The organism is Nocardia sp. JCM 34519.1 (assembly GCF_020361265.1).
GTDB lineage: Bacteria > Actinomycetota > Actinomycetes > Mycobacteriales > Mycobacteriaceae > Nocardia > Nocardia arthritidis_A.
This window is the reverse complement of the sequence record NZ_JAIRBR010000005.1, coordinates 115344-171877: the sequence shown is the minus strand read 5'-3', so window position 1 is coordinate 171877 and position 56534 is coordinate 115344. Positions and strand designations below refer to the sequence as shown.

Annotated in this window: 56 protein-coding genes and 1 pseudogene (2 of these 57 cut by a window edge); 16 read left to right on the top strand and 41 right to left on the bottom strand. The window is 67.6% G+C overall.

Features of this window, described 5'->3' with window-relative positions; all coding sequences use genetic code 11:
* The 13 genes from LGY53_RS15400 to LGY53_RS15340 form a co-directional block, all read right to left on the bottom strand.
* Positions 1-2151, bottom strand: partial view of a hypothetical protein gene (locus LGY53_RS15400; RefSeq protein ID WP_225727365.1) — the 5' portion only. The gene continues 66 nt to the left of window position 1, outside the view; only the first 2151 of its 2217 coding nucleotides appear in the window; its start codon is at positions 2149-2151; its stop codon lies beyond the left edge, outside the window.
* Between the two features lie 7 nt (positions 2152-2158).
* A complete protein-coding gene (locus tag LGY53_RS15395) occupies positions 2159-3649 on the bottom strand; it encodes an SCO6880 family protein (RefSeq protein WP_167476028.1) in 1491 nt (496 codons plus the stop codon).
* Positions 3646-5124, bottom strand: a complete 1479-nt coding sequence (locus LGY53_RS15390) for a hypothetical protein (RefSeq protein WP_167476029.1) — start codon at positions 5122-5124, stop codon at positions 3646-3648. The genes LGY53_RS15395 and LGY53_RS15390 overlap by 4 nt, the downstream gene beginning before the upstream one ends.
* Positions 5118-5942: a hypothetical protein gene (locus tag LGY53_RS15385; RefSeq protein ID WP_225727364.1), complete on the bottom strand. Its 825-nt coding sequence runs from the start codon at positions 5940-5942 to the stop codon at positions 5118-5120. Before LGY53_RS15385 ends, LGY53_RS15390 begins: the two co-directional genes overlap by 7 nt.
* The gene (locus LGY53_RS15380; RefSeq protein ID WP_225727363.1) at positions 5936-6751 is read right to left on the bottom strand and encodes a hypothetical protein; all 816 of its coding nucleotides are present in this window, start codon (positions 6749-6751) and stop codon (positions 5936-5938) included. Before LGY53_RS15380 ends, LGY53_RS15385 begins: the two co-directional genes overlap by 7 nt.
* Positions 6752-6767: 16 nt before the next feature.
* Complete coding sequence (locus LGY53_RS15375) at positions 6768-7025, bottom strand: hypothetical protein (protein ID WP_225727362.1); 258 nt, start codon at positions 7023-7025, stop codon at positions 6768-6770.
* Between the two features lie 23 nt (positions 7026-7048).
* Positions 7049-7345, bottom strand: coding sequence for a hypothetical protein (locus LGY53_RS15370; RefSeq protein ID WP_167476033.1), 297 nt, complete (start codon positions 7343-7345; stop codon positions 7049-7051).
* 78 nt (positions 7346-7423) lie between these two features.
* On the bottom strand, positions 7424-8068 hold the full coding sequence (locus LGY53_RS15365) for a DUF6668 family protein (RefSeq protein WP_225727361.1): 645 nt from the start codon (positions 8066-8068) through the stop codon (positions 7424-7426).
* Positions 8065-8937, bottom strand: coding sequence for a hypothetical protein (locus tag LGY53_RS15360; protein WP_167476035.1), 873 nt, complete (start codon positions 8935-8937; stop codon positions 8065-8067). Before LGY53_RS15360 ends, LGY53_RS15365 begins: the two co-directional genes overlap by 4 nt.
* 15 nt (positions 8938-8952) lie before the next feature.
* Positions 8953-9894, bottom strand: coding sequence for a hypothetical protein (locus tag LGY53_RS15355; protein ID WP_225727360.1), 942 nt, complete (start codon positions 9892-9894; stop codon positions 8953-8955).
* Between the two features lie 57 nt (positions 9895-9951).
* On the bottom strand, positions 9952-11007 hold the full coding sequence (locus tag LGY53_RS15350; RefSeq protein WP_225727359.1) for a hypothetical protein: 1056 nt from the start codon (positions 11005-11007) through the stop codon (positions 9952-9954).
* Between the two features lie 316 nt (positions 11008-11323).
* On the bottom strand, positions 11324-13720 hold the full coding sequence (locus LGY53_RS15345) for a bifunctional (p)ppGpp synthetase/guanosine-3',5'-bis(diphosphate) 3'-pyrophosphohydrolase (protein WP_225727358.1): 2397 nt from the start codon (positions 13718-13720) through the stop codon (positions 11324-11326).
* A 208-nt stretch (positions 13721-13928) separates the two neighbouring features.
* The gene (locus tag LGY53_RS15340) at positions 13929-14909 is read right to left on the bottom strand and encodes an alkaline phosphatase family protein (protein WP_225727357.1); all 981 of its coding nucleotides are present in this window, start codon (positions 14907-14909) and stop codon (positions 13929-13931) included.
* A gap of 211 nt (positions 14910-15120) precedes the next feature.
* Here LGY53_RS15340 and LGY53_RS15335 point away from each other — a divergent pair, with 211 nt between their 5' ends.
* Positions 15121-15885, top strand: a complete 765-nt coding sequence (locus LGY53_RS15335; RefSeq protein WP_225727356.1) for a metallophosphoesterase — start codon at positions 15121-15123, stop codon at positions 15883-15885.
* The gene (locus LGY53_RS15330) at positions 15882-16214 is read left to right on the top strand and encodes a YnfA family protein (protein ID WP_225727355.1); all 333 of its coding nucleotides are present in this window, start codon (positions 15882-15884) and stop codon (positions 16212-16214) included. The genes LGY53_RS15335 and LGY53_RS15330 overlap by 4 nt, the downstream gene beginning before the upstream one ends.
* A gap of 16 nt (positions 16215-16230) precedes the next feature.
* On the opposite strand, the gene LGY53_RS15325 is transcribed toward LGY53_RS15330, so the two are convergent.
* The 4 genes from LGY53_RS15325 to LGY53_RS15310 form a co-directional block, all read right to left on the bottom strand.
* Positions 16231-16857: an NUDIX domain-containing protein gene (locus tag LGY53_RS15325; protein WP_225727354.1), complete on the bottom strand. Its 627-nt coding sequence runs from the start codon at positions 16855-16857 to the stop codon at positions 16231-16233.
* Positions 16858-17033: 176 nt separating this feature from the next.
* Positions 17034-18287, bottom strand: coding sequence for an adenylosuccinate synthetase (locus LGY53_RS15320; protein WP_225727353.1), 1254 nt, complete (start codon positions 18285-18287; stop codon positions 17034-17036).
* Positions 18288-18318: 31 nt separating this feature from the next.
* Positions 18319-19254, bottom strand: coding sequence for a hypothetical protein (locus tag LGY53_RS15315; RefSeq protein ID WP_225727352.1), 936 nt, complete (start codon positions 19252-19254; stop codon positions 18319-18321).
* Between the two features lie 88 nt (positions 19255-19342).
* Positions 19343-19951, bottom strand: a complete 609-nt coding sequence (locus tag LGY53_RS15310; RefSeq protein ID WP_225727351.1) for an ABATE domain-containing protein — start codon at positions 19949-19951, stop codon at positions 19343-19345.
* Positions 19952-20029: 78 nt separating this feature from the next.
* On the opposite strand from LGY53_RS15310, the gene LGY53_RS15305 reads away from it, so the two are divergent.
* The 3 genes from LGY53_RS15305 (at position 20030) to LGY53_RS15295 (ending at position 22602) form a co-directional block, all read left to right on the top strand.
* The gene (locus LGY53_RS15305; protein WP_225727350.1) at positions 20030-21292 is read left to right on the top strand and encodes an MFS transporter; all 1263 of its coding nucleotides are present in this window, start codon (positions 20030-20032) and stop codon (positions 21290-21292) included.
* Between the two features lie 102 nt (positions 21293-21394).
* Positions 21395-22228, top strand: a complete 834-nt coding sequence (locus tag LGY53_RS15300) for an isocitrate lyase/phosphoenolpyruvate mutase family protein (protein WP_225727349.1) — start codon at positions 21395-21397, stop codon at positions 22226-22228.
* Positions 22229-22248: 20 nt separating this feature from the next.
* Positions 22249-22602, top strand: a complete 354-nt coding sequence (locus tag LGY53_RS15295) for an MmcQ/YjbR family DNA-binding protein (RefSeq protein WP_225727348.1) — start codon at positions 22249-22251, stop codon at positions 22600-22602.
* A 21-nt stretch (positions 22603-22623) separates the two neighbouring features.
* Here LGY53_RS15295 and LGY53_RS15290 read toward each other — a convergent pair whose 3' ends face one another.
* From LGY53_RS15290 to LGY53_RS15245, 10 genes are all read right to left on the bottom strand, one after another.
* Positions 22624-24213, bottom strand: a complete 1590-nt coding sequence (locus LGY53_RS15290) for an ATP-binding cassette domain-containing protein (RefSeq protein WP_225727347.1) — start codon at positions 24211-24213, stop codon at positions 22624-22626.
* A 154-nt stretch (positions 24214-24367) separates the two neighbouring features.
* Positions 24368-24979, bottom strand: coding sequence for a DUF4291 domain-containing protein (locus LGY53_RS15285; RefSeq protein WP_225727346.1), 612 nt, complete (start codon positions 24977-24979; stop codon positions 24368-24370).
* Positions 24980-25038: 59 nt separating this feature from the next.
* A complete protein-coding gene (locus LGY53_RS15280) occupies positions 25039-25611 on the bottom strand; it encodes an adenine phosphoribosyltransferase (RefSeq protein WP_225727345.1) in 573 nt (190 codons plus the stop codon).
* A 38-nt stretch (positions 25612-25649) separates the two neighbouring features.
* Positions 25650-27368: an ABC transporter substrate-binding protein gene (locus LGY53_RS15275; RefSeq protein ID WP_225727344.1), complete on the bottom strand. Its 1719-nt coding sequence runs from the start codon at positions 27366-27368 to the stop codon at positions 25650-25652.
* 103 nt (positions 27369-27471) lie between these two features.
* A complete protein-coding gene (gene secF / locus LGY53_RS15270) occupies positions 27472-28695 on the bottom strand; it encodes a protein translocase subunit SecF (RefSeq protein ID WP_225727343.1) in 1224 nt (407 codons plus the stop codon).
* Positions 28692-30470 (bottom strand): protein translocase subunit SecD, encoded by a 1779-nt coding sequence (gene secD, locus LGY53_RS15265; RefSeq protein WP_225727342.1) that lies wholly within the window; start codon positions 30468-30470, stop codon positions 28692-28694. The genes secF and secD overlap by 4 nt, the downstream gene beginning before the upstream one ends.
* 99 nt (positions 30471-30569) lie before the next feature.
* Positions 30570-30926, bottom strand: coding sequence for a preprotein translocase subunit YajC (gene yajC, locus LGY53_RS15260; RefSeq protein ID WP_225727341.1), 357 nt, complete (start codon positions 30924-30926; stop codon positions 30570-30572).
* Between the two features lie 184 nt (positions 30927-31110).
* The gene (locus LGY53_RS15255; RefSeq protein WP_225727340.1) at positions 31111-31446 is read right to left on the bottom strand and encodes a hypothetical protein; all 336 of its coding nucleotides are present in this window, start codon (positions 31444-31446) and stop codon (positions 31111-31113) included.
* A 26-nt stretch (positions 31447-31472) separates the two neighbouring features.
* Positions 31473-31874 carry a hypothetical protein gene (locus LGY53_RS15250; RefSeq protein WP_225727339.1) on the bottom strand — a complete coding sequence of 134 codons (402 nt, stop codon included), beginning with the start codon at positions 31872-31874 and terminating at the stop codon, positions 31473-31475.
* A 336-nt stretch (positions 31875-32210) separates the two neighbouring features.
* Positions 32211-33704, bottom strand: a complete 1494-nt coding sequence (locus LGY53_RS15245) for an NAD(P)/FAD-dependent oxidoreductase (protein WP_225727338.1) — start codon at positions 33702-33704, stop codon at positions 32211-32213.
* A 124-nt stretch (positions 33705-33828) separates the two neighbouring features.
* Here LGY53_RS15245 and LGY53_RS15240 point away from each other — a divergent pair, with 124 nt between their 5' ends.
* The 3 genes from LGY53_RS15240 (at position 33829) to LGY53_RS15220 (ending at position 37427) form a co-directional block, all read left to right on the top strand.
* Complete coding sequence (locus LGY53_RS15240) at positions 33829-34431, top strand: TetR/AcrR family transcriptional regulator (RefSeq protein WP_225727624.1); 603 nt, start codon at positions 33829-33831, stop codon at positions 34429-34431.
* Positions 34432-34611: 180 nt separating this feature from the next.
* The gene (locus LGY53_RS43960) at positions 34612-35214 is read left to right on the top strand and encodes a DivIVA domain-containing protein (RefSeq protein ID WP_305082696.1); all 603 of its coding nucleotides are present in this window, start codon (positions 34612-34614) and stop codon (positions 35212-35214) included.
* Positions 35215-36221: 1007 nt separating this feature from the next.
* Positions 36222-37427: a hypothetical protein gene (locus tag LGY53_RS15220; RefSeq protein ID WP_225727337.1), complete on the top strand. Its 1206-nt coding sequence runs from the start codon at positions 36222-36224 to the stop codon at positions 37425-37427.
* On the opposite strand, the gene ruvB is transcribed toward LGY53_RS15220, so the two are convergent.
* From ruvB to LGY53_RS15195, 5 genes are all read right to left on the bottom strand, one after another.
* Complete coding sequence (gene ruvB / locus LGY53_RS15215; protein WP_167479535.1) at positions 37428-38510, bottom strand: Holliday junction branch migration DNA helicase RuvB; 1083 nt, start codon at positions 38508-38510, stop codon at positions 37428-37430.
* A 6-nt stretch (positions 38511-38516) separates the two neighbouring features.
* The gene (ruvA, locus tag LGY53_RS15210; RefSeq protein ID WP_167476060.1) at positions 38517-39122 is read right to left on the bottom strand and encodes a Holliday junction branch migration protein RuvA; all 606 of its coding nucleotides are present in this window, start codon (positions 39120-39122) and stop codon (positions 38517-38519) included.
* Positions 39119-39688 carry a crossover junction endodeoxyribonuclease RuvC gene (gene ruvC / locus LGY53_RS15205; protein ID WP_225727336.1) on the bottom strand — a complete coding sequence of 190 codons (570 nt, stop codon included), beginning with the start codon at positions 39686-39688 and terminating at the stop codon, positions 39119-39121. The genes ruvA and ruvC overlap by 4 nt, the downstream gene beginning before the upstream one ends.
* 97 nt (positions 39689-39785) lie before the next feature.
* Positions 39786-40205 carry a thioesterase family protein gene (locus LGY53_RS15200; protein ID WP_225727335.1) on the bottom strand — a complete coding sequence of 140 codons (420 nt, stop codon included), beginning with the start codon at positions 40203-40205 and terminating at the stop codon, positions 39786-39788.
* 36 nt (positions 40206-40241) lie between these two features.
* On the bottom strand, positions 40242-40724 hold the full coding sequence (locus LGY53_RS15195) for an MmpS family transport accessory protein (RefSeq protein ID WP_225727334.1): 483 nt from the start codon (positions 40722-40724) through the stop codon (positions 40242-40244).
* A gap of 140 nt (positions 40725-40864) precedes the next feature.
* Between LGY53_RS15195 and LGY53_RS15190 the strand changes: the two genes are divergently transcribed.
* The 4 genes from LGY53_RS15190 (at position 40865) to LGY53_RS15175 (ending at position 43684) form a co-directional block, all read left to right on the top strand.
* Entirely contained in the window at positions 40865-41413 is a 549-nt protein-coding gene (locus LGY53_RS15190; RefSeq protein ID WP_225727333.1) for a PadR family transcriptional regulator, read from the top strand.
* On the top strand, positions 41413-41847 hold the full coding sequence (locus LGY53_RS15185; protein ID WP_225727332.1) for a PPOX class F420-dependent oxidoreductase: 435 nt from the start codon (positions 41413-41415) through the stop codon (positions 41845-41847). The genes LGY53_RS15190 and LGY53_RS15185 overlap by 1 nt, the downstream gene beginning before the upstream one ends.
* Before the next feature lie 77 nt (positions 41848-41924).
* Positions 41925-43430 carry an alpha/beta hydrolase family protein gene (locus tag LGY53_RS15180; protein ID WP_225727331.1) on the top strand — a complete coding sequence of 502 codons (1506 nt, stop codon included), beginning with the start codon at positions 41925-41927 and terminating at the stop codon, positions 43428-43430.
* A 47-nt stretch (positions 43431-43477) separates the two neighbouring features.
* Entirely contained in the window at positions 43478-43684 is a 207-nt protein-coding gene (locus LGY53_RS15175) for a DUF5988 family protein (protein ID WP_225727330.1), read from the top strand.
* Between the two features lie 26 nt (positions 43685-43710).
* Here LGY53_RS15175 and LGY53_RS15170 read toward each other — a convergent pair whose 3' ends face one another.
* Positions 43711-44694 (bottom strand): GlxA family transcriptional regulator, encoded by a 984-nt coding sequence (locus tag LGY53_RS15170; protein ID WP_225727329.1) that lies wholly within the window; start codon positions 44692-44694, stop codon positions 43711-43713.
* A 28-nt stretch (positions 44695-44722) separates the two neighbouring features.
* Between LGY53_RS15170 and LGY53_RS15165 the strand changes: the two genes are divergently transcribed.
* Complete coding sequence (locus LGY53_RS15165; protein WP_308102893.1) at positions 44723-45721, top strand: NADP-dependent oxidoreductase; 999 nt, start codon at positions 44723-44725, stop codon at positions 45719-45721.
* A 72-nt stretch (positions 45722-45793) separates the two neighbouring features.
* Here the strand turns inward: LGY53_RS15165 and LGY53_RS15160 are convergent, their stop codons facing one another.
* Together LGY53_RS15160 and pdxT are read right to left on the bottom strand one after the other, a co-directional pair.
* On the bottom strand, positions 45794-46546 hold the full coding sequence (locus LGY53_RS15160) for a YebC/PmpR family DNA-binding transcriptional regulator (protein ID WP_167476068.1): 753 nt from the start codon (positions 46544-46546) through the stop codon (positions 45794-45796).
* A gap of 105 nt (positions 46547-46651) precedes the next feature.
* Positions 46652-47296 (bottom strand): pyridoxal 5'-phosphate synthase glutaminase subunit PdxT, encoded by a 645-nt coding sequence (gene pdxT, locus LGY53_RS15155; RefSeq protein ID WP_225727328.1) that lies wholly within the window; start codon positions 47294-47296, stop codon positions 46652-46654.
* Positions 47297-47532: 236 nt separating this feature from the next.
* On the opposite strand from pdxT, the gene LGY53_RS15150 reads away from it, so the two are divergent.
* A complete protein-coding gene (locus LGY53_RS15150) occupies positions 47533-49224 on the top strand; it encodes an APC family permease (RefSeq protein WP_225727622.1) in 1692 nt (563 codons plus the stop codon).
* Positions 49225-49276: 52 nt separating this feature from the next.
* Here the strand turns inward: LGY53_RS15150 and LGY53_RS15145 are convergent, their stop codons facing one another.
* Complete coding sequence (locus tag LGY53_RS15145; protein WP_225727327.1) at positions 49277-50098, bottom strand: acyl-CoA thioesterase II; 822 nt, start codon at positions 50096-50098, stop codon at positions 49277-49279.
* 111 nt (positions 50099-50209) lie between these two features.
* On the opposite strand from LGY53_RS15145, the gene LGY53_RS15140 reads away from it, so the two are divergent.
* Positions 50210-50818, top strand: coding sequence for a hypothetical protein (locus LGY53_RS15140; RefSeq protein WP_374111185.1), 609 nt, complete (start codon positions 50210-50212; stop codon positions 50816-50818).
* Between the two features lie 111 nt (positions 50819-50929).
* On the opposite strand, the gene LGY53_RS15135 is transcribed toward LGY53_RS15140, so the two are convergent.
* The 3 genes from LGY53_RS15135 to LGY53_RS15125 all read right to left on the bottom strand — a co-directional run bounded on the left by LGY53_RS15135 (position 50930) and on the right by LGY53_RS15125 (position 53280).
* On the bottom strand, positions 50930-51664 hold the full coding sequence (locus tag LGY53_RS15135) for an SDR family oxidoreductase (protein WP_225727325.1): 735 nt from the start codon (positions 51662-51664) through the stop codon (positions 50930-50932).
* 118 nt (positions 51665-51782) lie between these two features.
* Positions 51783-52274 (bottom strand): hypothetical protein, encoded by a 492-nt coding sequence (locus tag LGY53_RS15130; protein ID WP_225727324.1) that lies wholly within the window; start codon positions 52272-52274, stop codon positions 51783-51785.
* Positions 52275-52389: 115 nt separating this feature from the next.
* Positions 52390-53280, bottom strand: a complete 891-nt coding sequence (locus LGY53_RS15125) for a LysR family transcriptional regulator (protein ID WP_225727323.1) — start codon at positions 53278-53280, stop codon at positions 52390-52392.
* A gap of 346 nt (positions 53281-53626) precedes the next feature.
* Between LGY53_RS15125 and LGY53_RS15120 the strand changes: the two are divergent.
* Positions 53627-55639: pseudogene (locus tag LGY53_RS15120) on the top strand (transglycosylase domain-containing protein); the annotation flags it as partial.
* A 115-nt stretch (positions 55640-55754) separates the two neighbouring features.
* Here the strand turns inward: LGY53_RS15120 and LGY53_RS43955 are convergent.
* Both LGY53_RS43955 and pdxS read right to left on the bottom strand, forming a co-directional pair.
* Entirely contained in the window at positions 55755-56171 is a 417-nt protein-coding gene (locus LGY53_RS43955; protein ID WP_225727621.1) for a WXG100 family type VII secretion target, read from the bottom strand.
* A 211-nt stretch (positions 56172-56382) separates the two neighbouring features.
* On the bottom strand, positions 56383-56534 hold the end of the coding sequence (pdxS, locus tag LGY53_RS15110; RefSeq protein WP_225727322.1) for a pyridoxal 5'-phosphate synthase lyase subunit PdxS. It continues 769 nt past the right edge of the window; 152 of the gene's 921 nt are visible here — the last part of the coding sequence; the start codon falls outside the window, past its right edge; its stop codon occupies positions 56383-56385.

Here is a 56534-nt window from a genome sequence, read left to right as displayed (position 1 = left end):
GAACCGCTGGTTGGTGTCGTGGATACCGCTCTCCTTCTCGGACAGCGTGAATTCCATGTGGAACGGGATGCCGGGCCTGCGGTCCTCACCGATCTTCAACAGGAATTTGCCGGTGCCCGGCGGGGACGGCCGCTGCTGACCCGGTTTGAGCGCCTCACCCGTGAGCGCTTGCGGCGCAGACCATCCGGTCACCATCTCCTCCTCGGCGGATGTGAAAGGAACCGTGCTGTCCAGGCGTTTGACCTCTTCGCTCGGGAGGGCGCCGAAGATCTTCGCGCGCGCCCGCTCGAGGAAGCCGAGCGCCTTGGCGATGGCGGCCTCCGAACCGAGCGACTGCAGATCCTTGATGGTGTGGCTGATCATGATCAGGGCGGTGGCGATGCCGCGCTGCAATCGGGTCAGCTCGTCGACCCGGTCCACCATGAAGTCGCCGAGGCCGAGCACCTGCCACAGCTCGTCCATCACCACCTGGAAGTAGCGCTGCGGGCCGAGTCCGGCGTCGGCGAGCACATGCGCGGCCTCCACCGAGGCGAATCCGTCGGCCCAGCACGCCAGCATCACGGCGGCCTTGAGCTTCTTGTCGCCGGTCGGGATGTGCGAGACGTCCATGCACACCGCGACGGCGCTGGTATCGATCGGCACCGAGGTCTGGCCATTGAACACCGCGCCGAACGGGCCCTGGGTGAGCGCGCGCAGCGAACGCCGCAAACCCTTGATGGCGACCTGGTATTCGGCCGGGTCGTCGGCGCCCGCGTCGAGTTGCAGTTCGTCACCGCCCGCGACGATCACCTCGAGCAGGTTCTCCATGATCGGCGGGCTCTCCGGGGTGTAACCGCTGCCCGGCTGGTAGAGGATGCGCAGCGCGGTGGCGATGAGCGTCTCCTCGTAGTCGCGCACCCGCGCGCCGCGGACCAGTTCCACCAGGCCGGCGATCAGCGTCACCTGGCGGGCGCGCAGATCCTGCAGCACCTGAATCTGCAGTGCCGGAAAGGCTTCCAGCTGCGGCACCACCGCGCCGAGCACACCGGCGGCGAGCGGATTCAGTTTGCCGTGCCCGTAGCCCAGATCGATCACCTGTCCGCCGACGAGTTCGACGAGCCTGCGGTAATCGGGTTTGACGTCGGCGAGCACCAGCGGGGTGATGCCCTGCGCGATACCGCCGAGCACGATCCGGCGCACCAGCGAGGATTTACCGAAACCGTTGAGCCCCAAGACGAAAAGGCTCGGCGCGGTGATGAAGCTGCCGCGCATGAACCAGTTCATCGGATCGAAGCAGACCGGTGCGCCGGTGTGCAGGTGCGAGCCGAGCGGGGTGCCGATCAGCGGCGCGCCCGCGCCGACCGACCACGGCCACAGACCGGCGACCTGTGCGGTGGTGGCCCGGTATTCGACGGAGCGGCCGATGACGTTCATCCGGCCGCCGCCCGCGCCCGCGTAGCCGCGATCGGTGAGTTGCGCTGTGCTGCGGTCGAATCCGTCCTCGACAATGGCCTCGGCGCGCGCCGCGTAGTTGCGCCGGCGGATGTCGTCGGTGCGGATGCGGAAAGAGGCCCAGGCCGCGCGCAACCCGTTCTGCTCGCGCGCGATCTGCTCCAGCTTGGTCCGGGTGGCGTCGTCGAGCAGCGGCGGGCCCGCTTGCTTTCGCTTGTCCGCCTTGGCTTTCGCGCGCCGGGCGGCCGGATCGTGCTGCGGTGCGCCCATGGCGCGGTCGGCCGTGTAGTCGACCCGTTCCGTGCGGGCGGGCCGTTTGGCGAGCCGGTCGGGGCGCGGCCTGCGGGTGCCGTCGGAGGACTTGCGGGCGCCGTCGGTGGACTGCCTCGGGGTCCGCGAACGCGTGCCCTCGCCCCGGCCGTTGCTTCGGCCGCGTTCGGAATCCCTTGCCCGCCGGTCCTTTTCATCGGTACCGGGACGTTGATCGCCCGTCACGCGCCCCGCGTCCCCGCCGCGGCGCGGCCGGTCGGGCAGATCCTCGAGACCGGAACGTTCCCTGGCCGGGCGGCGCGGACGCTCGGCCGGTGGGCGCTCACCCCACTCCTCGTACTCCGCCTCGGCCCGCCTGCCCCGGCGCTCACTCGCCCCGTCGGCCGCCGAACCGCGACGGGTCGCGGACTCGTCGCGCTCCCGTACGGGCGGCTCGAATTCACCTGCCATGATTCGCTCACCCCGCCAGTGCTTTCGGAATTGTCGCGTGTTCCGGCAGGATCACCCCGCAGCCCAGCGAGGCCGCGAAGGCCGCCGCCTGGTAGCGGTAACACCGCCGGATCTTCAACCGCGCCTGGGTGGACAGGTCGCGCGTGATGGCTTCGATGCGCGGCAGATCGCCGCGCAGGGGTTCGGTGATGGTCACCAGCGCCCCGAAGCGGGTGACACCGTGGCCCCTGGCCTGCTCCTCGCGCGCCTGCTGGGTCGCGCCGACCCGCAGGGTGGCGGCCGCGGAGACGACACCGCGTTCGCTCTGCTGCGCCACCAGCGCGTTCTTGAAGTCGTCGTCGACGATTTCGGCGGCGTCGGCGGCCGAGTGCGGACGGTACACGATTGCGATTCGCTTCCGCGGTACCTCGGGATTGGGAGCAAGCAGTCGCTGCAGCACCCGTTCGTCCACCGCGCCCTCCGGTGCGGCGTCCATCTCCCAGGTCACCGAGCGGCCGCCGTCGTGCACCAGGTGATCCCACTTCTCGTCGTGCGACACCGGACCGGCATCGGCCCAATCCAGGCCGTGCCCACCGGGTTCGGAGGCCGCGACCTCGAGATCGGCCTGCGAGGCCGGGTCGTAGCTGCGCCGGATGAACGAGATCACCTCATCGGCCGACATCGGCTGGGCGCGCACGCCCGCCTCGGCCAGCGCCGCGCAGATACCGGGCAGGCGGCGACCGATCTCGACCGCCTCCTCCGCCGGATTCTTGCGCCGCTCGGCGGTGGTCGCCTTGAAGGTGATGGCCACCCGGGGCAGCAACTGCACCCGCTCCTGCGGCAATTCCGTCGCCAGCTCGTACATCACCTGCTGGGCCAGCTCCGGCGCGTCCGGCCGAGTGATCGTGGAAACCTCGGTGAGCAAACGGTTTCCGGTCTCCGGCACGGTATCGATGACCGGAACGACGGCGACGATGTCACTGGTCTGGCCGACCGAGGCCAGGAAGGTGCCCCAGGCCGAGACCCAGCGGTCGATCACCGGCTGGTCCACCGCCTCGTGCCCCTGCGGCCACGCCCGCAAAACCACTGTGTATTGGGCGAATTGCGGCAGGTGGATCATGCCGAAGCTGTAGCCGCCCGCATCTATGCCCTCGTAGAGCTTGGACGGAGCGAGTAGGCCGGGTAGGCGGGTGACGCCGCCGGGGATCCGCGAGAAGCGGCCGCCCCGGTACACGTGCTCGCCGCGCTTGCGCGAGCGCATCCAGTTGAACATCATCAGTCCGTTCTCGTAGCCGGAGCGGCCCCCTGTCCGCCACACCAGTGGAACCATGATCACCAGGCCGAAGCCGCCGACCGTTGCGCCCCATTGGAATCCGCCGACCAGGGCGGTGAGCAGCGCCGTGATCACGACGACGAAGCCGAGCACGGTCTCCTCCCAGCGCAGACCGAAAAGGCCCGCGCTGCGCGGCTTCTGCCAGAGCCCGTAGGAGCGGCGCTCGTAGGTGTCGTTCGTCGTCATCGTGGAATGGTGCTCCTCCCGAGATCCGGTGCACGGTTGGCCCAGCGGTCGCCCGCCACATCACCCATGATTTGGTCTGCCCGGCTGAGCCCGCTGGTCGCGGCGCGCGCGGCGCTGACCCGGCCCGCCACCCTGCTGGCCGCACCGGACGGTACTCCGCTCGCGCCCGACGGCCCGGAGGCGCGCGGGGGCTGCCCGCCACCACCGCCGCCACCACCGCGCGGCGGGGGCGCCGGGCGTGGCCCGCCGCGGCCGCCGGCGCCGCCCGGCGGACGCGGCCCGGAACCCGAACCGCTGACGTATCCGGCCGAACCCGGTTGTGCCGCAGCGCGAACGCCGACCGCCTTGGTCCCCATCGCACCGAGTGCCGCGACACCGACCAGGGTGCCGCCCGCCGCGGTCAGACCGGAGCCGCCGGTACCGACGATCGCTACCGCGGGCACGATAAGGCGCATCAGCGCGGGCAGCACGAACGCGACGCTGCACAGCATGACCACCGCGACCAACATCCGTTGCGCCTGTTCACCTTCCGGCAGTCCGCCGGTCGTGGTCAGGTTGTCGACGTGGCCCGCGGTGGTGAAGGCGATCATGTAGACGATCGCCGCGACCGGCTTCCACAGCATGAACGCGATGATCCAACCGATCAGTTTCTGATAGGACTGTTTGCCGATATTCATCCCGGATGCGGCCGCCGCCAAGGGAAGTGCGCCCGCGGCCACCACCAGCAGGCCCTGCCGCACGATGGCGAGCACGATCTGCGCGAGCGCGCCCAGCAGGCCGACGATCGCGATGATCAGCACCAGACCGGGCGAAAACGCCTGCAGCTTACTGGTTTTGATCATCAGCTCGGCCAGGTCCTTGGCATTGCCGTTGGTCGAATCGTTGATCAGCCACTCGGCGAAGCGATCCGAGGCCTGGGTGCCCGCGACGATCACCGCGCCGAGCATCCAGGAACTGAAAATCACTCTGGCGAACATGCGGAACGATTCGGCCGCCTCGTTCATCACCGCGCCGCGTCTGGCCTCGGCCAGTCTGGCGCCGGAGATGATCACCGAGGCGATCAGCAGCAGTATCTGCGCCTGATACGTGTAATCGTTTATCTTGGTGAACAATTCGCCCGAATTGCTGGTCACCTCGTTGGGGACCTTCATCCAGAACGTCAGCGCGAGCACGATCGCCTGGCCGAGGCCGTTCATCAGCGAATCCACCACCTTGCCGAAGGTGGAATCCCACGCCTTGTCCTTGATCGCGGTCGCGGCCTGACCGGGATGGGATGCGGCATTGCCCGCCTTGCACGCCGCCGATGCGGCATCGCCCAGCGAGACACCCGGCAGGCCGACATTGTCGAGCGTGTCGTGGATTTGATCGCAGGTCTGGTCGAAGCCGTAGTGGTTGTCCTGGCCGAACGCCACCGTCGGCGTTGCGATCATCACCGTGAAGATGACCGCGAGGATCGTGAGTAGCCGCCTCACCATTGTGTCCACCCCTCGATGCTTCGCAGGGACTCGATCTGGACCAGGTCGTCGCCCGTCACCGCCGTGAGCTTCCAATCCCCGTCGCGCCACACGACGGCAAGACGCATGCCCACCCAGGTTGGTTGACCATCAACTGTCTCTCGGGCCTTTCTCGCGAACCGCACCTTCGCCGAATCATCTGAATAGCCTTCGATCCGGAACGCGTCCGAAGCGAACAGCAGGGGTTTGAGCTTGTCCGGTAGCCGATCCGACACCTTGCCCGCGGCGACGAGGCGGTCGTAGTCGGCCAGATACTTCGGGGTGACATCGACCAAGCGCAGCAACAGATCCCGGTCGCGCGGGTTGGCGTTGGTGCGCCAGAAGATCTGTTCGGCGGCCAGCGCGGCGCCCTGCGGCGTATGCGCGAATCCGACCGCCGCGCGGCCATCGATCCTGGCCGGGCCGTCGGAACTGGAGAAGCGCACCACCGGTCCGTCGAATACGCGCTGCCAGACACCCGCACCCGCGGCGGGCAGCGGCGCCAGGGTGAGCCACCCCGGCGAACCCGGCTGCTGCGGCGCCGAATCCTGTTGCAGCGCAATACCGGACGGATTGTTCGGGATATCGACCCGGCGACCGAACAGATCGGTTGCGGGAGCGCCGAATTCGGCGACCGGCGCGGCCGGTGTCACCGAATCGGAACCGGTCCTCGATATCGCCTCGGGGTGAGATCCGTTGCCGTGCACGGCGACAAGTGTCACCGCCACCGCGACGCCGACCGCGAGTACCGCGCCCGCGCCGAGCAGTGTCAGCGGAATTCGCCTACGTGTCTTCACCATGGCGTCCACCCCTGCAGCGATTCGACCGATTCGGCCTGTGCGCCGGTCGAACTCGTCGGTTTGAGCCGCCAGTCACCGGCATCCCACACCATCACCAGCCGAACGGCGGACCAGGTCTGTTTGCCGTCCAGCACCTGCCCGCGCGAGGCCAGCCGCAGAATCGCCAAATCGTCGGCGTAGTCGTCGATTTTGAAGGCATCCGAGGCGACGAGGTAGCGGGTGATCTTCTCCGGCTGCTGCTTCGGCAGCTTGTCGGCGGCCAGCGCCCTGTCGTATGCGGCGATCTGCTGGGCGTTGGCCCGCACCTGCCGCGCGTACAGGTCACGGTCGGCCGGGCGGGCATTGAGCCGGTAGGCGATCTGCGCCGCGGCCAGCGCCGCGCCCTGCGGGGTGTGCGCGTAGCCGACGGCGAGCCCGTCCTCGATGCGGGCCGGGCCGTCGGAGGTGGAGAACGGCACGGAGGCGCCGTATACCCGCTGCCAGCCGTGCGGTGCGGTGGTGCCCTCCGGGGCTGCGGTCAGCCAATCCGGGTCGGCGGGTTTGCGCTGACGCGACGGATCCTGCGGAAGGGGTTGTCCCGCAGGATTGTTCGGAATATCGATGCGACGACCGAGGATATCGACCTCCGGGGCGGCGAAACCGGTGCCGGCCGCCTCGCCGGTCGCGACGGTCGAACTCGCCGCCGGTTTCGAATCATCACGGTTGACGTACATCACGATGCCGACGATCAGGATGAGCGCCAGCACCGCGCCCGAGGCGACTGCGCCGAACGAAACACGATCGCGCCCAGGCGAATCCTTCTCACTCATGCCACCGACCACCCGCTCATGACGGAAGGAACGCGAGTGCGATGGCGGATGCCGAACTGGCAACGATGGCGCCGATCAGGCTCATCAGCACACCGTGTGAGGCATCATTCATGGCCAGATCGCTGCGGAACACCAGCCACAGCTTTCCGGCCGACAGGATCATCCACGCCAGGCACACCAGTAGCACGAACCACAGCAACCAATTCAGCAACTGCATGAGCGGCTCGATGACCTCGGCGGGCATCTGCTTATACGCCAGCAGCCCGACCGACATTTGTACCCCTATCTCAGACATGATCAGGTGCCGATGACCGCGTTCATGATGGTGCCTGCACTGGTGGCCACCACGCCGCCGATCATGGCCCCGGCAACCATCTTCGGCGACTCGAGGCCGCCGCCGGTCCATTTCTCCCAAGCGAATTTGCCGCCCGCATAGGTGATTCCGCTGACGCCCGATAACAACACGAACCAGGTGAGGTAACGCACCAACTGCAGGATCTTCTCCGATCCGGGCGGGGCCTCCGGCGTGGGGTTGCCGACTTGCGCGAGAACGGTGCCGTACGTGTCCTGCACGGCGAAGAGAAGCATGCTCATCGGGTGCCTTTCTGGATACGTGAACTATGTGGCGAACGTTGCGATCTGCTTGCGGCCGCTACCTGCACCGCGGTCTACTCATCCTTCTTCCTCCCCCGAAGCCGTTCCGGCACTGAGATTTTCGCGCACGGCCGCAACGATATCGGCGCCGAGTTCGCGAATCTCCAGGGGTACCTCGTCGAGCGGATCGAGCCTGCGCTTCTTGGGCGGCAACGGATCTCCCGGCGACCACACCGGTAGCTGCTCGGGCTCGACCAGCGTCCACTCCTCCACCCACGGCACCTGCCACAGCTGTCCGGCCAGCGAGCCGACCACATCCCGGTAGCGGCGGATCTCGGCGGGCAGCCTGCCCGGCCGGGCGGCCACCGTGACCAGGCCGAGCACCTCGGCCGCGCCCGCGAAACCCGAATGATGTTGGCGCAGAAGGTCGTGCGCGCGAGTAAGACCCGAGATGGTCTCCCTGGCCACCAGCACGACGAACGGGGATTCCCGGTCGAAGACACCGGGCCAGCGGCGGCTCGAATCCGCGGCGGGCGCGAGCACATGGGCCAGGGTGCTGGCGCCGGCGCCGCCGTGGACGCCGAGTAGCCAGAACAGCGGGGCGCGGCCGAGCCCGGGGACCGGGCGGTCCCAGATCGGCGCGCGGCGGGATTCGGGTGGTGCGACAACACCGGCCGGGGCCGGATCTTCGGAATGGCGGCGAAGTTTCATGGCGGCGGTCATGATGCCACCCCGGCGAGCAGCAGCCCATAGGCCCGGCGCGTCTCCGGCGCGAGCGCCGCGTGCCGGACCAGTTCGCCGCGGGCCAGATGCGGATCGTACGGAATTTCCCTGATATCGCGGACCCAGCCGGACAGGTTTTGGCGCAAATGATCCGCAATCCGGGAGTCGCTGCCCGGATGCTGGTGCGACACCACGATCGTCGTATCGCCGACGATGCCGTCGCCCGGACCCTCCGCGGTATCGCCGAACTGATCATCGAGCCATTCCAGGGTCACCCGCAGCCGGTTCGCGGCATCGGTGCGCGATGGGATGGCAAGGATCAGCGCGACATCCGCGTCGGCGAGCAGCGGGCGCAGCTGACGTCCGGCAATCGGATTCCCGCCGTCGTAGACGGCCGTGTATCCGGCGTCGTGCACCGCGCGCGCGACGGTCAGATATGTCGCGCGCCTGCGCAGCGGCGCGGCGTCGCGCCACAGCAGGCCGAAACCCGAAGTGGCACGGGATAAACACTCCTTCAGCGGTGCGGGCTCGTCGTCGCCGCGCCCGTACAGCCAGGATTGCAGGCTCACCGGGTGCAGGTGCTCGTCGGCGCCGCGCAGCGCCAGATCGCTGCCCGCGGCCGTCGCGTCGACCGCCACCGTCGGGGCCGCCGCCGCGGCGAGTTCGCCCGCCAGCCCGAGCGCCGTCGTCGTCGTGCCGGCACCGCCGCAGCCGCCGACCACCAGGATCGGCCGGGGCCGCGGCGAACCGTCGCCCGCGCCCCGGCCGCGCCGGAACCGGACCACCGGAGCCTTGGTGCGCACGTCGCGACCCGACGGATCGCCCTGCGGGGGCGCCTCGTCGAGCCAGCGGCTCCAGTCCTCTGCCATTGCCTCTGCTCTCCTCTATCCGGCCGCGATACCCGTGATGAGGGTGCGGCCGCCGATCACACCGGTGGTGACGATCTGCCTGTTGTATGTGGTCGGCTCGCCACCGGGCCGGTAGACGGTGACCTCGACCGAATATTTGTTGTCGGAGACGGTCATGATGCGCACGCAGTGCGTCGTGCCCGCCGGGTAGGTATCGATGCCGCGCTGGATCACCTCCGCGGGTGAGACCGATGCGCCGGGCGCGACCACCTCGCGCGCCTTCGCACCGGAACGCGTTACGTAGTAGGCGTATTGGAAGGCGAGGATGGCGTCCGGCCCGGAATCGGTGCCGCCCGCCTCGGCGCTGCGCACCACGCCGTCGGAGCGTTCGGTGGGGCAGCTGCCCGGCAGTGCGCCCGGCGCCAGATCGGCCGGGGCGCTGCCCGCGGCGAACTGCATCGTCGCGGGCGCGATACCGGTCGCCCTCGGCTTGCCGGAGGTCAGCAGGAACACCACCCCCGCGGCGGCCGCGGCGAACAGCACCAGCGTCACGATCAAGACCACGAGCACCCGCAGCCGCCGCGCCGCGGGCCGGGAGCGCGCCTCCTGTCGCAGCGCGCGCGTCGGACCCGATGGCAGCGGATCGGCCGCGACCGGGTCGTCGTCATCGTCCGGCCACGGGAAGCGGACCAGGCCGCCTTCGCGCGGCGCGGCGTAATCGTCGTCGGGACCCGGCGCGTGCCCGATCCAATCCGACCAACCGCCGGTGAATTCGGCGCGGCGCGCGGGTAGGTCGGTGGGCACCTCGGTGTGTGCCGCATCGTCTTCGCGGATGTAGTTGGGGAAACGGGCCGGACCGCCGCGGTCCACCGGCGCCGCCGTCGTCGCCTCCGTCGGATGCGGGCCCATCGGTGCGGCGGGCTCCGGCTCCAGGGGTGTGTACCAGCGGTCGGACAACTCTTTGTACGACTTCAACATTCCCCCATTCCCGCGGAGCGAGGCACGTGGTGTCGCATCGTCGGACCCTCTCGGCGTTCAGTTCGTGGAGAACGGGTAGGTGTTGTCGGTGCCGGGTCGATCGGCAGGAACGGTGATCATGATCGCACCGGTCCCGAACGGAAATTGTCCCGTACCGGAGGAATTCGGCGTACTCGACGCGCCGGAACGCGGCGAGAATACCGATGTCGGCGGGTTTCCGTTACCCTGCGCGGCCACACCTCCCGTGAATTTTTCGGTCGCGGTCACGGCGGCCGTTTGCGGTTCCGGCAATTGGGTAATCGCGCCGACCAATTGGCTGCCGGACAGTTGCGGGCTCGTGATCGGATTCGCCGTCGCGGGTCCGGAAATGGCGGCGGGAATGCGGTGATCTTCCGCGATGGATGCGAGAACGGCGAGATGGGCTGCGGCGCAGCGGCTTGCGGTGGATTCGCTGCGGGTGGTGACATTCCGGGCGGGACCGATTCCATGCCGGGGCGTCATGGGCCGAGTGGCGCTGCCCCGTGCCCGACCCGAGGCGGCGTATCGCGGCGCACCCGAATTTCGGGTTCGGTCGCCGAACCCGGCGACGGCCCTATCCGCGGGATCGATGGCGCGCTTGTCGTCAACGTCTCGGATGGACGCCCCGACAGCACACGCGACGCCACGGACCTGACGCGGGCGGACCTCCGCCGCATGCACGGCTGCGCGCCCGCGAACCCCGGTCTCATGCGCGCGAACCCCGGCCTCGCGCCAGCGAATTCCGGCCTCGTGTGCGCAAACCCCGGCCTCGTGCGCGCGAACCGAGACCCCTCGTCCGCACATCCCGACCTCTCGCACGAAAGCTGTTGTACCGCTGTCGAATTCGGAGTCGCGAGCAGTGCGGGACGCACAGACAACGGGAGGCTTATAGATCAGGCCGGGCAGCGGCGCGGCGGCGCGCATGGACACATTCGGCAGTATCGCAGCGCTCGTCGGCGATTCGTCGACGAGCCGTATTCCCAAGGCGTACAGTGCCGGACAGGCGATGATCGAAAGGCCGGAGGAGGGTGTGCCGGATTCGCTATCGGCGACGGCTGTCGCCCCGCCGGCGGTGAACGCAACGAGCATTCCCACCAGCTTTCCCGTGCACCTTGCCATAGCGATCCGCAATCAGTTCGTATTGCCGCAGTTAACACACGCCCGTCGAAACGCAATAGACCGTAACAGATTCCGGCTATTACTGTCGTAGCGGCGAAAATCTTTCATGCGGCATCGATTGATCCATGACACATCAGCGCGTGCCGACCAGGGCATTCCGATAAGTTTCCGAAGCAACCTCGGATAGGCAACCGGTGAGCGACTGGTCGGGCAACCAAATCATCTTGCGCAGCAGCTAATTTCAAGCTACAGGGCGTCCAGTCCGCGCCGGAACAATGAACTCGGCGGAAACTCAGGCCGCCGAAGTCACCCGATACACGTCGTACACGCCCTCCACATTCCGGACCACATTCAGCAGGTGGCCGAGGTGTTTCGGATCGCCCATCTCGAAGGTGAACTTACTGATAGCCACTCGATCGCCATGGGTCGCTACCGAGGCCGACAGAATATTCACCTTCTCGTCCGCCAGCACCTTCGTAACATCCGACAGCAACCGGGTGCGGTCCAATGCCTCGATCTGAATCGCCACCAGGAACACCGACGACGGCGACGGCGCCCAGGCCACCTCGATGATGCGCTCGGCCTGTTCGCGCAGCGAACCGGCGTTGGTGCAGTCGGTGCGGTGCACGCTCACCGCGCCGCCGCGGGTCACGAATCCCATGATCTCGTCGCCGGGCACCGGGGTGCAGCACTTGGCCAGCTTGGCCACCGTCCCCGGCGCACCCGGAATCAGCACGCCCGCATCCCCGGTGACGCGCTGACGGTTCGGCGTCGTCGACGGGGTCGACCGCTCGGCCAGCTCGTTCTCCACGTCACCGATGCCGCCGAGCTGGGCCATCAACCGCTGCACCACATGGTGCGCGGACACCTGATGCTCACCGACCGCGGTGTAGAGGCTGGAGATATCGGTGTAGTGCAGTTCGTGCGCGACGGCGGTCATCGCGTCGACGCTCATCAACCGCTGCAGCGGCAGCCCGACCCGGCGGACCTCCTTGGAGATCTGATCCTTGCCGTTCTCCAGCGCCTCCTCGCGGCGCTCCTTGGCGAACCACTGCCGGATCTTGGCCTTGGCGCGCGGGGACACCACGAAGTTCTGCCAGTCCCGGCTCGGCCCGGCGTTCTGCGCCTTCGAGGTGAAAACCTCGACGACCTCACCGTTTTCGAGCTGCCGCTCCAGCGCGACCAGCCTGCCGTTCACCCGCGCGCCGATGCATTTGTGCCCGACCTCGGTATGCACCGCGTAGGCGAAATCGACCGGTGTCGACTTCTGCGGCAGCGTGATCACATCGCCCTTCGGTGTGAATACGAAGATCTCGGGCGACTTCAGGTCGAAGCGCAGCGATTCCAGGAATTCCGCCGGGTCGGCCGCCTCCCGCTGCCAGTCGAGCAGCTGGCGCATCCACGCCATATCGTCGACCTCGGCGGTGTCACTGGAGTGCTTGCCCCTGGTTTCCTTGTAGCGCCAGTGCGCGGCGATGCCGAATTCGGCGGTGCGGTGCATGTCCTGGGTGCGGATCTGCACCTCGAGCGGTTTGCCGTCCGGCCCGACGACGGTGGTGTGCAGCGATTGGTAGACGCCGTAGCGCGGCTGGGCGATGTAGTCCTTGAACCGGCCCGCCATCGGCTGCCACAGCGAATGCACGACACCGACCGCCGCGTAGCAGTCGCGCACCTCGTCGCAGAGGATGCGGATGCCGACCAGGTCGTGGATGTCGTCGAAGTCCTTACCCTTGACGATCATCTTCTGATAGATCGACCAGTAGTGCTTGGGACGACCCTCGACGGTCGCGTTGATCCGCGATGCCAGCAGGGTGTTGACGATTTCGGCGCGCACCTTCGCCAGGTAGGTGTCGCGAGACGGCGCGCGATCGGCGACCAGGCGGACGATCTCGTCGTACTTCTTCGGGTGCAGGATCGCGAAGGCCAGATCCTCCAGCTCCCACTTGACGGTCGCCATACCGAGGCGGTGCGCCAGCGGCGCGATCACCTCCAGCGTCTCCTTGGCCTTCTTCGCCTGCTTCTCCGGCGGCAGGAAGCGCATGGTGCGCATGTTGTGCAGCCGGTCGGCCACCTTGATCACCAGCACGCGCGGGTCGCGGGCCATCGCGATGATCATCTTGCGGATGGTCTCGGCCTCCGCGGCCGCGCCGAGGTTGACCTTGTCCAGCTTGGTGACACCGTCGACCAGATGCGCCACCTCGGCGCCGAAATCCAGGGTGAGCTGTTCGAGCGAGTAGCCGGTGTCCTCGACGGTGTCGTGCAGCAGGGCCGCGACCAGCGTCGTCGTGTCCATACCCAGTTCGGCGAGGATATTGGCGACCGCGAGCGGGTGGGTGATGTACGGGTCGCCGGATTTGCGGAACTGGTGCTTGTGCCGTTCGTCGGCGACGTCGAACGCGCGCTGCAGCAGCGTGAGATTCGCCTTCGGATACAGCTCGCGATGCACCGTCGCCAGCGGCTCCAGCACCGGTTTGACCGCCGCGATACCGCGCTGACCGGTCATCCTGCGGGCCAGTCTGGCCCGGACCCGGCGCGACGCGGAGGTCGGGACCGCGGCCGCAGGGCCGGACTGCCTGACCTGCGGGGTACTCGGCGCCGACGGATCCGCACCCGAGGTGGGCTGCGCACCGTTCGACTGCGGGGCTCCGGCCGATTGCTCGACATTCGCCTCGCCCAAGTGCTGAGTCATGCCACCACCTCTCAATGCGACGGTCGGATCACCCTATCCGACCGCTGCCACCGCCAATCCCAACTCTAGTCCCGGTCCGACGCCGACGTCTTTCGCCAGCTCGTCCGAGCATCAACCCGTCGCATCCGCGAAATCATCCCGGAATGCGCCCGTCGACTCGCCGGGCCATGCCTCGACAACGAACGGCGGCGGTGATCGGTTTCGCGGTTCAGCGCACGGCGGGCGGCGCCGCGGCCAACTGGGCGGCGACGGGCACGGTGGCCTGGGTGGACCGCATGGAGACACCGTCGGCCGACGGTGCGGGCGGCGCGCCGAGCAGGTCGAGGATCGTCGGGGTGAGATCGACGAGGGTATGCCGGGCGCTGGTGCTGCCCGGGGTGAAGTCGGGACCGCGCGCGATGACGAAATTCGTTGTCTCGTCGTCGGTTTGGCCGCCGTGGCCGCCCTCCGGGCGGTGGCCGTGATCGGCCGTGACCAGAACCGTCCAACGCTCGGCCGGGTTGGCGGCGGCCCGCGCGTCGACGGCGGCGATCATCCGGCCGACGTGCTCGTCGACCCGGCAGACGGCCTCCAGATAGTCCTCGGACGCGCCGCCGCTGCGGTGGCCGGCCCGGTCGACCTGATCCAGGTGGGTGAAGAGGAAATCGGGGGCGAACCGGGTGATGGCGGTGACGACGCCGTCGGTGGTGTCCGCATCGAGGCTGATCTCTTTGGGGTCGTGCGGGCATTCGGGTGTCGCCATCACGACGTCGGCGCGCCGGTCACCGCTGGCGGCCATCAGGGCGAGTTTGTCCCAGCTGGTGATCGACCTGGTCCTGATATTCGGGTCGTGTTGTTCGAGCTGGGTGAACACCGTCGGATAGCGAGTGAAGGGCGTGGCGTCGAATTCGTTGTCCTTGATGCCGTGCTTGGTATCCCATACGCCGGTGAGCACGGTGGCCCAGGACGGGCCGGAGATGGTGGTGTGCGGGGCGATCGAACCGCGGGAGAGCAATCCGGCGGCGCACAGCCGGAACAGATTCCTGGCGCGTACCTGTTCCGCCTTGTGCCACATCAGGCCGTCGATGCCGATGAGCAGGACCTTCGTGGTGCCAGGCCGGGCGGCGTCCGCCGCGGCGCGGGCGGTGCCCGGAAGGACCGTGGCGGCCGTGGCGGCAACGGCCGACGCGAGCAGTTGCCTGCGGTTCATGACTGAACCATGCGGGCATTCGCCCAGGTCCGAAAGGGTGACGCACGAGTGTTCATGGATGTTTCACCGGTCGCGCCATCGCTCGTTGCCTCGCTGAACAGCGGCTGAACTTTCCATAGCCAATAGCTATTCATACAGGTCACGACCGTATAGACGATCGGTGAACGAATATCCGTTGACAGCACCGCCATCGCCGTGCCGGACTGTGCGCATGTCATCGGACAATGCCGGGTCCGCGATCCGGATCGCCGCTGTCGCGGATCTGCATCTGCGCACCGCGGTGGCAGGTCGCTTCCGCCCGGCCTTACTGCGCCTGGCCGAATATGCCGACATCCTTTTGCTCGCAGGCGATCTCACCGAGGGCGGGACGCTGCGGCAGGCGGATCTGCTGTGCGCCGAGATCGCGGACCTGCCGGTGCCGGTGGTCGGCGTACTCGGCAACCACGACCACGATCGACGGCTCGGCTACCGGATCGCGACCATGCTCGGCGGCATCGGCGTGCACATGCTGGACGGAACGGCCGTCATGCTGCCGGTGCGCGACACCGTGGTCGGCATCGCGGGCGTGCAGGGTGGCGGCGGCGGATTTCCCGGTTACCCAGGAACACCCGATGATGGCAGCCTCGAGCATCGGGCCAGAATGCGGCGCGGACCGGTCGACGCCGGGCGGCTGCGCCAGGCGCTGGAAACCCTCGACTGCGAAATACGCGTCGCGCTGACGCATTTCGCACCGACCCTGGACACCATCGTCGGTGAACCACCGAAGATCTATCCCGGACTCGGCTGCCGGGAGTTGGGCGAGGCCGTCGACGCGGGCGGCGCGGTGCTCGCGATCCACGGACACGCGCACGCCGGAACGGAATTCGGCGCCACCGCGGGCGGAGTTCCGGTGCGCAACGTCGCTTACCCGGTGCTGCGGCGGGAGTACGCGGTGTACGAGGTGCGCGCGGGCGGACAGGTTACCGTCACCCCATGATGGTTGCCCGTTCGCTGCTGCTGTTCGCGCTGGCCGCACTGGCCGAGATCGGCGGCGCCTGGCTGGTGTGGCAGGGCTGGCGCGAGCATCGCGGAATCCTGTGGATCGCGGCGGGCATCGTCGCGCTCGGCGCGTACGGATTCGTCGCGACCTTCCAGCCGGACCCCAACTTCGGCCGGATTCTGGCGGCCTACGGCGGTGTGTTCGTCGCGGGCTCGCTGGCCTGGGGCATGGTCGTCGACAAATTCCATCCGGACCGCTGGGACTACCTCGGCGCGGCCATCTGCCTCGTCGGCGTCGCCATCATCATGTACGCGCCGCGCGGTTGATCGCGAACCGCGGCTTTCAGTCGTCGGAGTCGAAGGCCCAGACGACGGCGGGGCGGCCGGTCGCCTTGGTGCGGCGGCGTTCGGCGGTGCGGTGCAGGCCGGGAATGGCGGAGAGGGTGCGGTTGAGGTTGGCGGGGTCCGGCCGGACGCCGAGCAGGGAGGTACTCAAGTCGACGGCGCGGGTGGCGGGGAATTCGGCGCCGGTGAGTGCGCGGGTGAAGGTCACGTCCTTCCAGAGCAGGCGGGCGAGCAGTCCGCGCGCCGCCTCGACGATCCGGTTGTGGTCGAACGCGAGTTCCGGCAGCTCGTCGAACGAAACCCATTGCGCTGGCGCATCATTCGGGCCGACCACGGCCCACATGGCGATGGACAGCGTCGGGCCGCGCGGATCGCGATTCGGTTCGTCGAAGGTGATCAGCTGCCCGACCGCGCCGATCGCTGCCTCGGGCACACCGAGTTTCGCGTGCACCGCGCGCCGCGCCGCCACCGCCAACCGCTCCCCCCGCCCGAGCAGCACACCGGGCAGCGCGAGCCGCCCCGCGAACGGATCCCATTCGCGCCGCGCGATTCCGATGGTCACCGCGGTATCGTCGGGCCAACACCGCAGCGCAACCACGTCCACCGAGACAACCGATTGCTCCACGACGCCACATCCTGCCCGAGCGGCCCAACCGGTTCGGATCTCGGGTGCCCGCGACACACCGCACCGCCAGCGTCCTGCGCGGCAATTCGCTGCGCGCGCCGGGCTAGTGCACGAAGCGAAAGCTACGCGGGAACACCGGTATCCAGGGTGGGGACCCATGCCGACGCACCGATTCTTCACGCGGCCATGGGCATCCGATGCGGCGAACGGTTCGAGCGGTCCGGACCGTCGGCGGTGAGGACCACCGGAACGCCGAGCTCGCGTTCGAACCACGGGACGGGATCGGCGGGCAGTTCCGTCAGAATCGGTTGCGCATCGCCGACCAGGGCGGTCAGCCGCCGCTGGTACGAGAGATCCCGCCACGTTCCGGGTACCAGCCGATCCAGAACACCATCAGAAGTGCGGTAACCGACTGCCGCACACCGTGTTCCGGGCGCGTCCAGATGGTTGACCACCAGCCCGTCGATGCCGCCGCACACCTCGATCGCGTACCACAGCAACACCGGATCCAGGTGACCGAGCCGGAACGCACCCTGATACGGCCCGATCATGTTGTGCGACTCCGGGATCGCGAGCGCCGGATCCTCGGTTGGGAACGGGCCCGCGCCATGACGGGTCATATACGTGCGGGTGACCCCCAGGACGCGGCCGCGCGCGCCGATCGACGCCAGCATCGCGCGGGCATGGCGCGGTTCCACCGTCGACCAGGTGGTGTGCGGATGGAAACCGCGCCACTCGTCGAGCAGCACGCCCTGTGCCCCTTCGAAAACCAGGCGGCCGCGCCGCGCGAGGTCCGCGAACAGCCGATCGTCCGCGAATTCGATCGCGGCGGCGAACTCCCGGTACATATCGACCAGGTCGTCGATCGGCTCGTAGCGGTGCGGGCCGGGCGCGATCAGCGGACCGTAATGCGCGGCCAGCTCACGCAGTTTCGCGCGCAGGACATCCGGACGCAGGCAGTCCGCCACCCGCGGCGCATCGTGTTCGAGTGCGTACCAGGCCGTTTCGCCGATGCCGCGCCCGCACGAACCGTGCCGCGAAGCACCCCGCGCATCCTCGCGGGCACGGTTGGCGGCGATGTGGATCGGCGTGGTGAGCAGCGCCCGCCCATCGATGCGCAACAGCGACAACGGATCTCGCACACCCAGCGCGGCCAGCGCGCGTACCTCACCTGCCAGCGCGATCGGCTCGACCAGCATGTGGCGCGAAAGCAGCGTCGGCACACCGGAAAACGTGCCGGAGCCGAATTGCGCGAAGGTGTGGTGCCGCCCGCGGGCGAGCACATTGTGCGCCGCCTGCGCCCCGCCGTTGAAGCGCACCACCGCGCTGACCCCGAGCCCGGCCTCCGGCGCGCACAGCCAGTCGACCGTCGCACCCTTTCCGGCATCGCCGAAACCGAGATCGACGACGATGAGGTGATCGTCGAACATCTTGCGCCCCTTACCTTTCCAAGGCAGGTGATCAGTCGCCGGGCAGTGCCCGCGGGCCGTGCGCCGCGAGCGCCTTGCCCACCGACGCCGCCTCCAGATCCGAGCCGACGTCGCGCAGGTCGGCGAGGCCGGTGTGCAGGTCCACCGCGGCCTCCGCCAAACCGATTGTCAGCGCGATCAATTCGCAGACCGCATCCGGATCGTCGAGCTTCATGAAACGCTGCCCGAGCAGCGCGCGCCAGTGGTCGGCGATCTCCGGATCGTCGAAGTGGCTGGACTGGTTGGGCAGGATGAAGTACACGTGCCAGCGTTCGGCGAGTTCGCGGTAGATCGATTCGACCGAAATGTTGCGCGCCACCTGGTCGCCGATCACATCGCGGATGTGCCGCGCCGCCAGCCCCTGCTTGTTCAGCTCGTCGCCGATCAGGAAAAGGTAACCGCGTTTGCGGCGCTTCTCCCATGCGTCGGTCACCACGTGGGTGGCCATGAAATACGCTGCCAGCTCATAGCTTTCGGACTTCTGGCCACCGCCGTTGCCCTCCAGGAAGATATTGCGCAGCTGGTCGTCCATCCGATTGTCGGATTCGAACTGCCCGATCTGCAGCGGCACCCGGTCGCTGTCGGCATCGCCGATGGCGCCGAAGAGGATCTGCGGATCCTCGGCATATCCCTTGCGCTGCAACAGTCCGTGCAATTTGCCGAGTTTGTCCTGCATGATTCGGGGCACCCGCCCCATCGATCCGGTGACGTCGAACAGCACCGCGATCGGCAGCGAATTGCCGTGATCTGCCGAATCCCGGCTCTCCCGGGCGGAAACCCCCAGCGGATCGAGCGACGGATGCGCCCGCCAGTTCGTATGCGGTTCGGACCACAGCCGGGCGGTGTATCCGAAATCGTCGAGTCCCCGGCTGGCGCGGTAGGTCTTGGCCGCGCGATATGCGCCGTCATCCCAGTGTCCGTAACCCATTGTGGATCACTTCCTCTCGTGAACTAGTTTTAGTGTAGATAACCAAAACTAATCCCGTCAAGGATCCGGCGAACGGATCCAGCCTGGCTCAGCGCCCCTCGGTGCGCTCGCGCAGCGCCGCCTTCTTGGCGCGATTGCCGCAGGTGCCCATCGAGCACCAGCGGCGGCTGCCCGGGCGGGAGGTGTCGAGGAACAGCGCTTGACAGTCCGCGCCCGCGCAGATCCGGATGCGGTCGGCGTGCTCGGAAGTGGCCAGTTCCAACGCATCTCGCGCGATCAGCACCAGGGTGGCGGCCACCGGATCCTCGGCGATCCAGCTCAATTGCCCGTTCGACAGCTGCGGCGCGGGCGGTGCGCCGAGCGCCGCGTTGTTGAGTATCCGGCGGGCCGAACCCGGGCAGGCATCGGCTCCCGCACCCGAGCGTGCGGCCTCGATGAGCGCATAGGCCGCCTCGCGCACGGCGCGCGCCTCGGTGAGGGCGGCGGCCGTGGGCGGAGCGATCCGCCCGGCCCGGATCGGGCCACACTGCCGCACCCAGGCCGCCAGTGCGGCGGGATCGGCCAGTTCGTCGACCACCGTCGCCGCCCCCCGATACCGCAGCGTGCGCACGAAATCGAGGCTGATCCGACCCGCGCCCTGCCGGAATCGCGGGGTGGACGAACTTGGCGCACTTGATTTTTCGGTCGCGGTCGGCACGTCGTCCAGTCTATCGAAGAACCGGTTTTACTGGTACCTTCGTGAACCAGTCAAACTGGTTCTCCTCGTGAGGTACGCATGTCCATACCCGCCTCGGCAGCGCCCGGGCCGAAACGCGCCGTCATCCTGCTGCTCGCCCTCGCCTGCGGCGTCATGGTGGCCGATGTCTACTTCCCGCAGGCGCTCGCGCCGCTCATCGCGACCGAGCTGCACATCGATCCGCGGACCGCGGCGCTGGTGGTCACGGCGACCCAAATCGGTTACGCCGTCGGCGTATTCCTGCTCGTACCGCTGGGCGACCGGTTGCCGTACCGCTCACTGCTCACCGCGCTGCCGCTGCTCACCTGCGCCGGCCTGCTCGTCGCCGCGGCGGCGCCAACGGCTGCGGTCCTGCTGCCCGCCGCCGCGCTCGTCGGGGTCACCACCGTCGTCCCGCAACTCATCATCCCGATGGCGGCGGGACTGGTGGCTCCCGAGCGGCGCGGCGCGATCACCGGCACGCTGCTGAGCGGGCTGATCGCCGGAATCCTGCTGGCCCGCACCTTCTCCGGTGCCATCGGCGAATGGGCGGGCTGGCGCGTACCGTATGTCGTTGCGGCCGTGGCGATTCTGCTGCTCACCCTGATGCTGCGCCGGGTGGTGCCCGCGAACGAACCGGCGTCGCGGCTGAAATATCCGGTGCTGGTGCGACAGTCGCTGCGGCTGCTCGGCACCGAAACCGAACTGCGCCGCTCCGCGCTCTACCAGTTCACCGTCTTCGGGGCGTTCAGCGCCGCGTGGACGAGCCTGGCGCTTTACCTCACCGGTCCGGAATATCGTTTGGGCACCAGCGTTGTCGGGCTGATCGCGCTGGTCGGCGCGGGCAGCGTCTTCGTGACCCCGCGCGCGGGCCGACTGGCCGACCGGCGCGGCAGCGACCGGGTGAGCCTGCTGGCCTTCCTCGGCGTACTGCTCTCGGCCGCGATCCTGTGGACCGGCGGGCTGCACGGTGTGGCGGGCATCGCCGGACTCGCCGCGGGCATGCTGCTGCTCGATATCGCGACACAGGCCGGCCAGGTCGCGAACCAGGCGCGAATCTTCGCGCTGGCACCCGAGATTCGCAGCCGCCTGAACACCGCATATATGACGTGCGCCTTCCTCGGCGGCAGCCTGGGTTCCTGGCTAGGCGTCCAGGTGTACGACGCGTTCGGCTGGAGCGGTGTCTGCGCGCTGGTCGCCATGGCCGCCATCGCGGCGCTGATCCGCCATGCCGCACACATGCTTTCGCGCATACCGGGCAACCCGGCGCCGCGGACAGTTCCGGCGACCGGAAACACGGCGGGCGAACCGATCGACGCCTGACCGGATCTTGTCATTTTTTGTCCCGAAAACTCTTGGTGAGCACGGATTTCCGGATTACGGTCGGCGTATTCGACGAATCATCCACAACACGGGGAAACCGAGATGGTGAACGACGCGCAACGCGCCGCCGCACAGAACTTCCGCAATCTGCACACCGAGGGCGTCTTCGTCCTGCCCAACGCCTGGGACGCGCTCAGCGCGGCCGTCATCGCCGAGGCCGGAGCGCCCGCCATCGCCACCACCAGCGCGGGCGCTTCCTGGGCGCTCGGCCGCACCGACGGTGAACGATTGAGCCGCGAGGAGATGGTCGCCCTGATCCGCCGCATCACATCCGTGGTATCGGTGCCGGTTACGGCGGATATCGAAAGTGGTTACGGCCCAACGCCATCCGATGTCGCGGCGACCGTAGCGGCCGTTGTCGACGCCGGAGCCGTCGGGGTCAATCTGGAGGATTCGCTGGCGCCGGGCGGTCCGCTGCACGAACCGGCCGCGCAGGCGGAACGGCTGCGCGCGGCCCGCACCGCCGCCGCGGCGGCCGGACTGCCGGAATTGGTCGTCAACGCGCGCACCGACGTCTACCTGTTCGGCATCGGTGCGGAAGCCGGCCGCTTCGATGATGTGCTTGCCAGGTCCGTCGCCTATGCGGAGGCGGGCGCGGACAGCTTGTTCGTCCCCGGCCTGCTCGACCTGCGGACGCTCACCGTCCTGGCCGCGAAGTCGCCGCTGCCGATCAACGTGATGACCGGGCCCGGCGGACCGAGCGTCGCCGAACTCGCCGCGGCGGGTGTGCGCCGGGTCAGCGTCGGATCGGCGCTTACTCAGGCGGCCTACGCGCGGGCGGCCGATGCGGCCCGGGAACTGCTCGAAAAGGGCACGTATTCGGCGCTGACCGGCGGGCTCGACTTCGGCGCCGTGCAGGGGCTGCTGCGCGGTTGAGCCGGGCCTAAACTGCCGGTGTGGACCCGTTGACGCGGATCAGGGAGATCTGCCTGGCGCTGCCGGAGAGCAGTGAGCGGCTCAGCCACGGCGTGCCGACCTTCTTCGTCCGCACCAAAACCACCTTCACCATGTTCACCGGCGGACACTACGACGAGCCGGGCCCCACCATCTGGTGTCCGGCGCCACCCGGTGTCCAGGCCGATTTGATCGACGCCGAGCCGAAGCGTTTCTACCGGCCCCCGTATGTCGGGCACCGCGGTTGGCTCGGCATCCGCCTCGACGTCGATCCGGACTGGGTCGAGTTGGCCGCGATCATCCGCGACGCGTACCGGGTGGTGGCGCCGAAGAAGCTCGCGGCATTACTCGACTGAATATCCCTGTCCCCCACCGACTCAGCGCGCCAAGGTTTCCTCGATTCCTTCTGAGGTCAGCTCTAGATAGCGGGTGACCCCGATATCGGCGAGAAACCGTGGATCGTGGCTCACCACGATCAGCGCGCCCTCGAATCCGGCCAGCGCCTGGGTGAGATGGTCCAGGCTCGGCAGGTCGAGGTTGTTGGTCGGTTCGTCGAGCAAGAGCAGCTTCGGTGCGGGCTCCGACAGCAGCAGCATGGCCAACGCCGCACGCAACCGCTCACCGCCGGATAGCGCCGACGCCTCGACATCGGCGTCGGAGCCGCGAAACAGGAAGCGCGCCAACCGCGCCCGGATCCGCTCCGGTTCGGCATGCGGCGCGGCAGCGGCCACATTCTCGAATACCGACCGCCGCTCGTCGAAAATGTCGAGCCGCTGCGGCAGCATCCGCCACGGCACCTGCGGCCGTGCCGCCGCGATCCGGCGCAGCAATGTCGTCTTGCCGACGCCGTTGCGGCCGGTGAGCGCGATCCGCTCCGGACCGGCGACCCGCAACGAAACCGTTGGGCCGCAGGCCAGTTCGACATCGTCCAATTCGATCACCTCCTGCCCCGGATACAGCCGGGTATCCGGCAGGTCGACCCGGATCTCCCGGTCGTCGCGCACCAGCTCCTGTGCCTGCTGCAAATGCTCCTTCGCCGTGTCGAGCTTCTCGATGTGGTTGTTGCGCAGCTTGCCCGCCGACACCTGGGCCTGCCTTTTACGTTCGGCCATAACGATTTTCGGCTCACGCTTGGTGTCCCACATCTTCTGCCCGTACCGCTGCCTGCGATCCAGTTTGATCCGCGCCTCCACCAATTCCCGTGCCTGCCTGCGCACATCGCCGCGGGCGTCGCGTACGGCCGCCCGCGCCGCCTCCTGCTCGGCCGCGATGATCCGCTCGTAGGCGCTGAAATTGCCGCCGAACAACCGGATTTCGCCCTGCCGCAGCTCCGCGATGGTGTCCATCAGGTCCAGCAGCTCACGGTCGTGGCTCACCGTGAGCACGGTGCCGGAGAATTGGCCCACCACTTCGTAGAGCCGTTGTCGCGCAACCCGATCCAGGTTGTTGGTGGGCTCGTCGAGCAGCAGCGCATCGGGTTCGCGCAGCAGTTCGGCCACCAGGCCGAGCAGCGTCGTCTCGCCGCCGGACAGGGTTTCCAGCCTGCGATCCAGCTGCTGCGCCGAATCGGCGACGTAGTGCAGGCCGAGCCGCCCGAGCAGTGCGAGCGCCCGTTCTTCGACATCCCAGCCGCTGCCGACGATCTCGAAATCGGCATCGTCGCCGATGCCTGATTCGATGCGGTGCAACGACTTTCGAATCCCATCGATGCCGAGCACCGCGTCGACGCGCTGACCTGGCGCCAGCCCCAGGTCCTGGCGCAGGTAGCCGAGCCGCCCCGGTGTCGCGATCGAGCCGCGCATGGGCGTCAGCTCGCCCGCGATCAACCGCAGCAGCGTCGATTTACCGGCGCCGTTGCTGCCGACCAGCCCGATCTGACCGGGCCCGAGAATCGTTGCGAGACCATCGAATACGGATGTGCCGTCCGGCCACGCGAAGGTGAGATCGGAAATAGAGATATTCGCCATGTGAACTCCACAGAGGTTGCGACGGAACGCGGCGCGCGAACAACGGGCCGCCCGAATGGCTACCTCACAGGAACAATGGCGTAACTCCGATCAACGGCAATAAGACCGCAATAGGTTAACCACAACCCTGCCGTGAACGCCAGTGATTAATAGATCACAGTCCCGCCGACGCCCCGATCACCGCGCCGATCTCGGCGGGCAGCGGATACGGTCGCTCAACGGGCAGCAATGCCGCCGCCGTCGCCAGTTCGCCGTCGGCGACGCATCGCCCGATCCGGTGCGCGGTCGCGGTGACATCGCGAATGCCGGTGATCCACCGGTCCACATACTGTTCCACCGCGACTCCGCCCAACCCGATCTGCACCGAGCGATGCGGCAACGGCCGATGGTGCAGGTCCCGCTCCGGATCCCATTGGATGCGGACCGGACTGCGCCCGAGCCGCGCCTGCCATTCGTCATGATCCGAATACACTTCGGGCACAAAGTGACTCAGGCATGCGTGCCGCAACGCCCACTCGAATCCGGTGCGGGTGACGGTCACCGCCAGCACCCGTTCCTGCCCGGGCTTACCCGCCCAGCCACACCGGTACATCATCCAGAGGAAGGACGGTTTGATCCACGTCATCCGCTCCCGCTTGAACGGTGCGACGAAGGTGCCCGCCGCCAGCGCGGCATCCGCGATACCTGGCGCATACGCCTGGTAAACGGTGACCGTTTCGTCGTCGTACGCCGCTCGTATCTGCCGCAGTGGCGTCTCGGAGTCCATCGGACGATAGTGCGGCACACCGCTATTCGACGGCAATCCCCCGATTCCGGGGATGCGGCCTACACCTTGACGATGGAGGTGAGCGGGTAGTCGCCCTGGTTGGCCCGGCCGCCGAGGAATTCGAGTTCGAGAACGACTGCGGCGGAGATGATTTCGGCGCCGGCCTGGCGGAAGAGTTCGGCGGCCGCGGCGAGGGTGCCGCCGGTGGCGAGGACGTCGTCCAGCAGCAGGATGCGACGGCCGCGCAGTTCGACACCGTCGCCCGGGATCTCCAGGGCGGCGGTGCCGTATTCGAGGCTGTATTCGCGCTTGAGCACGGGCGGGGGTAGCTTGCCCGCCTTGCGCACGGCCAGCACGCCGGTGCCCAGGGTGGCGGCGACACCCGCGCCTAGCAGGAAGCCGCGGGCGTCGACACCGGCCACCAGGTCGGCGTCGGGCGCGCACGCGGCCAGACATTCGACAACGGCCCGGAACCCCTCGGAATCGGCGAATACCGGGGTGAGATCCGCGAAGCGGACGCCGGGCGACGGGAAATCGTCGCGCCAACGGGTGAGGCGCTCGACCTGTTCGGCGGCCTTCGCCACCCGCTCGGCGGCCAATTCGCTGGACTCGATCGCCGCGTGCTTACTCATCGACACCTCTCCATGGTCACATTCACCCACATCACCTGTCACCGCTTCAGCACCCAGCGATCCATATTCCACCCGGTGCCCGCCTGGGTGGCCCCGGCGATACCGTTCTGCATACCGCTGCCGAAGGCGATGGTGCGCGGCGTGGCGAACAGGGGAATGCTCGGCATGTCGGCCCACAGCAGGTTCTCGGCCTCGGTGAGCAGATTCAGCGTGTTGGTCGAGTTGTCATCGGCCGCAAGCTGATCGGTGATCGCATCGTAACGGCCGTTGCCGTACCGGCCGAAATCGAGCCCGCTACCGGTGTGCAACGCGCTCATGGCCGCGACGCCGGACAGCGATCCGGCCGGACCCGGCCGCGATGCGGTACCGGCCAGCACCGCGTCGACTTTGCCGTCGGTGAGCTGGGTGGGTGTGAAATCCGTTGCGCCCGCGTCCACCACGGTGATTCCGGCCGCCTTGCAGGCGTCGGCGATCATCGCGACGGTCTGGGTGCGCCGCTCGTCGGGCTTCGTATATCCGACGCGCACAGTGATATTCGGCGAACCCGCCGCCTTCAATGCCGCGGCCGCGGCGGGCGCGTCACCGCCGCGGTACTTGCCCGCCGCGCCGGTGGACGCCCCGTAGAAGAGCGAATCCTCTTGGGTGATGCGAGAGTTCAGCGGGCCGGTGCCGAGTCCGGTCTTCGGGGCGTCCTTGGCCTTGCCCAGCTTGTCGAACAGGTCCTGCCGCGGCGTGCACAGCGCGAAGGCGCGGCGCGCGTCGGCCGAGCCGAATACCCCGCCGGTGGCCAGTATCAGCTGCTCGGCGCCGCGGCCGGGCACCGTCTGCGTCGAAAAACCGTCCAGGTTCAGATCTTTCACCGATCCGCCGCCGATATCGACAACGCCGACGGCATTGTCGGACACCTTCTTCTTGATGTCGGCGGTCTTCGGGAACACCACGATGCGCCCGGTGAGCGGCTTGTTGCCCCACCAGCGCTCGTTGGCGACCAGCACCAAACCGTCCTTGTCGCTGAATGATTCGATGCGGTAGGGACCCGATGACGGGAACCGGCTCATATCGAGCGAACCGGATCCGATGGTCCAGCCGTTGTTCCAGAAGTCGGCCAGCCGCTGCAGCGCACCCGGATCGCCGGATTGCAGCACCGCCGACACATTCGGCACATTCGCCACCCGCGCGGCGACGTGCGCGGGCATCATCTCCCCCGCGGTGAACAGGTTGCGCCACGGCAGGTAGTGGCGGTCCGGGCGGAACACCACCGTCGCGTCCTTGGACCCCGGCTGACAATCCACCCGCTCGATATCGGCGTATCCGGCCGTGCTCGCCGCGTCGAACAGCGGGATCGGGCCGCGGTCGCCGGGTTTGGTGAATCGCCCGCTGTGCGCGGCCCAGGCCAGCACCAGGTCGTCGCAGGTGGTCTTCACCCCGTCGGAGTACACCCCGTCCGGGTTGAGCCGGTACTGGATGGTCTGCGCCTCACCCGGCACCTCCTTGGCGGTGCCGACATCGGTGTCGGCCACCTGCTGACCATCCGGCCCGGTGTAGAAGAATCCGGTGAGCACCCGCGCGAACACCGCGGACGAGCCGCTGCTCGCGCCGAGCGTGGTACCGCCGTTATAGCTGGCGATCACCGCGTCGACGGCGTATCCGATCGATGGCACCTGATTCTTGCTGCCACAGCCTGTCATGAGCCCGGCAGCAAGAACACCAGCGGCCAATGCCCCGATCAATCGCACCGACGTACCCGGCCTACGCATGAATTCCTTTGCCTCCGAGTTGAATCGCGTCGTTCAGTGATAACCGGCCGCGGGGTTCACTCGGCCCCGCGACCCGCACCCGGCGGGTCGCCCGGCAGACGGGTCAGTGCCGCCGCTTCTGCCGCTTTCCGCTCGGGCGCGCACCTGGGCGTGGTCCGGCGCCGGCGGCGGGGCGCGGCATCTGCATGGTCGGCTCGTCGAAGTTGCGTCCGGTCGCGGCCTGCACCCGGCGATCGGCCGCGGCTCGCGCCGCCGCACCGGCCTGCCCGTTCCGCCGCGCCAGCACCTTCTTGGTGTGCTGCGCCACCGGACCCCAGCGCTCCTTGATCGAGACCAGCAGCGGCACCGCGAAGAAGATCGAGGAGTACGCGCCGACGATCATGCCGACCAGCTGCACCAGCGCCAGATCCTTCAGCGTGCCGACGCCGAGCAGCCACACCGCGATCACCAGCATGCCGACGATCGGCAGGATGCCGATGACGGTGGTGTTGATCGACCGCATCAGCGTCTGGTTGGCCGCCAGATTCGCCTGCTCGCCGTAGGTTCGCTTGGTCAAATGCAGTACGCCCCTGGTGTTTTCCTCCACCTTGTCGAAGACGACGACATTGTCGTAGAGGACGTAACCGAGGATGGTGAGCAGACCGATGACGGCGGCGGGCGTCACCTCGAAACCGACCAGCGAGTAGATACCCGCCGTGACGATCATGTTGAAGAACAGCGAGGCGATGGCCGCGATGGACATATCGCGTTCGAACCGGATCGCGATGTAGACCATGGTCAGCAGGATGAACACGCCCAGCGCGATGAGCGCCTTGCGGGTGATCTGCCCACCCCAGGTCTCGCTGATCTGCGCGACCGAGATGGCGTTGCGGCTCTGGTTACCGCTGCTGTCCTTCGGGTGGAAGGCGTCGAACAGCGCGGTCTGCAGTTTATCGGTCTGCGTCTGATCCAGTGTGTCGGAACGGATTTGGATCGATGCGGCGCCGCCGGAGCCGACCTGCTGCACCGAGACCGGCTTGTGGCCGATGGCATTGGCGTACACGTCCTCGACCTTCGAGGTGGTGACGCCCGCGGCGGCGGGCAGCGCGATGCGCGAACCGCCCGCGAAATCGATGCCGAGGGTGAAGCCCTTGATGCCGATGCTCAGCGCCGATATCAGGATGAACGCCGCGGTGAGCGCGTAGTAGAACTTGCGCTTGCCGACGATCTCGAATCCGCCGGTGCCGGTGTAAAGGCGTTCGAAGAAGCCATGTTTCGGCGCGGTGGCCTCGTAGTCCAGTTCGTCGGTCAAGGTGGCCGGGTCGATGGTTGGGCTGGAGTTGCTCATCGTCGTGCCGTCTCCTTAACCGTGGTGCTGCCCGCCTTGCGTTCCCTGGCGAGTTGCTGGATCGCGCCGAGTCCGTTGACCGACGGCTTGGCCCAGAACTGCGACCGGGACGCCAGCATCATCAGGGGCGCGGTCACCAGGTAGAGCACGATCACGTCGAGCACGGTAGTGACGCCGAGGGTGAACGCGAAACCCTTCACCTGCCCGGCGGCCAGAATGTAGAGCACCACCGAGGCGATGAGGCTGACCGTCTTACCGGACAGGTTGGTGCGCTGGGCGCGGGCCCAGCCGCGCGGCACCGCCGAACGGAAGCTGCGGCCCTCACGCATCTCGTCCTTGATGCGTTCGAAGAAGACGACGAACGAGTCGGCGGTCAGACCGATACCGATGATCAGACCGGCGATACCGGCCAGGTCGAGGGTGAAGCCGATCCATCTGCCGAGCAGCACGATCAGGCCGTACACCGCGACACCCGAGGCCACCAGCGAGAAGCCGGCGAGGAAGCCGAGCATTCGGTAGTAGAGCAGGCAGTAGACGAGAACCACGGCCAGGCCGATAGCGCCCGCGAGCAGGCCGGCGCGCAGTGAGGACAGGCCGAGGGTCGCCGAAACCGATTCCGCCTCCGAGGTCTGGAACGACAGCGGCAGCGAACCGTACTTCAGCGTATTGGCCAGGTCGCGGGCGCTCGCGGCGGTGAAGTTACCGGAGATGCGGCTGCGGCCGTCGGTCTGCACGCCCTGCACCGTCGCCGCGGTGATCACCTTGGTGTCCAGCACGACCGCGATCTGCTTGCCCAGGTACTCCTTGGTCAGCGCGGTCCACTGGTCGGCGCCGGTGGATTTGAAGGTCAGGTCGACCACGTTGCGGGCTTCCATCTTGTCGAAACCCGAAGTGGCGTTGGCGATTTCCTCACCGCTGATCCGGCTCTTGTCCAGCAGGTAGACGTTGCCGTCCGAACCGCAGGCCACCAGCGGCAGGTTCGGGTCGTCGGCGCCGGCCAGCGGATCGGGCTTGGAGCAGTCGAGGGTTGCCATCGCCTGCTGCTGCACGGCCGGGTCGGTGCTCTGCCGCAGCGCCTTCGCGGCGGCGATCTCCTTCTCCGCCTTCTGCTGCGGGGTCAGATCGCCGGTCGGGGTCTCCGTCGGAGTCGGCGTCGGGGTCGCGGGGGCCGAGGTGGGCGGCTGCTCCTGGCCGGTCGGTCCCTGTGCCGGGAACACTCGGTTCTGCGGGGCGGGCTGCTGCTCCGGGGCGGGCTGCTCGGGAGCCGCGGGCGCCGGGGCGGACGCGGGTGCCGGAGCGGGCGCGGTCGACGGGTTCTCGCCGGGAGTGAGTGCGGGCGGGGCCGACGGTGCCGGAGCGCCGGGGCCGGTGTCCTGCTTGGAGCCCTTCGCGGGTGCGATACCGCCCGGCATCACCGGGCGGATGTAGAGCTTGGCGGTCACCGCCAGGCTCCTGGCCTGCTGACCGTTATCGCCCGGGACGGTGACGACGATGTTGTCGCCATCGATGACCACCTCGGAGTTCGTCACACCGAGCCCGTTCACCCGGCTCTCGATGATCGACTGCGCCCGATGCAGGCTGTCTTGGCTCGGTTTGCTGCCGTCCGGGGTGCGGGCGGTCAGCGTGACCCGGGTCCCGCCTTGCAGATCGATACCGAGCTTCGGCGTCGGGGCCTTGTCACCGGTGAAGAACACCAGTGCGTAGATGACGGCCAGCAGCGCGGCGTAGACGCCGAGCAACCGGAACGGATGCCCCGTTCCCTTGGAAGGTGGCACAGTACGTATCTCCTAGGCGGGAGGTCGACGGTGGAACAGGCGAGCGCGCCCGGCCGCATATGGTCGGGCCTGCGCCGGGCGCCCTGATGGTGGCGAGTGTCAGTCCTTGGTCAGCCGGGTCTCGGTCTGCTCCGCGGACTCCTCGACCGGAGCGCTCTCGGGCGCGTCGGTCGCGGCATCGTCGGCGGTCTCCGCGGCGGTGTCCTCGGCGCGCACCTCGCTGATCGCGCGGCGCAGCCAGGTGGTCACGACATCCTCGGCGATTTCGAGGTCGACGGTGGTCTCGTCGATTTCGACCACCGTGCCGTAGAGCCCCGACGTGGTGATGACTTGGTCGCCGATTTTCAGGTTGTCCTGCATGGAGGCCACCTTCTCGGCCTCCCGCTTCTGGCGGCGGACGCCGAGGAACATCGGCACTAGCAGGGCTACCAGCAGCAGCGGTAACAGGAGTTCCATCGTCGAAGTCAGTCCCTAGTGTGTGGGTCGGATCGGGCAAGTACCCACACAGTCTGCCAGTTCATGTCGTTATCGACACACCGGCATGCCAGGTTCGACACGCCAGATCCGGCCATCCGGCCCAGAAGACGCCGATGCGCCGGGGACGCTTGGCGAAACAGCGTCCCCGGCGCGGCTGGTCGCCCTAGCGTGGCCAGGTGTTCTGGATGGCGTAGAAGCCGTACGGGTTGCCGTTCGGGTCGCCCGTCCTGTCCTTCTTTATCTCCTCGCACGGCTGGATACCGCCGCCGAGATGCGCCATATTGGCGAAGATCATCTTGGACTGCGCCGTCACCCGGGCCTCGCAGCTCTGCCGATCCGAGTAGCCCCAGACTTCCGTCGTCGTGGTCCCGTGGGTGGTGACCTTGTGATAGATGAGATTCGCCTCCGCGTTGGCCGTTCCCGCACCGAGCGCGATCACCACGCCGACGCTCGCGGCCAGGCCGGTGATACCCGCCAGCCGACGCACCGTATTACCCATGATTCCTCCCCTTCCCGGAAGTTGTCTCAGTGCGAGAACGTGACCTGGACACCGGTCACGTTCGGGGTCGTCGCCCGGATGCCGGGCACCGCGAGGACGTTCCCCCACGGGACGCAGCCGGTGGAGTTCGGAATCGAGTACCACTGCTCATTTCCGTTGATGTCGTAACCGCGCGCCTGCACCACCGGTATGCCGTTGCCGATGATGTTGATCGTGTAGCAGACCTGGTGGCCGGGGCTCCCGGCCACATTGCAGCTGGAATTGGCGACCGGTCCCCACTTGTTCAGCGGTGCGGCGAACGCCCGCCCGCCGCACGAGCCCGCCTGTGCGGACGGCGCGGACAGCAGGTCGGAATTCGCCACCAGCGGAGCGGCGGCCGCGACACCGGCGATCGCCAGCACACTCGCGGCACGCGCGACAGACTTCATAAACACTTTCATTTCACATTTCCCCAATACTTTGGTGACGCGGATTCGGCCGCCCGGCCGAGCCCCCCGGCGAGCGCACCGCGGCATTCGGCCGCCACGCGGACGAATCCCAATAGTCCTGAGCTCCAAAGACTTTCGGTGCGTTCACAAGATTGGATGCATCGGATCGCCCCGGCGTTCCCCAATGTGACCGGCATCACAAAAAGACCCGCCCCGACCTGGGGGCGGAGCGGGCCAAATGCTGTGGCGCACCACGTGTTACCTGGTGGGAGCGGTGAATCCACCTCTCCTGGAAGGAGATCCGCGCACCGCACCTTCGCGCGGCGACGCCCGCGATCAGGCGGCAGCCGGGCCGTAGCTGTAGTCGTCGAGCGGGAAGCTGACCGCCTCGCGGTGGGCGTTGACCGTGCTGGTCGGGCGGAGCAGAGCGGCCTCACCGTGCTGGTTGAAGTAGTAGCTGCGCGCGGTGGAGCAATCGCCGCCGTAGAACACCGAGGAGCCGAGCTTCTCGGTGACGCGGTCCAGGAATTCGGTGTTCGCGCGCTCGGTGACCTCGAAAGTCGTTTCCCCGCGCCGGAACAGCTCGCCGAACAGCCTGCCCATATGCTTCATCTGCGCCTCGATGGTGGTGAAATAGGACAGGCCGCTGTACGAGTACGGGCTGTTGAGGCTCAGGAAGTTCGGGAACTTGGGCACGGTGATGCCCTCGTAGGCCTGGAATCGGTTGTCGCGCCACCACTTTCCGAGGTTCACGCCGTCGCGGCCGATGATCTCGATGGCCGGGAAGTTCACATCCCACAGGTTGAAGCCGGTGGCCAGGATGAGGGTGTCGATCTCGGTCTTGTGGCCGTCCGCGGTGACGATGCCGTCGGCCTCGACGTGATCGATGGAGTTGGTCTCCAGGCGCACGTGCGGCTGGTTGAAGGTGCGGAAGTAGGTGTTGGAGAAGGTCGGGCGCTTGCAACCGAAGTCGTAGTGCGGGGTGAGCTGCTTGCGAATCTCCTTGTCCCGCACCTGCGCTCGCAGATGCGCCTTGGCGAGCACACCCGCACCCCGGTTCAGCAGTTTGGCCTGCTTGAAGTGCAGCACGCCGACCACCATCAACGCCTCGAGCAGGCTCGTATTCACCAGGCGCGCGGCCTTTTGCGTCACAGGGACTTTCGCGAACAACCGCTGGACGGCGGGCGGGATCGCGGCATCGATCTTGGGCACCACCCAGATCGGGGTGCGCTGAAAGACGGTGAGCGCCTCGGCCTTCTTGGCCACCTCGGGAATCAGCTGGACGGCGGTGGCGCCGGTGCCGATGACGGCGGCGCGGCGGCCGGTCAGGTCGAAATCGTCCTCCCACGCGGTGGTGTGAATGATCTTGCCCGCGAAGGTATCTATGCCGGGGAAGGGCGGCGTGTACGGCTGGGACAGGAAGCCGGTGGCGGCGAGCAGGTAACGGCCGGTGAGGGTTTCACCGCCGGCGACGGAGACCACCCACTGCTGATGTTCGGCGTCCCAGCGGGCGCCGTCCACCACGGTGTTGAAGCGCATGCGGCGGCGCAAACCATATTTGTCGGCAACATGTTCGGCGTACTTCTTCAGTTCGGCGCCGGGTGCGAACAGCCGCGACCAGTGCGGGTTCGGTTCGAACGAGTACGAGTAGGTCACCGAGGCGATATCGACGGCGAGGCCGGGGTAGTGATTGACGTGCCAGGTGCCGCCGAGGTCGTCCTCGCGCTCCAGGATCACGTAGTTGCTCAGGCCTAGTCGGTCGAGCTCGATGCCCGCCCCCATGCCACCGAATCCCGCGCCGACCACGATCGCGTCGAACTGAGGCGCCACGCCGAACCTCCTGGTTTGCTGAACCGTCCATCACAGAATGACACATCATTCCGTTTATGACGACTGTATCATCGGGGTCGTGACGAAGCCATCCACGCGGACCTCCCGCACTACCGGGAATGCCATGCAGCGCCGCAAGGCCGAACTGCGCCAGGCAATCATCGACACCGCGTTCGCGTGCTTCGCCGAGAAGGGCTACCACGCCACCGGAATCGCCGATATCGCAGGACAACTGGGCATCGGGCACGGCACCTTCTACCGCTACTTCAGCAATAAGCGCGACATCATCGACCACGTCATCGACGATCTGTCCGCCCGAATAGTCGACGCGCTCGGCACCGAGAACGCACCCGACGCGGCAACCACCCTGGACGAATACCGGGCCCAGATCGACCGGATCGGCGGCGCGCTCACCGGCATCCTGATCGACGACCGCCGCGTCGCGCAGCTACTCCTGTTCCACGCGCCCGGCATCGACGACGAACTCACCGCGCGGCTCTACGGGCTGCTCGACACCGCCGACGCGCTCACCGCAGGCTATCTCGATCACGGCGTCGAACTCGGTTATCTGCGTGCCGATCTCGATACGGCGAACACCGCCCGCGCGGTCACCGGAATGCTGCTGGCCGCCATCGTGCACGGCCTGCGCGAACCTGATGAGGCGGCCATCGCCGGGCTGAACCAGGCGATTCGCCGATTGCTCATCGACGGCGTCCGGCGCGACTGACCGGTTCGCTCTCCGCTCGCCCCGCGATAACCCGCGGGAATTCCACTCGGGTAGCGAACATTTCGCGAATCGCCCGGCGTAAGGTGATGCTCATGCGGGTCGGGGGCTCGAATACTGGTTGCAGACCGCCGGGTACGAGATTCGCATATTCGGCCGGAACACGACGGAGGGCCTGACAGAATGTCGCGGGTGACACCGGAAGATGTGAGTCGCACCCACTTCGGCATGCCTGCCGTGGGGCATCGCGGCTATCACGCCGACGAGGTGGATGCCTTCCTCGAAGCGGTCTGCGCAACCCTCGACGGGCGCGGCGCCCTCACCGCCGACGATATCCGTCACGTCAGCTTCGACGCCCCACGCTTCGGCGGCCGCGGCTACGAGGCCGAACAGGTCGACGAATTCCTGGACCGGGTGCGGGTGGAGCTGGAGTTCCGGCAGCTCGGCAGCCGTCCGGTGCCCGCGGGCGTCAACGGCAACGGCCACACCCTGCTCACCGCCGACGACGTACATCGCATGCGATTCAGCCCCGCGCCCGTCGGCCACCGCGGCTACCACCGCGACGAGGTCGACGCCTTCCTCGACCTGGTCGCCGCCACCCTCACCCACGACGGGCCGGGCAGCCTGACCATCGCCGACGTCAAATCGGTCCGCTTCACCGAGGCGCGATTGGGCACCCGCGGATATCACCGCGAGGAGGTCGATGCGTTCCTCGACCTGGTTGTCACCGCCATCGAACACGCCGATCAGCAGCATCATCATCTTCGGTGGATACACCGCGAATAGGTTTGCGGCAGGGGCGGTTTCGCGTCCGGGGGCTTCGGGGCGGGGTTGCCGGTCATTGCGACCGGATCGGTTGCGTTGCTGTCACGACCGGGCCGTTCCAGCTGGGTGGTGTTCGCGTGCGGCGTTCCTCTCCTCCTCGGTTCGGACGGATCGGTGCCTTGGGTTGGTGGTCGCGTCGCTACGACGACTGAATCGCCCGAGGTGGGCGCGTGGTGCATTGGTATGCGGAGTTCCGGTCTCCCGCTCGATTTGGACGGATCGGCGCCTTGGGTTCGTGGTCGCGTCGCTACGACGGACTGGATCGCCCGAGGTGGGCGCGTGGCGCATTGGTATGCGGAGTTCCGGTTCCGCACCATGGACGACGTTGTTCCCGAGTAGCTTTCGGCTTCTCGCGCGTGCAATAGCGTGCGCACGAAGCCGATTGCTGTGCGCGAATCGAGTGGTCCGGCGTGTGGAGCGACGCGGGCCATCGGAGTGCAGCCTGTAGGCGTCTGCTCGCGAAAAGCCTACGGGGTGCGGTAGCCGAATCAGCCGTCGCGCATATCGCCGACACGCGCAACCTTGGCTCCAAGGCACCAATTAGCTTCTGGCGCAGGCGATTACCTGTGCGAGAAGCCAGTTGCTATGCGGAACGTGTTGCCTACTGGATCAAAGGTAAAAACAGCGGCGGGGAGCGATTCAGTCGGCCTAGGTGGACAAAATCAGCTGGGATATGCGGAAATCCCGCAGAAATCGTCTGATTTTGTCCGTTCAGGCCGGATGCGACAGCGCCGGTACGGATATCGGCCTCACCCCGGATGCGAAACCGCACCGCCACATGCCAACGCGCTCCGGCGCCTGCCCGGGGCAATCCAGCCGTCGTAGCGACGCGACCCATTCGCCGACGCACCGATCCCTCGGGACGGCACCGGCGCAGCACAGCCCCGGCGCGGCCTTCATATATGTCGGACGGCAGACTGTTGCGAGGTGACGTGCTCCGGCGACCACAGGTATCGAGGGGGAACAGCGTGACAGATGATCAGCAGCGGCAGCGGCCCGATTCAGGGCAGCCGTATCCACGGGACTATCCGACTCGGATCCAGCCACAGCAGGCGTACGAGTATCCGCCGTTGGACGGTGGGCAGCAGCCGTATGAATATCCGCCGCTCGACGGCCAGCAGGCGGCGCACGGTCAGCAGCCGACCGACGCGCAACTGCCATATCAGAGCCAGCAACCCCACCAAGGCCAGCCGCCCTATCAAGGCCAGCAGCCATACCAAAGCCAGTCGCCCTACCAGGCCCAGCAGCCGTACCAGAGCCCGCAGCCGGACCCGGCCCAGCAGCCCTACCTGGGCCAGCACTCGGACCCGATCCAGCAGCCCTACCCAGGCCAACACCCAGACCCGACCCAGCAGCCCTACCCAGGCCAACACCCAGACCCGACCCAGCAGCCGTACCAAAGCCAGTACCCAGCCCCGTACCAAACCCCGCCGCAACGCAACACCGGCCTGATCATCGGCATCATCGTGGTGGTGATCGTCCTGGTAGGGGCGGGAATCACCGCGGCGGTGGCATTCACCCACAAGTCGACGCCGGTGCAGGCCGCAGCGACAACCACCGCCGCGCCGACGACCGGTGCACCGACCAGATCGACGGCACCGTCCACCCCGACATCGAAGGCGCCGAGCACCACCACACCCGTGATCGCCGGATTCCAGGGTGTCGCGGTACCGTCCCGCGGCATCGCCTATGACGTGCCCGCGGGCTGGAAGGTCGATACCGAGAGCGTGATCCGCGGTTATGAGGATGCGAGCGGCAACCGAATCTCCGGAACCGGAACCGCTGCCGACGGCGAGAAGTACTGCCCCGGTTCGGGCACCAGGTCGATGTCGTTCGTCAGCAGGTCCGATCTGACCGATCCCGCGGCGGCCGCCGCCAATGTCGGGAAGAGCGCGGCCACCCTCGGTTACGACGATCCGAGTGGCGGCTCGGCTTCGGCGCCTACCCCGATCACGGCGGGTGGCGGGATCAGCGGGCAGATGGTCGAGACGTCCGGGAGCTGGCATCCGGCCAAATCTGGTTGCGCGACAACGCGATATTCGGTGTACACCTTCGCCTTTCCCGGCCCACGGAATCCGATGCTGGTGTTGACGATCGGTGCGGATCGCGGGGTCGACGGTGAGGTGACGCCGGAGCTGGCGCGCCAGATCTTCGCCAGCGTCCGCAAACTCTGATCAGGTGTCGAACAGGTCGAGGGTGGGCTGCGGTTCGCGGCCGCGCACCTCGATCGAGCCGAATACCAGGTCGGGGGGCGGGACGAGACCGAGGTGTTCCCAGGCCGCGGCGGTGGCGACGCGTCCGCGCGGGGTGCGGGCGACCAGCCCGGCGCGGACCAGGAAGGGTTCGCACACCTCCTCGACGGTGGCGGCCTCCTCCCCCACCGCGACGGCGAGCGTCGAAACGCCAACGGGCCCACCACCGAAGCTGCGGACGAGCGCGCCGAGCACCGCGCGGTCGAGCCGATCGAGGCCGAGCACGTCGACGTCGTAGACCTCGAGCGCGGCCTGTGCGATGGGCCGGGTGATGAGACCGTCGGCGCGTACCTCGGCATAGTCGCGGACCCGGCGCAGCAGCCGGTTCGCGATCCGGGGCGTACCTCGGGAGCGGCCGGCGATCTCACCGGCGGCATCCGGTTCGATGGCGACGCCGAGGATGTGCGCGGAACGCTGCAGAATGTGCAGCAGTTCGTCCGGGTCGTAGAAATCCATATGCCCGGTGAAGCCGAAGCGGTCGCGCAGCGGGCCGGTGAGCGCGCCGGACCGGGTTGTCGCGCCTACCAGTGTGAACGGCGCGATTTCCAGCGGAATCGACGTCGCCCCAGGGCCTTTCCCGACGACTACGTCGACCCGGAAGTCCTCCATCGCGAGGTAGAGCATCTCCTCGGCGGGCCGTGCGATGCGGTGGATTTCATCGATGAACAGCACATCGCCTTCGACGAGGTTGCTCAGCATGGCGGCCAGATCGCCGGCGCGCTCCAGCGCCGGGCCCGACGTGATGCGCAGTGCCGTACCGAGTTCCGTGGCGATGATCATCGCCATACTCGTCTTGCCGAGTCCGGGTGGCCCGGACAGCAGCACGTGATCCGGTGTGCCGCCGCGCTGTTTCGCGCCGCGCAGCACCAGCGCCAACTGTTCGCGCACCCGCGGCTGGCCGATGAAGTCGTCCAGCGATTTCGGGCGCAGGCTGGCCTCGATCTCCCCGTCGGACCGCAGATAGCTTGCGGTGACCTGGGATTCGGCCTCGTCCTGATGATCCATCACGTACTACCGATTCTTGCCGAGCAGGCCGAGCGCGGCCCGCAGCGCGGTCGAGGTGTCGGCGGCGGGCTGTTCGGCGAGTACCGAATCCACCGCCGGCTCGGCCTGTTTCAGTGCGAATCCGAGCCCGGTGAGCGCCTCCACCACCTGGTCGCGCACCGGTGTGAGCACGGGCGCCGACGTCGCGCCGGGCGGACCCGACTGCACCGGAACGAGATTCACCTTGTCCCGCAGTTCGACGACCATGCGCTCGGCGCCGCGTTTGCCGATGCCGGGCACTCGGGTAAGCGCGGCGACATTGCTCTCGGCCAGCGCCTTGCGCAGTGCCTCGGGTTCCAGCACCGCAAGCACCGCCATGGCCAGCCGCGGTCCGACGCCCGAAACCGTTTGCAGCAGACCGAAGAGGTCGCGGGCCTCGGTATCGGCGAAGCCGTACAGCGTCATCGAATCCTCGCGCACGATCATCGCCGTGTAGAGCCGGGTTTCCGCGCCGCGGGTGAGGGTGGCCAGTGTGGCCGGGGTCGCGTTGAGCCGGTAGCCGACGCCCGCCGCCTCCAGCACCACATGGTCGAGCGCGATCTCCAGCACTTCACCGCGTACCGACGCGATCACCCGCGCACCGCCTTTCGTTGTTCGGCAAGCTTTTCGGTGTACCGCCGCCGCACCTCGGCGGCCTGCGCCTCGGCCCTGGCCATCCGGTCCAGCAGCGGCGCCCGCCAACAATGACAGATGGCCAGTGCCAGCGCATCCGCCGCGTCGGCGGGTTTCGGCGCGACCTGCAGGCCGAGTATTCGGGTGACCATCGCCGTCACCTGCGCCTTGTCGGCCGAACCATTGCCGGTGACGGCGGCCTTCACCTCACTGGGTGTGTGGAAGACGACCGGAATTCCCCGGCGCGCCGCGGCCAGCGCGATGACGCCGCCCGCCTGCGCGGTGCCCATGGCGGTGCGCACATTGTGCTGGGCGAAGACGCGTTCGATGGCGACCGCCTCCGGTTTGTGCGTATCCATCCAGTGCTCGGCGGCGTCGGCGACGCGCAGCAGCCGGTGTGCGAGGTCGAGTTCGGTGGGGGTGCGCACCACGTCGACGTCCAGTGCGGTGACCTTCCGGCCCAGCCCGCCCTCGACGACGCTGAGGCCGCACCGGGTGAGCCCGGGGTCGACGCCCATCACCCGCACGAAATCCCCTCTCCCAGACACGAACAACTGTTCGAGAGTCTAACGGAGACCGGAGCCTCGTTATCCCAACGACACAGCCCGGCTTCAGCGACACGGATCAGGTCAGCCCGAGCAGCTCCGGCCGGCCGGTGCGCTCGCGCCAGGCTGCCGCCGGATCGGCGACCAGTTTGCGCCGCCGCAGATCCAGCACCCCGCTGACGTGACCGACCGTAGCGGCGATTTCACCGTCGGATCGGGTGAAGACGTGCTCGAGCCGGTAGGTCTTACCCGCGCCCCAGATCCATGCGCAGCTGACCTCGACGGTTTCGCCGCCGCGCAGCTCGCGCTGGAATTTCAGCACGGTCTCCAGATTCACCGGACCGAAACCCGCGCCGATCATGTCGGGAATCGAGACACCCGCGGCCTGTAGGCACGCCCAACGCGCCTGATCCGCGAACTGATGATAGGCGTATCCGGCGACGTGCAACTGAGCATCGAGATCGGAAACCCGGATGTCGATGCGGGTACTGAACACCACGGGCGCGACTATGCCAGCACCCACCGACAACTCGGCTCAGTCCACCGTGCCGAAGCAGCTGGCCGATGCCGAGTACTTACTCGAATACGACTGCTGGGCAATGGTTTTGCCGTCGTGCACGATCGTGCAGCCGACGGTGCCGCCGGAGGAGCTGATCACCGATACGCTCGCCGACTTGGCGATGCCCTTGACCTTCACGTCTTTTCGCCACGGCAGCGAGACGCCCTTTTCCTCGTGGCTGACGAAATCGTCGGTGTAGTAGGTGATATCCGCCGCGGAGGCGGTGCCGGTGACCTGGTAGGTCACCGAAATCTCCTGGTTCGCATCCTTGTTCAGCCGCCACGCGACCGTGCCGAATATCGCGAAACAGCCGCCTGCCAGCAGGAAGATCGCCAGTAGTACGCCGCCGAGCACCCACGGCCACACCGGCTTCGACTTGGGCGGCGGATACTGCGGCGGCGGGTAGTAGCCGTACTGCGGCGGCGGATACCCCGAGCCGGGTGGCGGCTGATAGGTCATCGATTCCCCTCCCGAAATCCCCGTGTGGACTGGGAAAACACTACCCGAACCGGGGCAAACCCGACAGTCGGCCACGCCGGTAGGTCGTATCGCCATAAGTCGGTTCGACATATGTTTTAATCGACACTATGGTCATCGGCATGACCAGCGCGCTGACCCTCGCGATCCTCGGCTTCCTCTACGAGGAACCGCTGCACGGATACGACCTGCGGGTGCGCATCGCGCGGCTGTCCGGACATGCGAGCACCATCAGCCACGGCACGCTCTATCCGGCCATCAAACGAATGGAGACCGCGGGCCTGCTCACCAGAGCGGCGCAGCCCGGGTCTGCCGCCGCCCCGCGACACATGCTGGCCCTGACCGAGGCGGGCCGGGTCGACCTGCTGGAGCGGCTGCGCACACCCGCCGAGGTGTTCATCACCGACGCCAACCGGTGGTTCATGCTGCTCGCCTTCCTGCGACACCTCCCGGATCCGGCCGAGCGCGCCGCCGTACTGCGCAGGCGCCAGGCCTTTCTCACCGAACCGAGCAGCTTCTTCTACGAGGGCGTTCGCCCGCTGCCCGCCGAAGAGGTCGACGACCCGTACCGGCGCGGCATGCTGCGCATCGCCCGTGCCACCACCAAGGCCGAAATGGACTGGCTCACCGCGACTCTGCGCGAGTTGACGGCGCCGGAAAGGATCGAATGATGCCGACGATGTCCGAGCACGAGTGGCGCGCCTTCGCACTCACCGGGACCCGCACCGGGAAGCTGGCGACCCAGCGCAGGGACGGCCGCCCGCACGTGACTCCGGTGTGGTTCCTGCTCGACGAATCCGATTCGCCCCGTGTGGTTTTCACCACCTGGCACGATTCGCTGAAATACCGCGCACTGCGCCGTGACCCGCATTTCGCGCTCTGCGTCGACGATCAGGAACCGCCCTACGGCTACGTCATGTTGGAGTGCACCGCCGAATTCACCGACGACCCAACCGAATTGCGCACCTGGGCGACCCGGATCGGCGCCAGATACATGGGCGCGGACCGGGCCGAGGCATACGGGGCGCGCAACTCGGTGCCCGGCGAGTATTTGATCAAGGCGAGAATCGACCGGGTGATCGCCGCCCGCGATATCGCGACATAGCTACCTGTTCGCCGCGCACAGGTTCGCTGGAGCGGGCTCACAGGTTGCCTCGAGGAATCGCCTCGACAATGCCGTAGGTGCCCGTTCTTCGAGCGCCCCTTGCCGCGCCGCCACCAGCCCCGCCGACGACACCGCTACCCACCCCGGCGGCGACTCCGGCCCCTGCGGCGCCACAGTTGCCGCCCGCCGGGCTGAACTCCAACTTCCAGAACAACTTTCACCACGGCATCTCGCTGCTGCACGGCTGGCTGCCGATCACCGTCGAATTGCTGGCGGTGGCCGCGCTGGTGCTGGCGATCGGCTGGCGGACCCGCCGCTGGCGGCTGGTCTGGCTGCCGGTGTGCGTGCTGATCGGCGGCGCGGGCGCGCTCGCGGCCTGGGCGTACATGAACGATCAAGGGCTTGCCTCGGATCCGGCGCCGCCGCTGCTGTGGGTGTGCGTCGCCGCGACATTCTGCGCGATCGCGGTCGCCGTGCTCGGCTGGCGGGGCGCGCGCTGGTGGCGGCGCGGGGTATCCGTGCTCGCGGTGCCGCTGGCGCTGCTGAGCACCGGTCTGGTGCTGAACCAGTGGGTCGGCTACTACCCCACCTGGCAGTCCGCCTGGAGTTCGCTCACCGCGGGCCCGCTGCCGAATCAGACCGATATATCCGCGCTGGCCGGGCTGCGCGGCACGAACGTGACGTCCGGAAAAATCGTGCCGGTCCAGATTCCCGACTCCGGCAGCAACTTTCCGCATCGCACCGAATACGTCTATCTGCCGCCCGCCTGGTTCGCCGGAGCGACACCACCGCAACTGCCGGTGGTGATGATGATCGCGGGCGAATTCAATACGCCCGCCGACTGGGTCCGCAGCGGCCAGATCATGCCCGCGGTGGACAAATTCACCGCGAGCAATGGTGGCCGCGCGCCGATTCTCGCATTCGTCGATTCCAGCGGCAGCTTCAACAACGACACCGAATGCGTGAACGGCCCGCGCGGCGATGCGGCCGACCATCTCACCCGGGATGTGCCGAGTTATCTCGAATCCCGGTTCGGCGCATCGGCCGACCCGGCGAACTGGGCGGTCGTCGGCTGGTCGATGGGCGGCACCTGTGCGGTCGACCTCACCGTGATGCATCCGGAGCTGTTCCACACCTTCGTCGATATCGCGGGCGATCTCGGCCCGACCTCCGGTGACAAGGAGCAGACCATCCGGAGGCTCTACGGCGGCGACGCGGCACAGTGGGATCGATTCGATCCGTTGACCGTAATGGCCAAACATGGCCGATACACCGGTGTCGCAGGACTTTTCGACGATCTGACCCCACCGCAACGCAGCGGCGGGCCGGGTAGGCCCGGCAACTTCCATCCGCCCAAGGTGGACGAGGACGCGGTCGGCTTCGGCGGACACGACGGGGTGTACGACACCGGTGAGGTCGGTGCGGCCGAAAAGCTGTGCGACGCCGGGCACGCGGTGGGCATCGACTGCACGATCCACACCACCAAGGGCGGGCATACCTGGCAATTCGCCACCGCGGCATTCACCTCGTCGTTCCCGTGGGTGGTCGCGCGCGTCGGACTGCCGGTGCCGAATCAGGCGTAGTCACCGAAACGGGTAGGTGTGTGCTGTGACACACCTACCATCGGGGGATGAGTAACGCTGCGCGAGCTGTCTTGGAGGGCGGGCCGGCGGATTTGCCGACCCGCGTGGTCACCGTCACCCCGCCCGGCACCGAGATCAAGGTCCAATTCAAGGGCGGCTACGAACATTTCGAGGCGACACCGCGATTGCAGGACACCGCCGAGGGCCCACTACGCGTTTACGCGTGGACCTACCGCACCGCTATCGCGGAATGAGACGGTGATCGGCCGCGGGCGTGTCGTCACACGCCCGCGGTCGTGTCCGCGCGGAAAGTACGCCGATAGGTAAGGGGCGCAACACCGATCGCCTCGTGCAGATGCTGGCGCAGTGAGGCGCCGGTGGCGAAGCCGACCTCGCCCGCGATCCGGTCCACCGGGAGGTCGGTGGATTCGAGCAGACGCCGGGCCGCGAACATCCGCTGCTGAATGAGCCAGCGGCCCGGACTCATTCCCACCTCGTCGCGGAAGCGGCGCGCGAAGGTTCGCTTACTCATTCTGGCCTTGGCCGCCAAGTCATCCATGGTGAGCGGTAGCCGCAGATTCTCCAGCGCCCACTGGCGGGCGGCCGCGGTCCCTTGCGATGCGGACGGCGGCACCGGCTGCTCGATGTACTGCGCCTGACCGCCGTCCCGGAACGGCGGGACGACGCAGCGGCGGGCCACGGCATTGGCCACCTCGCTGCCATGGTCGCTCCGAATCAGATGCAGGCACAGATCGATGCCCGCGGCCGCGCCCGCCGAGGTGAGCACCTCGCCGTCGTCCACGTACAGCACGTCGGGATCGAGGTCGATCCCCGGGAAGGCGCGCCGGAACTCGTCGGCCACCGCCCAGTGCGTGGTGGCGGGCCGCCCGGCCAGCAGGCCCGCGGCGGCGACCACGACCGCGCCGGTGCAGATGGACACGATCCTGGCGCCCGGCCGGATCCGGGCGAGCGCATTCGAAATGGGTTGCGGCAGTTGGTCCGCCCGGCCCGCCGCGTCGAGCATGGGTGCGATATCGCATGGCGGAATGATCACCGTGTCGGCGGTGGCGAGCACGGACTCGTCGTGTTCGACCGCGATCGCGAAATCGGCGATGGAACGCACCGGCCGACCGCCGATCGAGCAGGTGATCACCTCGTATCTGCCATCGGCCGAACCGAATACGCGCATCGGGATACCGAGTTCGAAGGGGTACACGCCGTCCAACGCCAGCACGACAACCCGGTGCGCGGTGATATCAGCCATGGCACGATCCTATCGAATAATGGCAATCGTGCCATTTTCTGTGGCGGCGAGCGACGGCAATCTGGTTCCCATGAACAAAGTGCCGAATACGATGCGCGCCATCAGCCAGGACGTCCTCGGCGGTCCCGAGGTGCTGCACGAGGTCGAGCTGCCGGTGCCCACCCCGGGGCCGAGCCAGATTCTGGTCCGGGTCCGCGCCGCCGGGGTCAACCCCACCGACTGGAAGCACCGCGCCAGGACAGGGTTGTTCCTGCCCGAGCCGCCGTTCGTGCTGGGCTGGGATGTGTCCGGCGAGGTCGCGGCAGTAGGCTTCGGCGTCACCCTGTTCCGGCCGGGTGACGAGGTGTTCGGGATGCTGCCGTACCCGTTCGGCGTCGGCTCCTTCGCCGAATACGCGGTGGGCCCGACCCGGGCGTTCGCCCGCAAGCCCGCCAACCTGGACCATACCGAGGCGGGCGCGATCCCGCTCGCCGCGCTCACCGCCTGGCAGGCGCTGGTGGATACGGCGAATCTGCAAGCGGGGCAAAGGATCCTGGTTCATGCGGCAGCTGGCGGCGTCGGCCACTTCGCGGTGCAGATCGCGAAACACCTCGGCGCGTACGTGATCGGCACGGCGAGCGCGGGCAATCACGAATTCCTGCGCTCGATCGGCGCGGACGAGACGATCGATTACCGCACAACGGATTTCGCCGAGGCGGTGCGCGACGTCGATGTAGTGCTCGATCCGATCTCCGGCGACACCACCGTTCGGTCGCTGGATACGCTGCGGCCCGGCGGAATCGTGGTGTCGCTACTGCGCGACCAGCCGGAAGAGGTTATGGCACAGGCGAAATCGCGCGGCCTGCGCGCGGTCGCCATGCTGGTGGAGGCCGACCACGCCGGTATGGACGCACTGCGCCGACTCGCCGAATCCGGTGCGCTGCGGCCGACGATCGCGGGCGCCTTCCCGCTGGCCGACGCCGCGAAGGCGCACGAACTCGGCGATACCAACCGCACCGTCGGCAAATTGGTGATCACGATCCCCTGATCCCAAGGGACACCGGCGAATACGACTCGGGGCGGCCCACTTCCGGTGGGCCGCCCCGAAATATTCGAGCGCTCAGTCCTCGAGCTGCGCGAGCACCTCGTCGGAGACATCCACGTTGGTGTAGACGTTCTGCACGTCGTCGCTGTCCTCCAGCGCGTCGACCAACTTGAACACCTTGCGGGCCGTATCCGCGTCGGCCTCGACCGACACCGACGGCTGGAAGCCGGATTCGGCGGAGTCGTAATCGATTCCGGCGGTCTGCAGCGCGGTGCGCACGGCGATCAGATCACCGGGCTCGCTGATCACCTCGAACGAGTCGCCCAGGTCGTTGACCTCCTCGGCGCCCGCGTCGAGCACCGCGGTGAGCACATCGTCCTCGGACAGTCCGTTCTTCTCCAGGGTGACGATGCCCTTGCGGTGGAACAGGTAGGACACCGAACCCGGGTCGGCCATGCTGCCGCCGTTGCGGGTCATCGCGACGCGCACCTCACCGGCGGCGCGGTTGCGGTTGTCGGTGAGGCATTCGATCAGCACCGCCACGCCGTTCGGGCCGTAGCCCTCGTACATGATGGTCTGCCAGTCGGCGCCGCCCGCCTCCTCACCGGCGCCGCGCTTGCGCGCGCGCTCGATGTTGTCGTTGGGCACCGACGCCTTCTTCGCCTTCTGGATGGCATCCCAGAGCGTCGGGTTTCCGCCAGGGTCGCCACCGCCGGTCCGAGCCGCAACCTCGATGTTCTTGATCAGCTTCGCGAACATCTTGCCGCGCTTCGCGTCGATCACGGCCTTCTTGTGCTTGGTGGTGGCCCATTTGGAGTGGCCGCTCATGCCCTACTTCCTTCGGTCGGAGATACCTGACGTGCCCCGCCGACGGTAATGCCCGCGGCCGGACAGGCAACCAAGCCAGCCTACTCGGCGTGTCATGGTGCGCCGTCAGCGACCGCGCACCAGGTCCACGAACAGTTCGTGCACCCGCAGATCGCCGGTGACCTCGGGATGGAAGGAGGTGGCGAGCACATTGCCCTGCCGCACCGCGACGATCCGCCCCAGGAACGGACCGGTCGGAATGGTGGCCAGCACTTCGACGCCCGGCCCGACCCGCTCGACCAGCGGCGCCCTGATGAACACCGCCCGCACGGGCGCATCGTCCAGTCCGGCGAAATCCAGGTCGGTTTCGAACGAATCGACCTGGCGGCCGAATGCGTTGCGGCGCACCGTCATATCGATGCCGTAGAGATGTTTGGCATCGGGGCGGGTGTCGAGCACCTCCGAGGCGAGCAGGATCATTCCGGCGCAGGATCCGAAGGCGGGCATGCCATCGCGCAGCCGGGCGCGCAGCGGCTCCAACAGTTCGAAGACCTCGAGCAGTTTGCTGATGGCGGTCGATTCGCCGCCGGGCAGGATCAACGCGTCCACCGCGTCGAGTTCGGCCGCGCGGCGCACGTTCACCGGTGTCGCGCCGCAGTGCTCGATCGCGGCGAAATGTTCACGCACATCGCCCTGCAACGCGAGCACGCCGATGCGCGGCGTCCCGGTTCGCGCCGCATCCCGGACCTGTGCCGCAGCCACCGAATCCATGCCCGTCCTTTCCCCGTGTCCGGCTACGACAATACGGACACCGGAAATGTGTGCGCGCTCACCTGTCAACATTCCATCAACGCCCCTGGCGGACCGAACGGTTCGCGCGCACACTCGCGCTGGTGACAGATGTGTTACCGCGAGTTCGGTCGGCCTTCGGCAGCCCGGAGAAGACGGCGCCCGACCATCGCGGACTTACGGTCCTGACCGGCTTGGCCGGACTTTCCCTCGACGCCATGGCCTCGGTCTCCTACGGTCCGGAAGCGATCGTGCTGGTACTCGCCGCGGCGGGCGGCGCCGGACTCGGGCTGACCCTGCCGGTGACCCTGGCCATCGCCCTGCTGCTCGCCGTGCTGACCGCCTCCTATCGACAGGTGATCGCCGCGTTCCCGAACGGCGGCGGCGCGTACGCGGTCGCCAAGAAGCATCTCGGGCACCGCACCAGCCTCGTCGCCGCGGCCTCGCTGATCGTCGACTACGTGCTGAACGTCGCGGTATCGATCGCCGCCGGTGTCGCCGCGCTCACCTCGGCCTTCCCCGCCCTACTGCCCTACACGCTGTGGATCTGCCTGGCCGTGCTGGTCGGCATCACCGCGCTGAACCTGCTCGGCATCACCGAGAGCGCGCGGGCGTTCATGGTGCCGACCGTCATCTTCGTCGCGGGCATCTTCACCGTGATCATCGCCGGTCTGGTGCGCTCCGAACCGGCCAGCGTCGCATCCGGCACCGCGACCGCGCTCGACTACCACACCATCGGAATCCTGTTGGTGCTCAAGGCGTTTTCCAGCGGGTGCGCCGCACTGACCGGCGTCGAGGCGATCGCGAACGCGGTGCCCAGCTTCGCCGCGCCGAAAGTTGTTCGCGCGCAACGCGCCGAGGTCGCGCTCGGCGGCCTGCTCGGCGTGATGTTGATCGGGCTGGCGGTGCTGATCCAGAAGTTCGATGTGCGCCCGGTCGACGGCACCACCGTGCTCTCCCAGCTCACCGAGGCCGCGCTGGGCCACGGAATCGGTTACTACGTGGTGCAATTCGCGACCGTGGTGCTGCTGGCGCTGGCGGCCAACACCTCGTACGGCGGCCTGCCGACGCTCACCAAGATCCTCGCCGACGACAACTGCCTGCCGCACCGGTTCGCGGTGGCCTCGCCGCGGCAGGTGTACCGGTACGGCGTGCTGACCCTCGCCATCGCCGCGGGCGCGCTGCTCATCGGCGCGAACGGCGAGATGAACGCGCTGGTACCGCTTTTCGCGATCGGAGTGTTCGTCGGCTTCACCATCGCCCAGGTCGGGATGGTGCGGCACTGGCGGCTGGCGCACGGCGCGGGCTGGCAGTGGCGGCTGGCGCTCAACGGATTCGGCGCGGTGCTCACCTTCGTCGCGGCGATCGTCACCACCGCCATGAAATTCGGCGCAGGCGCCTGGCTGATCGTGCTGGTGCTGCCGCTGCTGGTCTACGGGATGGAGCGAATCCGCGGCGCCTACACCAAGATCGGCGCCGTCCGGCGCGCCGACGAGCTGCCGCCCGCCCCGCAGCCGCGCGATTCGGTGGTGATCGTCCCGGTGTCCGAGGTCTCCGAATTGAGTTGCGAGGCACTGTCGGCCGCCATGTCCATCGGCAAAGACGTTGTCGCCGTTCATGTCTGCCTCGCGGGCGAATCGACGCGGGCCTTCACCAAGGCGTGGGAGGCCTGGCACCCGGATGTCCCGCTGGTGCTGCTGCCCGATCACGACGCCACCGTCGGCGGGCCCGTCGCCCGCTACATCAGCGAGAAGTATCCGGACCGCCGCAAGGTCGTCGTCGTCGCCGAGGTGGATCCGCCGCTCGGCTGGAACCGTGTCATCCCCAGTCACCGCAGCGACGAGCTGGAACGCGAGCTGCGCCGACTATCCGACACCGTGGTCTGCCACCTGCGCGTACAGGTGGCGTGATGGTTCCGGATGGGTGCGACGGCCACTCGCACCCATCCGGAACGAGTCGAGTTCAGTCCTCCCGCAGCGTGCGGATCAGACCCTCCTGGACGACCGCCGCCACCAGATGACCTTCCCGGTTGAAGATCTTGCCGCCGGTGAGGGCGCGGCCGAAGCCGGCCGACGGGGAGGACTGGTCGTAGAGCAGCCAATCGTCGGCGCGGAAGGGGCGCAGGAACCACATGGCGTGGTCGAGCGACGCGTTCTGGGTGCGCTCGTCCGGATGGGTGACCTTGGACGAGCCGAGCAGCGTCATATCGCTCATGTAGGCCAGGGTGCAGACATGGAACAGCGGGTCGTCGGGCAGCGGATGCCGGTAGCGGAACCACACCTGCTGCTGGGAGACGACGCCGTCGCGGCGGGCGATATCGTCGTGCGGCACGGTGCGGATATCCCAGTGCTCCCATTCGCGCATGGCCCACAGGCGTTCCGGGGTCATGGTGGTCTCGGCGTCCGGCAGGTCCTCCGGCCGACGGACCGGCGGCATCACATCCTGATGCTGCGGACCCTCATCGCCGATGTGGAATGAGGCCGACATGGTGAAGATGGCCGCGCCGTCCTGCACACCGGTCACCCGGCGGGTGCAGAACGACCTGCCGTCGCGGATGCGTTCGACCAGGTAGACCGTCCGCTCCTCCGGATTGCCCGGCCGCAGGAAATAGCCGTGCAGCGAATGCACCTGGAAGCGCGGTTCCACCGTGCGCACCGCCGAGACCAGCGCCTGGCCGGCAACCTGACCGCCGAATGTGCGCGGAAGCTGGGTCTTGGTGGACGCGCCACGGAAGATATCCCGCTCGAGCCGCTCTATCTCCAGCGCCTCTTCGATTGTCGCCATGCGCTCGACATTATCCCGGCCGTAGTGCGGGACACATCCCGGCTACCGCGAACATGGGTGTGACATTCGCCCGATTCGTCGGCCCGCGCGCGGTTGCGCAAGATGGACGGCATGCGTTTCGTGCCGATCACCCAGGAGGGCCTGATCGACCTGGTGGTAGGCCGGGTCCGCGAGTTCGAGGGTCATCCGGTGCTCGGCATCGATGGGTCCGACGCGGCCGACCCCGCCGGATTCGCCGCCAGGATCGCCGCGGCGCTGCGCGATCTCGGCCGCCCGGCCGAGGTGGTGTCGCTGCACGACTACGTGCGGCCCGCCTCGCTGCGCATGGAATTCGGACGGACCGACGAAATGTCTTATCGCACCGCGTGGTTCGACTACGCGGCGGTGCGGCGCGAGGTGCTCGACGCGCTGCGCGCCGAATCCCGTTGGCTGCCCGCGCTGTGGGATGAGCGCACCGACCGCTCGGCCCGCGCCGCGGTGCGAACCGCCTTGCCCGGCACCGTCGTTCTGGTCGCGGGCCCGATGCTGCTCGGCCGCGGACTCGCCTTCGACCTCACGGTGCGCCTCGACATGTCCGAGGCCGCGCTGCTGCGCAACACCGCGGCACAGGACCGCTGGACAGTCCCCGCACTACTCCGGCAGGCGGACGAAACACCGGATCCCCCAACGATCCTCGTCCGCTGGGATCATCCGTCCCGCCCCGCCCTGCGCACCGCGTGATGCCCAGCGGATACCCGGACCAGAAATGCCGGTGCGGCGCACGTCCCGCCATCATGCCGCACCCGCCACGGCGAGCCGACCGGCGTCGAGCGATTCGCCGGTATCCGGAGGTCAGACCAACCGGTGGCCGCCGTCGACGTGCAGGACCGTGCCGGTGATGAACGGGTTGTCCATGAGAGACGTTATGGCCTGGGCGATTTCGGCTGGTCTGCCGATGCGGCCGACCGGGAGGCGGGTCGCCAGCTGTTGGTGGCGTTCGGATTTGGCCGAACCGGCGATGGTGTCCCAGATCGGGGTGTCGATCCAGCCGGGCGAGACCACGTTGACGCGGGTCGGCGCCAGTTCGATGGACAGGGCGTAGGCGAGGGATTCGAGGGCGCCGTTCGCGGCGGCGACGATGCTGGAACCGGGACCGGGCCGGTAGGCGGCGATACCGGAGGTGAAGGTGAGCGAGCCCCCGGGCGCGAGGCGGGCGTGCTTGCCGAGCAGCGCCGGACCGATCAGTTTGGCGTCCAACGTCTTTCGCGCGGTTTCCGGATCCAGCTCGGTGATCGGCTGGTAGACGCCGGTGACGTCGACGGCGGTGGTCACCACGTGATCCACCACCCCCACCTCGGCGAAAACCCGCTCGATATCGGCCTCGCGGGTGATATCGGCGACGACCGTACGAACCTTGCCGGGACCGCCCGCCAGCGTCTGCTCCGCCGCGGCGAGCCGGTCGGCGTTACGCGCCGCGACGGTCACCTCCGCACCGTCCGCGACCAGTGCGGAGGCCAGCGCCAACCCCATGCCCGAACTGCCGCCGAAGATGACCACCCTGCGCGCCGCATTCATATTTGCTGTCATGACTCCAGTCGACCAGCGGCCGGGCCGAGTGTCCATGTCGCAGCATCGAATTGGCGTTAGTCAGCGGCTAACACAGCAGATGACAGCATATTTCACGACAAGAGTGCCGAGCGGTAGCTCATGGGCAGGCCGGAGACTGCACGTTGAAGTTCTTCAGCCCGGCGCACACCCAGCTCTGGGCGACCTTCCACTTGCCGTTCTCGGCGACGAAGGTGATATCGCCGGTGTTCTCCTGGCCGTTCACGGTGAATTTGACCTGGGCGTCGAGGGTGTCGCCGAACGGCGTCACCTTCGTGACCTCCGCCTGTGCGTTGGTCTGCTTGTACGCCTCGGCGAATTTGTTCGGCAGGTCCGGATCGGCCTGCGCGCCCTGCACCATGTCCAGCTTCTCCGAATTCGGCACCGCCGGGTCGAGCGCCCGCTTCAGTTCCGCGTTCAGATCGGCGGCGGTCGGCACCGGCGGCAGGTTCGGATCCGGTTTCGCGCTCGTCGACGCCGGGGTTTTCTTGGGCGTTTCCTTCGGGCTGTCGCTGCCGCACGCGGTCAGTCCGAGCGCCGCGGTCAACGCGAGGCCCGCGACGGCGATACGTCCGGTGCTACGTAAGTTCAATTGCTCATCCTTCGCATTCGATGTGCCGGGTTGAAATTCCCCCGCGCATTCGAATGGCGAAATTACCCACCGGAATTGTGCGAACGATAAGGCGACGGTTCGGCGTTCGTGAGACTCAGCTCACCGACGCGTCGAGCAACCGTCCATGCAGCGCCGAAACCACCGCCGCGACCGCCGGATTGCGGTTGGCGGACCGCCACACCGCCGCGTACCGCACCTCGAGCGGCCGGTCCAGCGGCCGCCATTGCAGCCCCGGCAGTCCGGCCACCCGGTCCGAGCTCAGCCCGACGATATCCGTCCGCATCGGCAGCACGTTCAGCATCTGGGCGTGCCCCATCGCGCTTTCGCTCAGCCGGATATCCGCGCCGCGGGTGCGCAATTCGGTCAGCAGCGCGTCGTGTAAGCCGACGGCCGAATCCCTGGCGAACAACACAAGTTCCTGCCCGCGCAGGTCGGCGGCGCCGATCTCGGCCAGCCCGGCCAGCCGGTGCCCGGTGGCCATCACGATGCCGAGTTCCTCACGGGCGACCGGGATTTGGGCGAATCGCTCGGGTAACGTCACGGGCGCGCGGACCATCGCGAGATCCACCTCGTCGTCATCGAGCAGGCGCAGCTGATCGGCGGTGGTTCCACCGGTCAGCACCATTCGAGCGCCCGGCAACCGCGCCGAAAGCAATTCGCCGATCCGGGTGGGCAGCCACGGCGGTATGCCGTTCAACAGTCCGAAACGCAGCGTCGGAATTTCCGCGCCCGCCTCCCTGCGGGTTTCGCGGACGGCCGCGTCGGCGGCCCGCAGGATATCGCGGCCGCTGCGCAGCAGCACCTCCCCGGCCGGGGTCAGTTCGATCCGCGGCTCCCGGGTGAGCAGCGGCCCACCCATTTCGCGCTCCAACCCTTTGATCTGCTGACTCAACGTCGGCGTGGAAATGAACAGTCGCTGCGCGGCACGGCGAAAGTGCAATTCCTCCGCCAGCACGACGAAGTACCGCAACTGCCGCAATTCCACACCGCCGACGTTACCGGTTCACCACCGGCGGCTCCGCCTGCGGATCGATAATCACCCCGACCTCACCGTCGCCCCACGATGCCCTGATCCGGATCCGTCTGACCTCGGACGGGACCGCGCGGCCGCGACGCAACCACTCGTCGGCTTCGATGCAGGCTATCTGAATCAGATCGGTCGATATTCTTCCCAGGCACGGTGTCACCGCCATAGGCGCTCTTCAATTCGGGCGCAGTACGATCGGCCCGCTCCGACGCCCGTGAGCGCGAAGTGATCGAAAAGTGATGGGCGCGAGGGGATATTGGTTCTCGGGCCGAGCCTCCCCGGCCGCTGCCGGACCGTTCGATTTATGGAGATCCACGCTGTGACTTCGCCCGACAACGATGAACTGATCGACGGCCAGCCCCCGAGTGACACGCAACCGGACAGACCTCCGGCTGCCGGGAAGCGGTCGCGGTGGCGGATCGTCCGCCGTGTTCTCTACCTATTGCTGGCATTGACCGTCATCGTGCCGAGCGGGACCTTCCTGGTCGTGTACGCGACGGTCTCGGTGCCCAAGCCCGGCGATCTGAGGCGCAACCAGGTCGCCGTGATCTACGCCGCCGACGGCGCATCGGTGCTGAGCAAAATCGTTCCGCCAGAAGGTAATCGGACCGATGTGACGATCGACCAGATCCCACCCCGGGTGCGCGACGCGGTGATCGCGGCCGAGGACCGGGAATTCCGCACCGATTCCGGCTTCTCGATCCCGGGTCTCGTCCGCGCGCTGCGCGACAACCTGTTCGACCGCGAAAACACCGGTGATGGTCCGACGATCACCCAGCAGTACGTGCGCAACGCACTCGTCGGCAGCGAGCGCTCGCTCAGCCGCAAGGTGCGTGAGCTGGCGATCTCGGCGAAGATGACGGAGCAGTGGAGTAAGGACGACATCCTCACCGCGTACCTGAACACCATCTACTTCGGTCGCGGCGCATACGGTATCGCGGCCGCCGCCAATGCCTACTTCGGCAAACCGGTGCAGGAGCTGTCCACCGAGGAGGGTGCGCTGCTCGCCGCGGTTATCCAACGGCCCTCCGGCCTGGATCCGGCGACGAATCCGGACGGCGCGACGAAGCGCTGGGGCTATGTGCTCGACGAAATGGTCACCGCCGGTAGCCTATCCGCGGCAGACCGTCCGAAAATGCGGTTCCCGCAGGTGATTCCAGCACCGCGGGCCAAGACAGACGCCTCGGGTCCGGAGGGGCTGATCGAAAGCCAAGTGCTGAAGGAGCTTTCGGCCGCGGGCATCAGTGAGGACCAATTGAACACCGGCGGTCTGCGGATCACCACGACCATCGATCCGAAGGCGCAGCAGGCGGCGGTCGACGCGGTCGCCAAAAGCATGCAGGGTCAATCGGAGAGATTGCGTACCGCAGTGGTCTCGGTGGATCCGCGCACCGGCGCCGTACGCGCCTACTACGGCGGCGCCGACGGTCACGGCTACGACTTCGCCAACGCGCCGCAACAGCCGGGATCGTCGTTCCGGGCCTTCGGTCTCGCGGAGAACCTGGAGCTCGGCAAACCGCTGTCGACGATGTACGACAGCTCGCCACTGTCGGTGAACGGCATCAAGATCGACAACACCGAGGGTGAGCAGTGCGGCACCTGCACCATCGCCGAGGCGCTGAAACGGTCGCTGACCACCAGTTTCTACCGCATGGAACTCGACATGCAGGACGGCCCGCGGAAGATCGCGGATATGGCATATAAACTCGGCATCCCGGAAACCGTTCCCGGCGTTGGCAAATCACTCACCGAACCGGGCGGCTCCGGCCCGAACAACGGCATCGTGCTCGGCCAGTACGTGGTCCGTCCGTTCGACATGGCCTCGGCCTACGCCACATTGGCGGCCTCCGGCATGTACCACGCGCCACACTTCGTGCAGAAGGTCGTCGACGCCGACGGCCGGGTGCTGCTGGACCGCGGTACGGAGCCGGTCGGCGAGAAACGCGTCGACGCGGCGGTCGCGGACAATATGACCGACGCGATGAAGCCGATCGCCGCCTGGGCGCGCCGACACGACCTGGCCGATGGGCGCGCATCCTCGGCCATGACCGGCACCACCGATCTCGGCGACACCGGTAAGAACAAGGACGCCTGGATGATCGGCTACACCCCGTCACTGTCCACCGCGGTCTGGGTCGGCAACGATCAGAACGCGCCCCTCCGAGATGCCAACGGCGGCATGATCTACGGTTCGGGCCTGCCCGCCGACATCTGGAAGGCCACCATGGACGGCGCGCTACAGGGCACACCGAACGAGACCTTCCCGACCCCGCCCCCGATCGCCGGCCAACCCGGTGTGCCCCCGTGGACGACGCCATACACCGCACCACGGTAATCGGCCGCTCGAGCTGCCGACCGCACGGGAATCCCTCTGGCCGTTGGTATTTCGGCGGCCGACGACGCTCAAGCGCTGTGCCTCCGCAATTCCGACGCTACCGGTTCGCCACCGGCGGCCCCGCCTTCGCATCGACGATCGAACGGCCGAAAGCCATGATCTCCCGGACGGCCGGATCGCCGGTCAACGGCCGCCAAGCCTCCTTCAACTTCTGCGCGGCCTCGGCTTCGGCGCGCTGCACCGTCTCCATCAGCACCTGCGCCAGCCGCGCCTCGCCCAGCCGCAACGCCTGCGGAGTCAACCGCAGATCCTGCACCACCCCGCTGTAGATATCGCGGGCACGCTCGGTGCCGCCGCGCAACTCGGATAGCGCGGTGTGCAGGTCGCGGGGCGCCTGAGCCCACTGCTCATGGGCGGTTTTGTGTGCCGTGGCGGCTTTGCCGGACCACTGGATGTGCAGGCCGGTGACACGTCGTTCGATATCGGCGAGCCGCTGCTCGATCGCGTCCTCGATTTTTGCGGCCTTATCTTCGACTTTCGGTTACCCGGACAGCCGAAGCAAGCAGTGGTGCGGACGGCACGAATACCTGGATTCGGATGTATCAATCGGCCTACGCGGACAGTTTCGGTCCGATATCGACGAAATATCGTCATCGGCGCGCGAAATTGTCCGCTTAGGCCGGGAACAGGGGCGACTATGCGCCCCTGCTCGCGAAATCAGTGGATTACCAACCGCGTTCGGCCAGGCGGTGCGGCTGCGCGATCTCCTCGACATTGATGCCGACCATGGCCTCGCCGAGCCCACGCGACACCTTGGCCAGCACGTCCGGATCGTCGTGGAAGGTGGTGGCCTTGACGATGGCGGCGGCGCGCTGCG

Bases quoted from the DNA above. Each gene is read 5' to 3' on its own strand.
- pdxT (WP_225727328.1), bottom strand. From the start codon at position 47,296: ATGGATTCGGTGGCTGCGGCACAGGTCCGGGATGCGGCGCGAACCGGG.
- LGY53_RS15240 (WP_225727624.1), top strand. From the start codon at position 33,829: ATGCAGCGCCGCAAGGCCGAACTGCGCCAGGCAATCATCGACACCGCG.
- LGY53_RS15290 (WP_225727347.1), bottom strand. From the start codon at position 24,213: ATGGCGAATATCTCTATTTCCGATCTCACCTTCGCGTGGCCGGACGGC.
- LGY53_RS15285 (WP_225727346.1), bottom strand. From the start codon at position 24,979: ATGGACTCCGAGACGCCACTGCGGCAGATACGAGCGGCGTACGACGAC.
- LGY53_RS15275 (WP_225727344.1), bottom strand. From the start codon at position 27,368: ATGCGTAGGCCGGGTACGTCGGTGCGATTGATCGGGGCATTGGCCGCT.
- LGY53_RS15300 (WP_225727349.1), top strand. From the start codon at position 21,395: ATGGTGAACGACGCGCAACGCGCCGCCGCACAGAACTTCCGCAATCTG.
- LGY53_RS15255 (WP_225727340.1), bottom strand. From the start codon at position 31,446: ATGGGTAATACGGTGCGTCGGCTGGCGGGTATCACCGGCCTGGCCGCG.
- LGY53_RS15135 (WP_225727325.1), bottom strand. From the start codon at position 51,664: ATGACAGCAAATATGAATGCGGCGCGCAGGGTGGTCATCTTCGGCGGC.
- LGY53_RS15345 (WP_225727358.1), bottom strand. From the start codon at position 13,720: ATGACTCAGCACTTGGGCGAGGCGAATGTCGAGCAATCGGCCGGAGCC.
- LGY53_RS15335 (WP_225727356.1), top strand. From the start codon at position 15,121: ATGTCATCGGACAATGCCGGGTCCGCGATCCGGATCGCCGCTGTCGCG.
- LGY53_RS15370 (WP_167476033.1), bottom strand. From the start codon at position 7,345: ATGAGCATGCTTCTCTTCGCCGTGCAGGACACGTACGGCACCGTTCTC.
- LGY53_RS15140 (WP_374111185.1), top strand. From the start codon at position 50,210: ATGCGTTTCGTGCCGATCACCCAGGAGGGCCTGATCGACCTGGTGGTA.
- LGY53_RS15330 (WP_225727355.1), top strand. From the start codon at position 15,882: ATGATGGTTGCCCGTTCGCTGCTGCTGTTCGCGCTGGCCGCACTGGCC.
- LGY53_RS15170 (WP_225727329.1), bottom strand. From the start codon at position 44,694: ATGGCTGATATCACCGCGCACCGGGTTGTCGTGCTGGCGTTGGACGGC.
- LGY53_RS15175 (WP_225727330.1), top strand. From the start codon at position 43,478: ATGAGTAACGCTGCGCGAGCTGTCTTGGAGGGCGGGCCGGCGGATTTG.
- LGY53_RS15280 (WP_225727345.1), bottom strand. From the start codon at position 25,611: ATGAGTAAGCACGCGGCGATCGAGTCCAGCGAATTGGCCGCCGAGCGG.
- LGY53_RS15390 (WP_167476029.1), bottom strand. From the start codon at position 5,124: ATGGTGAGGCGGCTACTCACGATCCTCGCGGTCATCTTCACGGTGATG.
- yajC (WP_225727341.1), bottom strand. From the start codon at position 30,926: ATGGAACTCCTGTTACCGCTGCTGCTGGTAGCCCTGCTAGTGCCGATG.
- LGY53_RS15395 (WP_167476028.1), bottom strand. From the start codon at position 3,649: ATGACGACGAACGACACCTACGAGCGCCGCTCCTACGGGCTCTGGCAG.
- LGY53_RS15185 (WP_225727332.1), top strand. From the start codon at position 41,413: ATGCCGACGATGTCCGAGCACGAGTGGCGCGCCTTCGCACTCACCGGG.
- LGY53_RS15150 (WP_225727622.1), top strand. From the start codon at position 47,533: ATGGCCTCGGTCTCCTACGGTCCGGAAGCGATCGTGCTGGTACTCGCC.
- LGY53_RS15195 (WP_225727334.1), bottom strand. From the start codon at position 40,724: ATGACCTATCAGCCGCCACCCGGCTCGGGGTATCCGCCGCCGCAGTAC.
- LGY53_RS15380 (WP_225727363.1), bottom strand. From the start codon at position 6,751: ATGAGTGAGAAGGATTCGCCTGGGCGCGATCGTGTTTCGTTCGGCGCA.
- ruvB (WP_167479535.1), bottom strand. From the start codon at position 38,510: ATGGATCATCAGGACGAGGCCGAATCCCAGGTCACCGCAAGCTATCTG.
- LGY53_RS15190 (WP_225727333.1), top strand. From the start codon at position 40,865: ATGACCAGCGCGCTGACCCTCGCGATCCTCGGCTTCCTCTACGAGGAA.
- LGY53_RS15160 (WP_167476068.1), bottom strand. From the start codon at position 46,546: ATGAGCGGCCACTCCAAATGGGCCACCACCAAGCACAAGAAGGCCGTG.
- LGY53_RS15385 (WP_225727364.1), bottom strand. From the start codon at position 5,942: ATGGTGAAGACACGTAGGCGAATTCCGCTGACACTGCTCGGCGCGGGC.
- LGY53_RS15365 (WP_225727361.1), bottom strand. From the start codon at position 8,068: ATGACCGCCGCCATGAAACTTCGCCGCCATTCCGAAGATCCGGCCCCG.
- LGY53_RS15305 (WP_225727350.1), top strand. From the start codon at position 20,030: ATGTCCATACCCGCCTCGGCAGCGCCCGGGCCGAAACGCGCCGTCATC.
- LGY53_RS15375 (WP_225727362.1), bottom strand. From the start codon at position 7,025: ATGTCGGTCGGGCTGCTGGCGTATAAGCAGATGCCCGCCGAGGTCATC.
- LGY53_RS15320 (WP_225727353.1), bottom strand. From the start codon at position 18,287: ATGTTCGACGATCACCTCATCGTCGTCGATCTCGGTTTCGGCGATGCC.
- LGY53_RS15340 (WP_225727357.1), bottom strand. From the start codon at position 14,909: ATGAACCGCAGGCAACTGCTCGCGTCGGCCGTTGCCGCCACGGCCGCC.
- LGY53_RS15360 (WP_167476035.1), bottom strand. From the start codon at position 8,937: ATGGCAGAGGACTGGAGCCGCTGGCTCGACGAGGCGCCCCCGCAGGGC.
- LGY53_RS15355 (WP_225727360.1), bottom strand. From the start codon at position 9,894: ATGTTGAAGTCGTACAAAGAGTTGTCCGACCGCTGGTACACACCCCTG.
- LGY53_RS15250 (WP_225727339.1), bottom strand. From the start codon at position 31,874: ATGAAGTCTGTCGCGCGTGCCGCGAGTGTGCTGGCGATCGCCGGTGTC.
- LGY53_RS43960 (WP_305082696.1), top strand. From the start codon at position 34,612: ATGTCGCGGGTGACACCGGAAGATGTGAGTCGCACCCACTTCGGCATG.
- LGY53_RS15145 (WP_225727327.1), bottom strand. From the start codon at position 50,098: ATGGCGACAATCGAAGAGGCGCTGGAGATAGAGCGGCTCGAGCGGGAT.
- LGY53_RS15315 (WP_225727352.1), bottom strand. From the start codon at position 19,254: ATGGGTTACGGACACTGGGATGACGGCGCATATCGCGCGGCCAAGACC.
- secF (WP_225727343.1), bottom strand. From the start codon at position 28,695: ATGAGCAACTCCAGCCCAACCATCGACCCGGCCACCTTGACCGACGAA.